The following is a 57,671-nucleotide window of genomic DNA, read 5'->3' as shown; positions in this document are numbered from 1 at the left end:
TTATGTACTGGCAGCTGTTCCGAGGAGATCATGAGACGACTGAGCAGGCTCAACTCAGATTCTTTAGAGGATTGCCTAAGGCTAAAGGCGTTCATGCGCTCTTCCAGGATGCGGAGGCCAGACTGTTCGAACTTTTTGATCAGTTTTGCCGGGATCATGGGATCTCCTACTGGGGTACCGGCGGTACAGTGCTGGGTGCCTTCCGCCAGCAGGATTTCATCCCTTGGGATGACGATATAGACGTCTACATCACTCGCGAACAGTTAAGCAGGTTGGAAAAAGCCGTGCACGAGGATGGACGTTTCCGTGTCACGGTCGTCTGGGACTGGTATGTGCCTTGCAAGCAGATCAGATTCCGGTCAATAGATGAGGCCAACCCCTGTTTTGTTGATCTTTTCCCCATGGATTGGGTATCTGGCGATCCGGAAGATGCTTGGCAAATCTGCACGCAGGAACGTTTACAGTTTGTCCAGGAAATCCGCAAACAATACGCGAGCTCCTCTTGGAGTCGGGATATTTACATTTCCGGGGCAGATCCTCTGATACCCGCCCTGGAATCCGACCTGCAGGCACACCTGGCAGATCTGGCGACTCGCGTATCCATCCTGCCCACAGCTGATGGCGCTACAGGATTGATTAGGGGCATTGAAAACATCGACGAGGTGCGCCAATCCGGTCCCTACTTGACCGGTAATTGGACCGGTTCGACGACTTTGCCCTTCCGCGGGATCTCTGTTCCAGTGCCCAGGAATTATCGCGAGTACCTGGGTAAGGCCTATGGCGACTACATGGCTTTGCCGCGCGACATGCATTCCCATGAGCATGTCGCCGATGAGTACATTACCTCGCCGGAATCGGTACGAGCCATGCGCAGGATGCTTTCGGAGGATTGGGAACGGACTCCTGGCGATGAAGAACGGAAGTGAGACGTCTGGGCTTCGTTCGGGCAGCATGGAAGGCCATGAGTCGTCGGGGCCCTCATGCCTGATGGTGACGGGGGGTGCCGGGTTCATCGGCACGAATTTTGTGCGTTATGTGCTGGCCCACCATCCCGATACGCACATCGTGGTTTACGATCTGCTCACCTATGCAGCCAAGATCGATAACCTCCATGGCCTTATTCCCGATCGGATCGATATGGTCCATGCCGATATCTGCGACGCGGAATCTGTGGAACAGGCCATTCGCCGGTTTCATGTCGATGCCATCGTCCATTTTGCGGCTGAGTCGCACAACGACAACTCCATCCAGGATCCAGCGCCCTTCATCAGGACCAATCTCTATGGCACCTATGTTCTGCTGGAGGCGGCCCGTCGCCACGGCCTTCGCTTCCATCAGGTGTCCACTGATGAGGTTTTCGGCGATCTCGACTTCGATGATCCGCACCGTTTCACTGAAACCAGTCCCTACCGGCCCTCAAGTCCATATTCGGCGACCAAGGCTGGGGCGGACCATCTGGCGCGTGCCTGGTGGCGCACTTATGGGACCCGGGTGACCATCTCCAACTGCTCCAATAACTACGGCCCCTATCAGCACATCGAGAAATTCATTCCGCGGCAGATCACCAACATTCTGTCAGGAATTCGTCCGCGAATTTATGGACAGGGTCAAGCGATCCGAGACTGGATCCATGTGGAGGATGACTGCCGGGCCATTTGGAGTATCCTGGTTCATGGAGCGCCTGGATCAACCTACCTCATCGGCGCGGATGGCGAGTTGAGCAACATGGAAGTGCTCAGGATGATTCTGCATCTTATGGGCCGCGGCGTTGACGAGTTCGATTTGGTGGCAGACCGGCCTGGGGGAGACCGTAGATATGCCATTGATGCCGGAAAGATAAGGCGGGATCTCGGGTGGCAGCCTCTGCACCGAGACTTCGAGCAAGGTCTGGCAGAGACGATCGACTGGTATAGTCGTCACCGCAAGTGGTGGGCGGGTGACAAGCAGGCGGTCGAGGCTCGCTATCGGGAGCAGGGACACTGATATTTGTGTCTGTACCACCCCTGGATGTAAACTAGTCGGGTTACCGTCGTGGCCAGAGGATCGTTCAGCCACGATTGGTGTGCAATACACCCTCCTGTCACGGAAGGTCCGTGACCTGTAAGTCCAAAGGAGGTGGGTGATGTCTGCGCATAAGTATGAATTGATGTTCATTGCCGATCCGGCCATGGATGAGCGCTCGCTGAAGAAGCTGACCGACCAGTATCTCGAGGTGGTCACCAAGGAAGGCGGCTCTGTCGACAACATCGACGTCTGGGGCCGTCGCAAGCTGGCCTATGAGATCGACAAGCACAAGGAAGGCAACTACGTGGTGGTCGAATACACCTGTGAGCCTTCCGCCAGCGCTGAGCTCGATCGTGTGCTCAACCTGAACGAGTCCGTCATCCGCACCAAGATTCTTCGCAAGGATGACAAGTAAGCAAACAGCAAAAGGACATCGAAGCGTCGGCTGACCTCCAGTTCTCGCGTCGAAGGTCCAAGGGTGCGGGATTCGCCCCAGTAGGCCCATTCCCAAGTCCTCACTCCGAGGAAAGGTCGTGACATGGCGGGAGATACATACATCACCGTAGTGGGTAATCTCACTGCGGATCCGGAGGTGCGTACGACCTCCAACGGAGGCACGGTGGCCAACCTGACCATCGCGTCCACGCCCAGGCAGTTCAACAGGAACTCGGGGCAGTGGGAGGACGGCGACTCGCTCTTCATGCGTTGCTCGGCCTGGGATTCTACCTACAGTCCCATGGCCTCCAACATTCAGGCCAGCCTGACCAAGGGCATGAGGGTGATCGCCCAGGGTCGTCTGGTGCAGCGCTCCTATCAGGATCGTGAGGGCAACAACCGCACGGTTGTGGAGCTGCGTCTGGACGAGATCGGACCTGCACTGACACGGAACACCGCTCAGGTCACCAGGAACGCCAACACCGGTGGCGGAGGATCTCGCGGTGGTTTCGCTGGATCCAACAACGGCGGCTACCAGGGTGGGGCATCCTACCAGGGCGGCGCCGGCGCGGCATCGGCCCCTATGGGTCGTCAGCAGCCAGCGCAGAGCCAGCAGGCCCCGGCCCAGGATCCTTGGTCATCGACCGGATCCGGCGATTCCTTCGGATCCTTTGGGTCCACCGGCGAGTTCGGTGGTTCTGGAGACGATCCCGAGTTCTGAAGTTTCATAGCGTCATCATTCATTTAAGGAGTACCAATGTCACGTAAAAGGCCGCAACCGCCGGTCAAGCCCTTCAAGAAAAAGCCGAATCCTCTGAGGGCTGCCAAGATTCATACCATCGATTACAAGGACGTGGCTCTGCTGCGCAAGTTCATCTCTGACCGCGGCAAGATCCGTTCCCGCCGCATCACCGGTGTCACCGTCCAGGAGCAGCGCGAAATCTCCAAGGCTATCAAGAACGCCCGCGAGATGGCCCTGCTGCCCTACGCCACCAACGGTCGCTGAGGGAGGTCCGGATTATGGCAAAGGAAACCAAGGTAATTCTGACCGATACCGTGACCGATCTGGGTCATAAGGGCGACGTTGTCGGAGTCAAGCCCGGCTATGCGCGCAACTTTCTGATCCCCCAGGGACTGGCTTTCGCCTGGTCCAAGGGCGCCGCTGCGCAGATTGAATCCCTGCAGCGGGCACGTCGGGCCAAGTCCATGGCCACCCGTGAGGATGCCGTGGCAGCCAAGACCGCCATTGATGGCCAGACCGTCGAGATCGCAGCCAAGGTGTCTGATTCGGGCAAGCTTTTCGGCGGCATCTCCAACGATGCCATCGCCCAGGCCCTTCGCCCCCTAGCCGACGTGGATCCCCGCGCCATCTCCGTGGAGACCATCAAGACCACTGGCGAGTTCCCGGCCACCGTAGCTCTGCACCCCGAGATCTCGGCCGCTTTCACGGTCAAGGTCGTCGCAGAGTAGTAAATCTGACCTATCCCATAACGATCCTTTTTGAAATAGGGATCTGGGCTTAAGCAGGAGGCCTTCCCGCAGCAGGTATATGCGCGGGAAGGCCTCCTTATGCGTTACAGGGGATTACTCGCCTAGAAATTGCCGCCATTCCAGCCCCAGTCAGTGGTGGCCGTATAGCGGATGTAGGTGCGGTTCTTGGGGATGGACAGCTCAGATTCCAGCGTGTCCATGATGGTCTTGGTCAAGCTTTCCCAGGCGGACTTGGGTACGTCGCTGCCGAAGACGTTGACCTCGACATAGGCTGCAGGCTTGCTGTCGTCACCGCCGAAATAGATGGGCATGTCCGACTCGAAGGGGCACATGAGCCAGCCCTCGGACTTGCCGGGGACAGCGGTGATGGCCTTGCCGTAGGCGGTCTTGATCCGTTCGCGCTGTTCGGCGGTGATGGGCGTGCTTACATGGGTATGGATAACGGGCATGGTGCTTCCTTTCCGGTTCGTCCGGCGTGACCAATCAGGATGACTCGGTCCGCTTGGCGGATGGACGACTATTCCTGTCCCATAGTAGCCTTGACCGGACAGGCTGGCTCAGCGCCAGCCGAAGGGCCGATGACGCAGGGACCAGGCCCCCAGACGGTGGGCCACCGAACGCGGGTTGACCGGCTTGCCGGGGGCGGGAGCATCCAGCAGCCACTTGCGGATCAGGAAGTTCCAGATGGCCACCACCACGGTGGCTGTGATCTTGGCGATGTTGGCGTAGAGCAGGTAACGGGCGTGCATGGTGGTGATGGCGTCCGGCGGCAGCATGGCAGTGCCCATCCACAGGATCACCTCATTGATCCCCAGGCCGATCACCGAGGAGACCAGAAAGACCGCCATCTCCATCCACCGGGCCATGTCCTCCCTATGCTTGAAGACGTAACGCATGCTGGCCAGATAGTTGAAGACCAGGGAGATCAGGAAGGAGATGGCCCCAGCCAGGACATTGTTCAGATGCGGCCCCATGATCAGCAGGTTCATGATGCCGATGTCGATCAGGAAGGCGATGACGCCCACGATGCCGAACTTGAGCAGCTGTCCGATTAATCTACGCACGATAGCCCATTCAATCATTCCTGCTGTGCTCGCGGGGTAGCGGGAGCCGCTTGTGCGCAAAAGCCTTACGTTGCGCCCTCAGGCGGGCAGTTCGGTCAGAATGGGTTCCTCGGTGCTGTTGCGGATTTGACGGAACCCTACAAAGGCGATGGCCAGCGAGGTCAGAGCCAGAGCAGTGACCACCCCGAACCCGCCTTGGGATCCGTAACGGTCGATGAACTGCCCGGCCACAGCCGAACCCGCCGAGGACCCGATCGAATTCATGGCGCTCAGCCAAGCCATGCCTTCGGTGAAGCGGATGGGCGGCACCAGGTGGAGCATGAGCTGGTTGCCGTTGATCCAGGTGGGTGCCTGGCAGACGCCGATGATCAGGTAGATGATCATGATGGTCCACAGATTCCTGGCGAACATGAAGGTTCCGATGCCCAGGTTGACCACCAGCAGGCAGAAGTAGAAACGCTTCCAGAGGGGGATGGTCCAGTTCTTGGCCCCGTAAAGCAGGGCACCGACCAGGGAGCTGAAGGAGAAGCAGGCGAAGACGAATCCGGTCATCTGCTTCATCCCCTGTTCGGTGGCGAAGGCGATGATGGAGATGGATGCGGCGCTCTGGAAGGCTCCCAGGCCGAACCAGGTGGCGCAGACGGCGATCATGCCGGCGCTCCAGAAGGCGCCACTACGGCCGTTTCCGCCCTCCTGGTCCCGCAGGCGCGCCACTTGCTGAGCCTGGCGCTCCCGGTACTCCTTGCGGGTGATGCCCTGGGCGCGGGACATGTCCGTCTGCGAGGGCGGCTCAGTCTCTCGGCAGGATAGGAACATAAAGGCCCCGACCAGCACACAGATCCCGGTAAAGGAGAAGGCCAATACGCCTGAAATGACCGCCAGGATGGAGGCTAGAGGATTGCCGATCACCCACATGGCCTCGTCGAAGACCCCTGACAGGGACAGGGCCTGATTAGTGGCTCGGTGGTCGCCGCGCAGCAGATGCGTCCACCGACTACGGCTCATGGCTCCCCAGGGCGGAATGGCCGCCATGAAGGGGGTGACCAGGTAGAGCACCCAGGTGGGAGCGTGGGCGGTGATGGCTGTGATCAGGACCGTGGCGGCCACGATCCAGACCAGAACCGTGGGAATGGAGACCTGTCGCTGGCCGAACTTGTCGACCATCTTGCCCAGCATGGGGCTGACCAGGGCCAGTGCCACGGCCTGGATGGCGGTCAGGGCTCCGGCCAAGGAGTAGCTGCCGTAGTAGTGCTGCACCGAGATGGTGATGGTCATGCCCACCATGGGGAAGGGCATGGAGGCGATAACCGACCCCACTGCGAACCGTGCAGTGTGAGGCAGTCGCAGGAGCGCCGAGTATCCCCCGAAGACCCTGTGACCGGCTTCGACCAGAGCCGCTTTCAATTGCCGTGGCATGGGTTGTTCACCTCGCATTCCTTGAGTGTTTTTGCAGTCCCGAAGCATGTTTTCTCCAGAACCTTCCAGATGCATGAAAGGGATGTGGGGCTGCTGGGGGACTGCTACAGTGGTAACCATATCGGCGCCTGATGGGTGCCATTGAGATACTGATAATTCTACCCCCCGCCATGGTCTCTTATCGGGTCTGCCGGGGAGCTTGGGAGGTGGGTCGTGCCTGCGACGACCATTCATTTCGTCCGTCATGGCCAAGTTGATAATCCCGATCATATTCTCTATGAGCGATTGCCGGGATTCCATTTGTCCGCCAGAGGAAGGGCCATGGTCGAAGCGACGGCCCGCTTTATGGCCGAGGCTCCTGGCATGCGCGATCTGGAAGCCGTTTACTCATCTCCGCTGGACAGGACCAGGGAGACCACAGCCATCCTGCTTGAGCAGATCAACCCAGCTCGTGTCCAGCACGGTTTGGAACCATTGGAGCCTGTCTATGACCGTCGTCTGATCGAGGCCGGCAACGAATTCCGCGGCAAGCGTATCGGACGCGGGCAGGGGGCCCTCTGGCGGCCCTCCAACCTGCGGCTGATCCTGGACCTGCGCCGACCCAGCTGGGGGGAGTCCTATCGGCAGATCGCCCGGCGGGTGGGGGATTTCGTCCGGCAGGTGGTCCGTAGCCATCCTGATGCGCAGATCCTGGCTGTCTCGCATGAGTCGCCCATCTGGTCCTACCGTCATCTTTTGGAGACCGGTCACCCCGAGCACAATATGTTCCTTCGAGCCACCGCTCTGGCCTCGGTGACCTCCATCACCCTGGATTGTGAGACCGGCAAAGTGCTGGGAATCACCTACGCGGACCCGGCGGCAGGCGTGTGAAGACCGCTTGCACGGCCTAGGATGGCTGAGGATATTGTCGTGGATGACTGTCCGAGAACCCGATGAAGGAGCGTGATGATCATGGTGGATGTAGAGGGAAGCCTGGAGGCCATAGCCGGGCGGCCCGCCGTGGCCCAGGCGGCTGAACAGGGGGCCAGGCTGGTAGACCTTTGGCCCTTGACGAATGCCGAACATCTGGCCAACGACGCCAAGTATGCGGAGGACCTGCAGGTGCGCATCAGCATGGTGCTGGCGCAGTTGATGACGGGAGAGGATGTGACCATCCCCGACGCTGAATACGTCTATGAGGGCGCTGAGGACATTCCTGGTCGTCCCCAGGATCTGGTGGATGCCCTCATGGCGGCCAACGATGCCATCGAGGCTGCTGCACAGGCGCAGGAAGACCGGTCCAAGATGCTTGCGGATTTGGCTGAAACCTTGGGCAGCGGCTGGGACCAGGCTCGGCAGCAGGATGTAGCCGCCGGTGTGGCCAAGGCCGAGCAGTCCTTGAATGACCAGAGCGCATCCCCAAAATCTCTGCAGGACAAGGAGGGGGTGGCCCGGGCCCTGGCCACCAGCCTGGCGATTTGTCGTGATCTGCTCCGGCGTGCAGGCGCTGACCCCGATCACGCAGCGGCCGCTGCGCCAATACTGGTCTATGTCAATGAGCTCAACGAGCGGCTGGGCATTCCCCGGGCTTTCCTGTCCGGCGAGGATGTCGTCCAGGCGCTGGGATTATTGGATGATCCGGAGGCCTTCGCGGACCTGCTGGCTCCTCTGGCAGGTGCCGAGTGGGACCATCATCGTCAGGAGGTGCTCTGGGACCCCGAGGAGGCCAAGCGCAAGGCCAAGGAAGATGACGAGCGCAAGAGCCGCGAGGCCCTGCAGGCCAAGTTCGCCCATGTGCCCGAGGATCCCAACAAGCCTCCTGTGGAGCTCTGAGACCTTCTGTCCTTCGCCTTGCTATCGTCCAAGGCGAAGGGCTGGCTGGACTCAGCGATCGAAACGGGCTCCTCGTGGATCGCTGGGTCGGGCCAGCAGAACGATCCCGGCGACGGTTCCGGCGATTATGATCAATGCGCCCAAGCCAAGCAGGGAGAGCGAGGATCCCGGATGCCCGTCAATAATAGCCACGATGGCGAAGACCAGAGGGATGGCGCCCACCAGCTCGCTTGCAAAGGGCAGGAGTATCCAGTAGCCGGACATGTTGGTGTCGTGAAGCCGCCGTATGCCTACAGCCAGATTGGGTATGAAAAGTCCAAGGGTGACCAGGAGGGACAGAATCCGTCCCACAAAGATGGATCCTGAGGTGATGATCGAGATCGCAAGGTCGATGAGAAAGATCATCAGAACAACCCACCAGAATTCCCCGCGGGAGGCCCTCCCGGAGAAGACGGAATATTTGACGAAGAAACGCTTGCAAGCGTTTACGAAGTCAATGCCGTACCAGGGTGCGTTCAGTGGCGGCTCGCCGTTGAATCCGGCATCCGCATAGGGGTAGGCCGGATACTGCGGGATCTGGGGGCCCGGCTGGTAGCTGGCCTGCGGCCAACCCGCGGGCGATTGATAAGGGTTGCCCGGCGCATAGCCAGTCGGAGGGGTTGCGCCATTGGGCTGACCATTGGCCTGGCCGGGATTCGGGCCTTGACCATAGGGTGCCTGCTGCTGCCCGTAGTACTGCTGACCATAGGGCTCTTGCTGGTTGTAGCCTGGCTGTTGACCCTGCGGCTGTTGACCGTATGGCTGCCCTTGGTACGGCTGTTCCCGGCGGTAATCGTCGGCAGGTCTTTGGGCTCCGCTGATCGGATGGTACACGTCGCTCTGATCCGAAGCTGCCGGCGCATGGCCGGATTGTCCTGGCTGAGGTTGATTCAGGTAGGCTGCGGGCCCTGAGCCGGTTCCGTCTGCGTGGTCATTCTTGGGCCAGCCGTTGGCCGAACCTTGGTCATTGGGGGTCTGGTTCCCGTTGTTCGTATCATCTGGATGGCTCATGGATGTCGTCCCTCTCATCTTCTATTGATATTCCTGAATCTGACTTTTCCGTATGTTCCTATTATGGCAGGCCGGTTCTTCCGCTTGATAGCCATGAATAGTGCAGGGGATGGGGGACTCTTCACTCGTCGTCTGGATTGACCATGTGATCATCGCCTGCATCGCCCAGCAGGAGGCGCTCGATCAGGGTGATCAGGGCCAGCAGGAGGGCGGTCAGCAGGATGATGACCAAGGTGGCCGAAAAGATCAGCGGTGTTCTGAAGGAATTGAAGGCCGACTGCAGCCATATGCCCAGGCCGTTTCTGGCGCCCAGATACTCTGAGGTGGCCGCTGTGGCGAAGACATAGGCGGCGCTGATGCGCAGGCCGCCGAAGATCTGTCCTGCGGCCACCCGAAGCTTGACGTGCCAGAGGGTCCAGGTCCGAGTCGCCCCGCAGTTCAGGGCCACGTCCTGATAGAAGTGGGGCACGGACTTGAGGCCCCGGTAGGTCTGGACCACGATGGGGAAGAGGGCGAAGACAGCCACGATGACTACCTTGCCCAGTGGCTCGAATCCGAACCAGATCACGAACAGGGGGGCGATGGTGATCAGCGGGATCATCTGAGCGCCGGCGATCAGAGGGTAGAGGGCATCATGCAGGGTGCGCCAGCTGTAGAGTGCCAGACCGATCACTATCCCCAGGACCGAGGCCAGGAGGAAGCCCAGCAGACCCTCAAGGGCGGTGATGGCGGTGGCGGGCAGCAGATCCTCTCGGGACTGCACTGTGGCAACCAGGATTCGACTGGGTGCCGGCAGGGCCTGTTCGCTGACTCCGCCCAGGCGGGCTGCCAGCTCCCAGATGATCAAGAGCGCCAGCAGGGTGAGGGTCGGAGGCAGCGCCCGGGTTCTGCTCTGCTTGCGTACCTTCATCGACCGGCTGCCTCCCGAACGTAGCGATCGGTCCACAGGTCCGTGGCCTGAGGAGCCTTGTTGGGATCGCCCTTCTTAGCGTCCCGGTAAGTGCCAGCCTTGAACTGAAAGTCCAGATAGTCCTGGGCATCCTTGACATTGATCAGTCCGCTGATGCTCTTTTGATTTGGACTGTCAACCCAGTACCCCTCCTTGACGATGCTCTCCATGGAGCGCTTGGCCAGGGTCGGGTCGATGGCCGACCCCTTGGTCTCCTGGACCAGGATGTCCGCCGCCTGGTCGGGATGGCTCAGGGCGTAGTCGTATCCCTTCAGACAGGCCTTGACGAATGCCGTCAGGGCGCGACGGTGGCCGGCCTGCTGCAGCCAGGAATTCTTGGCCACGAAGCCCAGCTGGTCGGGGTTGCCGGGCACTCCCCAGTCGGCCTGGGTGAAGCAGTGCAGGGCCGGGCCCTTGAGCTCGCTCTCCACCCCCTCCCAGTTGGCGTAGAAACCCGCGAAGTCGCCCTTGCCGCTGGTCAGGGTGGCGAAGGTGTTGGTGCCGCTGGTCACCCGCTTGAAGTCGCCCTTGCCGCCTGCATAGCGGATCATCTGCTTGACCACGGCCGTCTGTTCGGCCGATCCGAAGCTGACGAAGGTCTTGCCGTCGAAGTCCTTGGGGGTCTGGATGTCGGTGCGCGAGGCCAGCGAGCACCAGCGCGCCACGGAATGCTGGCCTATGTTGAAGACCTGCCGAAGGTCGGCTCCCTGGGAGTTGAAGGTGGCCAGGTTGCTCAGCTTGGAGAAGCCTACGTCGGCGACCCCGTTCTGAACGGAGGTCTCGGCTCCTGCCTGGGCTGTGGGCAGGATGGTCAGCTTCAGGCCGGCCTTGTCGAAGTAGCCCAGATGCCGGGCGACATAGATGCCCACATGATTGGTGTTGGGCGTCCAATCCAGCATGAAGGACAGTTTGGAGCCGTCATCGGCCTTGTCGTCTGCCCCCTTGGCCCCGCAGGCTGCGCTCGTGGCTGCCATGCAGAGCGCAGCTGTTAGGGCGAGCGCCCGCACGATCAGGTTGTGGCCGGGAACTCTCCTGAAGCCACTGTTCCTCGACATGCTCATCACTGTCACCTTGCCTCTCCGGCACCCCTGGTGCCCATCCGCATCGGGGCCGCTACGGGAAGGTGAGGAGCCCGCGCGACGATCCGGTACGGTCTTGACCGATGGAATTCTGCGATGTGTGCCACGGCTGCTGCCACCAGCCGCGCGAACAAGACCACTCTAGTCCAAGCCTGCCGGTCCTGCCTCGCCGTGATGAAAGGTTGCATCGTATGCCTCTATACTGGAAACTCACGAGAGGTCCGTGCGGGCCGGCCGCTGTCGGTCTCGTCCGGAACAAGACAACCGATCTCGGTAGGGGTCGACGGAGGGTTCCCATGTCGGTGACCATCAGTGATGTGGCCAAGCAGGCGGGCATGTCCGTGTCCACGGTCTCCCAGGCGCTCAACGACAAGGGGCGCATTTCGCCGCCCACCAAGGACAGGGTCCGCAGGGCGGCCATGGAGCTGGGCTACATCCCCGACAGCCGGGCCCGCTCCATGCGTTCCTCGCGCTCGCATGCCGTTGGCCTGCTAGTTCCCGATATCCGCAATCCTTATTTCTCTGAGCTGGTCTACGCCGTCCAGGACCAGCTCTACTCGGCAGGCTACGCGCCCCTGATCGGCGTGTCCTCTTGCCAAGCCAGCAGGCAGGAGGACTATTACCGCATCCTTCTGTCTCGGCATATGGACGGTGTTTTGGTCGTGCCTGACGGGCCCACCTCACCCATGTTGCGCACCATGTTGGCAAGGGAATTCCCTGTGGTTTTCGTGGATCGTCCCGACCGGACCCTGCCCGGTGTCCCTTTGGTGGATTCCGATCCCGTGCCCGGCTTGGAGGCGGCCATGGACGCTCTGGCAGCCAGGGGATGCAGACGAGTGGCCTTTGTCCCGGGCCCGGAGAGCCGCTCCTATACTTTTCGCGAGCGTGAGCAGGCTTTTCTGGACTGCGTAGATGTCCGTCAGGGGCTGACAGGATTGGTGGTCCGCCAGGGGTTTGAGGATCGTCCCCGGGCGGCTGCGACCATGCGCGGCCTGCTTGGCCAAGGGGTTGACGCTGTCATCTTCGGATACTCGGCTGATGCCATCAAGGCCGTCGCCATGGAGTGGGACGGCGATCTGCGCTCGCGCGTGCCCATGGTCTCCTTCGACGACTTGGAGGTCTTTCAACTGATCAGCCCCCAGGTGTCGGTCATCTCCCAGCAGGTGGATCGCATGGGCCGTCAGGGCGTTGATATGCTCCTATCCATGATTGAGCCGGGGCGGCAGGCTCCGGAGGGCATGGGAGTGGATCGCCGTCTGCGCACCCAAACACTCTTCGTGCCAAGGGGTCTGTTGGCTTAGTAATCTCTTGCGTTCATACGTTCTCTTCTGGTCGTTTATAAAAACCTGACTGTTTGGATATTGCCGGACCGTGCCGTGTCGGGGGGGGGGTAGCTTTTTGCCCTGTGAACCAAAAGGGTTCACGACTCCACGGGATCGAGTGATTTGAAGCAGAGTCACTCTTACGCGGATGGGCGGTGTCGCCCGGGTGCGTTGAAGCACCATCAACCTTATAAGGAGATTTGCAATGAAGTGGCTCTTGGACTACTTGGGTATGTCTCGAAAACAGTTTGGTATTTTCATAGTCATTACCTTATCCACCTGTATCTATTGGTTTTCCAGCATCAAGAGTGTAATTTACGAACCCTTTCGCCAAGCTCTGGGGGTTTCTAATGCCCAGCTTGGATTTTTGCTGGGTCTCATAGGTTTCGTGCAGATATTCGGTTACGCCCTGCTGGGTTGGTTGCAGGATCTGCTGCCTATCCGCAAGCTCATCGCCGTGGATCTATGGGGTTATGGAATATTCGCCCTCATTCTCGGCCTAGTGCCCCATCTGCCATACTGGTTCCTGGTACTGGCTTTCGCGGCCTTCGGCTTTTTCGGCGATGCCATCTATTGGCCAACCATTCAGAAGTCGACTAAGAGTTTGGCCACGGAGCGGACGCAGGCTGCCGCTTTCAGTACTCAGGAATGTATCCGTTCCGCCATCGGACTGGTGCTTAATGCCTGCACCTTAGGATTGTTCACGCTCGGCGGTTCGCAGATCTTCGGTGCTCGCATCGCTATGTGCACCTATCCGGTTTGCATGATGCTCTTCTCTTTTGTCGTGCTTCGGTTTATCCCGAAGGACTTCCTGCATGAACAGGCTGGCACAGTCAAGGGCAGGGCCCATAAAAGCAACGGGGCTGCGATGGTCTTGCAGGCTATGAAACTGCCAATTGTGTGGACTACCGGCTTCGGTGCTGCTGCCACTTATTTGATCTACGTGGCTGCTAACACTTACTTCCTTCCTTTCGTCCAGGCTTCATTCAAACTATCTGATGCAGCTGCTGGTCTTTTCGGCATAGTCAATTCCGGACTTATGGGTCTGATTGCAGCGGCTTTGTCCGGTGTGCTAGCCACAAAGAGGTTTAAGACAACTCCCCAGTGGATGGCGCTGCTCTATGTCATTGTTTGCGTCATCAGCATATTGGTCATCTTTACGCCCCGGAGCTCGGGATGGATGATCCCCGTGGTTGTCCTCTGCTGCCTCGTGACTTTCATCTGTGTGGCTTTGCGCGCCGTTTACTATGCACCAATAGGTGAGTACGGGGTAGATTCAGAGATCTCGGCCACGGCCATGTCCATTGCATCCTTCATCGGGTATTGCCCGTCGTTCTTCGCTTACATGCTATTTGGAGCCATTATCGACAATTTCAACACCCAAAAGGCATACAACCTGATCTTTGGCATGCTGGCGATCTTCAGTATTTTGGGGATTCTGGTCTGCATGGTCGGCAACAGGGTCATACTTCGCAAACGCCATGCCGAGCCGCATGACGTCTCTGCCCAAGCATGAATATTTACATCCATCACAAAGGAGTATGAGCAATTATGAAATTTGAACATCTAGGGACAGCTGCAGCCGAAAGAATCCCTGGCATTTTCTGCATGTGTGATCTGTGTAAGCAGGCCAGACGCATTGGAGGCAAGGAAATTCGTACCCAGTCCCAGGCTTTGGTCGACGATGCACTCCTGCTTGATTTCCCTGGTGATACTTACTGTCATTATATTAATAATGAGAACTTTGATCTGCCGGCAATTACCCAACTCTTCATCACTCACTGGCACTCTGATCATTTTTACGGTGAAGATCTGGCTTATCGCATGGATTCATATGCTGATGACAATCCCACCCATATGGATGTCTATGGCTCTGAAACAGTCAAAGGCTTCTACGAGCGAGCTTTCTTCCTGGAAGAGCATTACGATTACGGCAAGTTGACATATCACGCTCTTCATCCTGGTGACAGTGTCACTGTGACGGCTGGGAATGGCAGGACATACACGGTATACGCTTTTGAAGCCAAGCATGGCCATCATTTCGGCGATTGTCTCTTCTATGGGCTGACAGACGGTCAAGTGGGGCTGCTGTATGCGCATGATACGGCCTACTTCTACGAATCAACCTGGAAGGATCTGGCCAAAGCTGGGCTAAAATATGACTACGTTTCCTTGGATTGCACTCATGGGTTGACTGATTTCAGTTCCGACGTCCACATGAACTTTTCTGACAATCTGCGAGTTAGGGATCGCATGGTGAAGATGGGACTGGCCGATTCGCACACTATGTTCGTGTGCAACCATTTCTCTCATCACGGCAATGCCAGTTATGAGCAAATGCAGGAGGCTGCTGTCAGAGAGGGGTTTGTCAGCTCGTACGACGGAATGGTGACGAACATCCAACCTCAAGCAGTGTAAGCGTTAGGTTTCGCAGGCGGCTCTGGCCATTTTGGACAGGGCCGCCTTTCTATGTCTGCACCCATGGAAGCTGGGGTGGAGACGATGGACGCCTTGTAGCGAGGTCTCGACAAAAGAAGTGCATACCGTGCGGAGTGTCGGGCAGCTGTGTCGTCTCTGTTGATGACCTCCTATGGCCTTTCGGCCATTTGCCGCCCTTGTCCAGACCCTGCTATTTGTGACACAGCTCACAAAACAGATAAATTACTAAATGTAGGTAACGAATCATTCTCGGACACTACATATGGTGGTCACGGCGTGATAGAGTGAGTCTTGTCAGCAAAGAATGACATCCATGTGATTCGCCGTTCCCAGCATGGAATTTGGGAACGCCAAAGCAACTGCACATGAGTAACCGTATGAATCGTATGAGGAGTGACGATGGATACTGAGGTCATGACCGATAGCGTGAAGGAGCGTGGCATTTCGGATCGCGATGCTGTCGATGGCATTCTGGTCGAGAAGCGCGACGGCCGGATCGTCGATTTTGATCCCGTCAACATTATGAATGCCATCGAAGCCGCCTTCAAGGATGTCAAGCACGAGGTCAGCCCTGAGGATCGCCAGCAGATTCGGGACATGGCCCTGACCGTCCAGTCTGAGATTACCGATCGCTACACCAATCCGGTCAAGATCGAGGACATCCAGACCCTGGTCGAGCATGCCCTGGTCAATGCCCATCTTTACGAGATCGCTCGCTCCTATACCTCCTACCGTCTCGACCGTGACATTCAGCGGGCCAAGGCCACTGATGTCAACGAGGCTGTCCACCGTCTGACCAGCAAGGACGAGACCCTGGTGCGCGAGAACGCCAACAAGGACGCCAACGTCTACGCCACTCAGCGCGACCTGCTGGCCGGAGCGGTCTCCAAGGCCTCGGCCTTCGCCATGCTGCCCAAGGATGTCTCCAACGCCCATATGAAGGGTGACATCCACTTCCATGACGCGGACTATTCGCCCTTTACGGCTGAGACCAACTGCTCCCTGCCTGACTTCGGCGATATGCTGGCCCACGGTTTCGAGCTGGGCAATGCCATGATGGACTCGCCCAAGTCCATCGGCACGGCTGCCACGCAGATCACCCAGATCATCAAGGACATCGCCGGCTCCCAGTACGGCGGCCAGACCGTCAACCGTTGCGATGAGATGCTGGACAAGTACGCGCGTCTGGACTACAAGAAGAACTATTCCATGGCTGAGGCCGTCCTGCCGGACGAGGAGCCCATCGATGTGGCCAAGGATGTCGTCCGCGGCCTCAAGGCTCGGGAGGCTGACTGGCTCCACCTGGACGATCGTGCTCCCATCGGCGAGGATGCCCCCTTCGATCTGGACGCTCCCCAGATTGTTCGGCTGCGTCAGGTCTATGCCAAGATCCTGACCCGCAAGAACATCTATGATGCCATGCAGACCATGGAGTACCAGATCAACTCCAACCGTGTCAGCAATGGCCAGACCCCCTTTGTTACCGTGGGCTTCGGCCTGGGCACCTCGTGGTTCGCCCGCGAGATTCAGCGCGCCATCTTCCTGATTCGCATCCGTGGTCTTGGCAAGGACCGCCACACGGCCATCTTCCCCAAGCTGGTCTTCACCATCAAGCATGGGCTGAACGCCGACGAGGGTGATCCCAACTATGACATGAAGCAGCTGGCCCTGGAGTGCTCCACCAAGCGTATGTACCCCGATGTGGTCTTCTACGAGAACCTGGTCAAGATCACCGGCTCCTTCAAGGCCCCCATGGGCTGCCGCTCCTTCCTGCAGGCCTGGACCAACCCGGAGACCGGGGAGGACGAAGAGGACGGCCGTATGAATCTGGGCGTCGTCACCGTCAACATCCCGCGTATCGCCCTGGAATCCCGTGGCGACAAGGATCGTTTCTGGAAGATCTTCGACCAGCGCATGGAGGTGGCCCATCACGCTCTGCAGTTCCGCATCATGCGCTGCAAGCAGGCCACGCCCATCAACGCCCCGACCCTCTACCAATACGGCGCCTTCGGCAGGCTGAAGCCGACTGACAGCGTGGACACCCTCTTCCGCAACAGCCGCTCCACTGTTTCCTTGGGCTACATTGGCCTTTATGAGGCCACCAGCGTTTTCTACGGCAAGGACTGGATGAAGGACCACTCCTGGGATCCGGAAGGCAAGGAATTCGCCCTGAGCATCGTGCGCCGGATGAATCAGCTCTGCAAGCAGTGGGAGAAGGCCGAGGGATACCACTACTCGGTCTACTCCACTCCGGCCGAGTCGCTGACCGACCGCTTCGCCAGGATGGACAAGGAGAAGTTCGGCGTAGTCGATGGCGTGACCGACCACGACTTCTACACCAACAGCTTCCACTACCCGGTCTGGCTGCGGCCCACGCCCATGGAGAAGCTCAGCTACGAGCGGGACTTCCCCTACCTGGCCTCGGGCGGGTTCATCAACTACTGCGAGTTCCCATCCATGCAGCAGAACCCCAAGGCCCTGGAAGCGGTCTGGGACTACGCCTACGACATCGGCATCGGTTACCTGGGCACCAACACGCCTATCGACCACTGCTTCGTCTGCGGCTACGAGGGCGACTTCGAGCCCACCGAGGAGGGCTTCAAGTGCCCCGAGTGCGGCAACGACGACCCTGACAAGTGCAACGTGACCAAGCGCACCTGCGGCTACCTGGGCAACCCCGTCCAGCGGCCCATGGTTCACGGCAGGCACGAGGAGATCGCCCACCGCGTCAAGCACATGGAGGGCGAGACCGGCCACGTGGTCCTCAAGGATGGATCCACCAAGGAGTGGTTCGACGACAAGGCCGAATAAGCTCTGACGAATAAGCTCTGACAAGACACAGTTGATGGCGGGCCAAGTAGTTTGCGGCCCGCCATTGTCATGAGGAGGACCAGATGACGGACAAACAGGCAGTCATGAGAAAGACGGGCGGCCACCGTGACTTCGCAGCTGATGAGCAGGGGCGCGGTCCGGGGGTTCCCTCTGCACTGACCAACAATCCCAAGGCCGGCCAGTGGGACGGTCGCCGGCTCAGTCGGGGAATCGTGGCGGACTACAAGCGTCTGGTCATGACCGACGGCGAGGGGATCCGCTGCTCCCTCTACGTCAGCGGATGCCCCTTCCGCTGCCAGGGGTGCTACAACGCCTCCATATGGGACTTCGGCGCCGGGCACCCCTATACCCAGCAGCTTGAAGACCGCATCATCAAGGATCTGTCGCTGTCCTATGTGCAGGGCATCACCTACCTGGGCGGGGAGCCCCTGCTCAACACCCCCATGCTGCTGGGCCTTTCGGAGCGGATTCGGCGCGAGTTCGGCCACGAGAAGGATATCTGGTGCTGGACCGGCTACACCTGGGAGGAGCTGAACCGGCCGGGGGAGACCCCGGACAAGGCCCAGCTGATCTCCTACCTTGACGTGCTGGTGGACGGACGCTACTTGGAGAATCGGAAGAACAGCCTGCTCCAGTTCCGAGGCTCGGACAACCAGCGGATCATCGACGTGCCACGGTCCTTGGAGCAGGGCCAGGTGGTCATCTGGCCCAAGCTGCACGACCAGACCAGGTTCATTCCCGAGACCTACAGCAAGGACCGTCAGCAGGAGCAGCAGCGGGGCTGATACCGGCTCCTGCTCTGAATTGGTCTACGTCGCCTTGCCGGGGCACAATGGGTGTCATGACTGATGAGCATGATCACGACGCTAAACCCGACCTGCCTAAGGATCTGAGGGTCCGTTTCTGCCCTTCGCCGACCGGCACTCCGCATGTGGGCATGGTCCGCACGGCCCTCTTCAACTGGGCCCAGGCCAGGCACTCGCATGGCACCTTCGTCTTCCGCATCGAGGACACCGATGCCCAGCGCGACAGCGAGGAGAGCTACCAGCAGATTCTGGAGGCCCTCAAGTGGCTGGGTCTGGACTGGGACGAGGGTGTGGAGGTTGGCGGACCGGATGGCCCCTACCGGCAGTCCGAGCGTGGCGACATATACCGCGATGTAGCCCGGCAGTTGCTGGATGCCGGCTACGCCTACGAGTCCTACTCCACCGCCGAGGAGATCAAGGAGCGCAACCTGGCCGCCGGCCGTCCTGCCGCTTTCGGCTACGACGGCTACGACCGCGATCTGAGCGAGGAGCAGCGTCAGGCCTTCCGCGATCAGGGCCGGCGACCAGCCCTGCGCATCTGCATGCCCGACGAGGACATTGCCTTTGACGACCTGATTCGCGGACACATCGAGTTCAAGGCCGGGTCCGTGCCCGACTATGTGATTGTGCGCCCCAACGGCGATCCCCTTTACACGCTGACCAACCCAGTGGATGATGCCCTGATGCACATCAACGTGGTCCTGCGCGGCGAGGATCTGCTCAGCTCCACCCCCCGGCAGATCGTCCTTTACCGCTATTTGATGAAGCTAGGCATCGCTCGGGCCATGCCCCTGTTCGGACACCTGCCCTACGTCATGGGCCAGGGCAAGAAGAAGCTGTCCAAGCGCGACCCCGAGTCCAACCTCTTCCTGCACCGGGAACACGGCTTCATTCCAGAGGGCCTGCTCAACTATCTGGCTCTACTGGGCTGGTCCATCGGCCCCGACCGGGATGTCTTCTCCATGGATGAGATGGTTGAGCACTTCGACATCCGCGACGTCAAGGCCAATCCAGCCCACTTCGACATCGATAAGGCCGTGGCCATCAACGCCGAGCACATCCGCATGCTGGAGCCGCAGGACTTCCTGGACCGGTCCCTGCCTTATCTCAAGCGCGACGGGCTGGTGAGTGCCGAGCGCTGGCAGGATCTGAGCGATCGTGAACAGCGAATTCTGACCGCGGCCGCTCCCTTGGTTCAGCCTCGAGTGCGTCTGCTGGGCGAGGTCTCCGGCATGGTAGGCAGTCTGCTCAGCCAGGAGGAGTACCTGGAACCCGAGCCGGATGCCCGAAAACAGCTCAAGGACTCCGCTGGACAGGTTCTGGACCTGGCCATTGCCGCCCTGCAGGATGTGCCAGACCAGGACTGGAAGACCGATCACCTGCACGACCTGCTCACTCAGGCGCTGGTGGATGAGGGCGGCTACAAGCCCCGTCTGGCCTTCGGCCCGGTCAGGGTGGCGGTCTCGGGAAGGCGGGTCTCACCGCCCCTGTTTGAGTCCTTGGAGATCCTGGGCAAGGGCACAACACTCCGAAGGATGGCCAACTTGCGCCAAAACCTCTGAGCGGGTATATTTCTTTTTTGTTGTGCTACTGACCTGCTGAACCGGGTTCGTACGCGGCGAAAAGTGAAGCCCCCGTCGTCTAGCGGTCTAGGACTACGCCCTCTCACGGCGCCAACACCGGTCCAAATCCGGTCGGGGGTACGACATGTGGCAATCGTCCAAGCGATTGTCGCACAGCCAATTGGGGTATGGTGTAATTGGCAACACAGGTGATTCTGGTTCATCCATTCTTGGTTCGAGTCCAGGTACCCCAGCGATAGAGACATGAAGTCCCAAGGAGCGGAATACCGACACGGTGTTCCGCTCTTCTTATTTACGCATTACCATGGATTCTAGGGATGCTTCTGGTTTGCAAGGCGGCGGTCGGAGGCGTCCACCAGAGTTGCCCACGGTGTGAGCAAGCAAACAAAAAGAGGAGGCCCGGCAGACTGCTATGTCAGAGTTTCCGATGATGGAATCTGATACTTTGAGCATAGAAGCTTGAGTGAGGAACCCAATCATCGGCTGATCGGGCTACATCACCCGGTATATGAATCATTGTACGATTTTTTCGATAAAGGTGTGTGATTATGACGACAATCATGGTGTTGGGAGCTGGATATGCGGGTCTTCGCGTGGTCAAGAAGCTGGCTCATGCAAAGACCGATGCCCATATAGTCCTGGTCAATCAGAACGAGTACCACTACGAGTCCACCCAGCTGCACCAGGTGGCGGCAGGAACCAAGGAGCCGGCGGATGTGGTCTTCGACCTACGCAAGTCCCTTCCTGATTCGGTGGAGCTGATTATTGACAAGGTGGTTGGCATCGATCAGGACAACCGCAAGGTCAGCCTGGAGCATCACGATCCTCTGTCCTATGATTACCTGGTCAACGCCCTGGGCTTCGAGTCCGAAACCTTCGGCATCAAGGGTGCCGAAGAGTACGGATGGCCGCTCGTTGACGTGGACACCGCCTTGGCGGCCCGCAAGAAGCTGGAACAGACGCTGGCCCGCTACCAGACCAGCCATGATCCGCTGGATCTGAGCATCGTGGTCTGCGGCGCTGGCTTCACCAGCATCGAGTACCTGGGCGAGTTGGTCTACCGTCTGCCTCAGCTCTCAAAGCGCCTGGGCTTCCCCATGGATCAGGTCAAGGTGGACTGCATAGAGGCTTCGCCCAAGATTCTGCCTATGTTCAGCAAGGACCTGGTCGACTGGGCTGTGGATTACCTGCGCAAGCGGGGAGTCAACTTCCACACCTCGACCCCCATTACCGAGGTCAGGCAGGATGCTGTGGTCTCCAATGACCAGGAGTTCAAGGCCCATACAATCATTTGGACAACGGGTGTGCGTGGTAGCCACGTTATTGCCGATTCCGGGTATAATCAGAAGCGTAACCGTGTAGTGGTCAGGGATGACCTGTCGGTGGAGCAGCATCCAGAGGAATTCCTGGTGGGTGATGTCAGCGCCGTTCCCGACCCCCAATCGGGTCGGCTCTATCCAACCACTGCACAGATTTCGATGGCCCAGGCTGATACCGCGGCCGCGAATGTCCTCGCCAGAATGCGGGGGCAGGAGCCCCAGCGGTTCACCTTCCGAAGCCTGGGGACCGTGTGCTCTCTCGGTCCTCACGATGGGGTTGCCGAAATCGACCGTATGGGCACGCTGAAGCTCAAGGGCAAGGTGGTCTCGGTCCTGAAGTGGATCGTGAACGAGCGGTCGGTCCTGGAATTGGCTGACGTGCGTACCATGTTGGAGAGCAACTGAACCAGCGTCTCAAGGGACGTAAAGGGCTAGACGACGAGGGAGAGGAGGACGAACATGATTCAGGTCATGTGGAAGCGGCGCATGTTCGTCCCGTCCCAGCCTCGGATTGGATCGTTCTGGGCGACGATGGCCATCGGCCCTGCGTCCATCGACATCATTGACTACCTCCTGCTCCTCCTCATTCTGGCGAAGACCGTGGCCGACTGTGGCCTCCGCCAGAATGTTGGAGGCCCCCGTGCCCGTGCGCGGATCGGCAGGAGCGAGAGGAGAGTGGCATTAGCATGAGTTTTCTACAAGGTTTGTGGTTCTTTGTCATCGGCCTGCTTTTTGCAGGATTCCTTCTGCTTGAAGGATTCGACTTTGGCGTTGGCATGGCTACCAGGTTCGTGGCCCGCGATGGTGATGAGCGCGCCACCTTCATGAGGGCTATTGGCCCCCACTGGGATGGCAACGAGGTCTGGCTGATCACCGCCGGCGGCGCTATGTTTGCTGCTTTCCCACTCTGGTACGCCTCCCTCTTCTCCGGGTATTACCTCCTGCTCTTCCTGGTGCTGGTCTCCCTGATCCTGCGCGGCGTCTCTTTCGAGTTCGCCTCCCATGCGCTGACCAGCCGTGAGCGTGGTGTCTGGCAGTGGGCTAACTTCATCGGCTCGCTCTTTGCGCCATTCTTCCTGGGCATGATGCTGACCAGCCTGATCCAGGGCATTCCCATGGATAAGAACGGCGATGCGTGGCCCGGATTCTTCGACGTGTTCAACTGGCTGTCTGTGGTCGGCGGCATCGCTGTCGTCTTCTTCAGCTTCGTTCATGGCCTGCACTTCCTGAGCCTGAAGATGGGGGTCATGGATTCCCGTCGGATGCTCAACGTCAGCCAGAAGGCTTACTGGATCGCCTATCCGGCTCTGGTCGTCTTCGTGCTCCTGGCCATCTTCAATACCGACTTCTACAAGGCGCGTCCCCTGTCCACCTGGCTGATCACCGTAATTATCCTGGCCTCGGTTATTGGAGGTCACGTTGCCGTTTTCAAGAAGCATGGCGGCTACGCTTTCACCTGCTCGGGCATCACCCTGATGGCCATCATCGCCTTTATCTTCAACGGGCTCTTCCCGCGGGTGATGATCGCTGATGATCCGGCCCACAGCCTGCTGATTCAGGATGCTTCGGCTTCGCCGCTGACCATGAAGATCATGACTGTGGTGCTTTGCATCTTCCTGCCCATCATGCTGGCCTACTTCATCTGGAGCTACTTCATCCAGCGCAAGCGACTGGACACCGATGGTGCCCATCTGGCCTCTCCTGTGGCCCCTTCGGCCACTGTGGCTGAGACCGTCTGAAAGTTAAAGGAGGCAGGGGGGCAGTGCTGGCAGGACCGGAGCGCATCCGGAGGATAATGCATTGATTGACAAAAATCTCTTCCGTTTCGACGGAGTCCGGTCCACATTGGGTCTGCTGGCCGCACTGTCCCTGGTCCAGGGAATAGGCGTGGTGGTTCAGGCCTATGGGTTGACCCTGGCTCTGGTACGTATTTGGCACCTTCAGAACCTCAAGGTGCTGGTGGTGCCGGTACTGATCTTTCTGGCCGCCTACACCTGTCGACAGCTCTGCGATGTGGCCAAGGATCGTTTTGCCACTGACCGTGCCGACGCCATCGTAGCCGAACTTCGGCCCCGTATTCAGGACAAGGTCTTCTCGCTGGGGCCGTCGGCTCTGGCCCGGCGTGGCACGGGCTCGGCCGTCACCATGCTGGTGGATGGGCTTGACCAGGTGCGTACCTACGTGCTGACGGTCCTGCCAAAGATGATGGATCTCATCTTCATCCCATTGATTGTCTTGGTTGTGGTCTGGACCCAGGATGCAGGTTCCGGGCTCATCCTCCTGCTCATGTTGCCCCTGCTTATCTTCTTCATGGTCATCCTGGGCCTGGCAGCCAGGGATCGTTCCAGTCGGCAGTACGCTCAGTTCCGCAAGCTCAACACCAGGTTCATGGATACGGTCCTGGGCCTGCCGACCCTGAAGATGCTGGGCATTGACAAGGAGTACGAGGACGAGATCTATTCGGTCTCGGACCGCTTCCGCAAGAGGACCATGAGCGTTATCAGGGTGGCCATGACCTCCACATTTGCTCTGGACTTCTTTGCCACCTTGGCCATCGCCATCATGGCCGTCTTCCTGGGCAACAATCTGATCAATGCCAAGGTGGAGCTCTTTCCAGCCCTCCTGGCCCTGATTCTGGCCCCTGAATACTTCATGCCCATCCGCCAGTTCGGAGACGACTTCCACGCCACGCTGAACGGCAAGAACGCCTTGGACGATATTGCGGATATGCTGGCGCAACCAGAGCCCAAGCGCTTGGAGGAACTGGACTGGTCCGGGTGGAAGGAGGACAGCCACCTGCGCCTGGAAGGAATAGACTTCGCCTATCCTGGCCCCAAGCCGGTAGAGAGCAACGCTTCAGCCGGGGCGCAGATGGATGCCATGGCCAAGTCCGAGAGCCAAAAGTCCGGCAAGAAGGGCAGCAAGCGCAAGTCTTCCAAGGCTCATGACGGTAATGGGGAAGCGGCCTCGGCTGAGGTCGGTTCCACGGCATCGCAGGGAACTGGAGACGAGGCAGCTGTGGATTCGCAGGAACAGCCTCTGGCACTGAGCGGCCTGGACTTCAACCTCAATGGTTTTTCCAAGGTGGCCATTGTCGGTCGTTCTGGAGCCGGCAAGTCCACGTTGATGGATCTGCTGGCCGGCTTTGACCAGCCCAAGGCAGGCACCATCGACCTGGATGGTCATCAGCTGGAGCATTGCAACGTGGCTGCCTGGCAGCGACACATCAGCTACATTCCGCAGAACCCCTTCATCTTCCACGGCACAGTGGCCGACAACATCCGCTTCTACAAGCAGGATGCAGACGATGCCGCCGTGGCCCGTGCAGCCGACCGAGCCGGATTGACTGACTGGCTGCAAACATTGTCTGACGGTCTGGATACCCGGATTGGAGAGGGCAACCGAGGCATCAGCGGCGGCCAGGCCCAGCGAATTGCCCTGGCCAGGGGGATCCTTGACCCCTCACGCGAGATTCTGTTCTTTGACGAGCCCACAGCCCACCTGGACATCGAGACCGAATACGACCTGAAGCAGACCCTGCTGCCCATCATGGACGGGCACCTGGTTGTCCTGGCCACCCACCGGCTGCACTGGCTGGCCAACATGGACTGGGTGATCATGCTGGAGCATGGACGAATTGTCGCCCAGGGCGATCCGCGCAAGCTGATTGGTCAAGGCGGACCCTTGGATGCGCTGATCGATGAGATGGGAGGGAACCAGATTGCCGACTACCAGCAGGACTGAAACCGCCGGAAGAAATGGCACAGGATCGTCGAAGACCTCCCGCCGCGGCCGCGGGCTGTCAGGCTACATGCATATCTGGCACCGGGACCATTGGTTCTGGCCCTACCTGCGTGAGAACAAGGGGCTGCTTGCCCTGATCTTCTTCCTGGGGACCATCACCTTCGTGTGCGCGGCTGGGCTGATGTTCACATCGGGATTCCTGATCAGCAGGTCGGCCCGCCATCCCTTCAACATCTTCGCCGTATACGTGCCGGTGGTCCTGACCAGGGCCTTCGGCATCGGACGACCCACATTCAAGTACATGGAGCGCATCAAGAGCCATGACTGGGTGCTCCGGGTGGTTTCCAAGCTGCGGGTTCAGCTCTACCGCACCCTCTCGCAGGATGCGGCCTTCCTGAACGAGCATGAGCGCACAGGCACGGTCCTGGGCATGCTCTCGGACGACCTGGACCATCTGGAGAACTTCTACCTGCGCACCATCTTCCCCACGGTCGTAGCCTACATGATGTGGGTGGTGGTGACCATCGCCGTAGGCGTCTTCTCCTGGCTGACCTCGCTCCTGCTCTTCCTGCTTTTCGCCCTGATCCTGATCCTGATCCCGCTGGTCTCGCTGGCTTATTCAGACGGGCGTTACGACATGGAGAAGGCACGGCGGCAGGATCAATACACTGCAGTGACCGAGAGCTACATGGGCCTGGGGGATTGGGTGATTACCCGCCGTCGGCGGCGCTTCGTGGACACGGCGTCCGGTGACTTCAACGACATCGCCACCGGCCGCAAAGAGCAGAAGCGGTTTGAACGCTGGCGCAACTGCGGCATCCAGATGATTTTCGCCCTCATGGTGGTGGCTCTGATTGTTGGAGCGGATCTGCGTATGACCAGCTCCACCTCCATTGCGGACTTCGCGGCAGCCGTGGTCCTGGCGGTTTTCCCTCTGGTCGACTGCTTCATCGTGGTCTCCCAGGCCGTGGCCGAGGTTCCCCTCTACACAGACTCGCTGGACCACCTGAATGATCTGACCGAGCGGGTCGAGTCCCGGCGAATTGAGCCGAGCGCCCAGACCAGGCTGGAGGGGCCGATCAAGTCAATCGTCTTCGACCATGTCAGCTTCTCCTATGGTCCTGATGACCCCCTGCTGCTGGACGACTTCAGCCTGCGAATCGAAGGTGGGCAGCGCGTGGCCCTGCTCGGTCCCAGCGGCGAGGGCAAGACGACGGTCCTTCAGCTGCTCCTGGGCGACCTGCGCCCCACCAGTGGCCGCATCCTGATCAATGGAATACCGGTCGATGCCTTGCAGAATCAGCGTCCTGAGCTCTTTGGCTACCTGAACCAGCAGGCCTTCCTCTTCAACACCACCATCGCCTCCAACGTGCGTCTGGGCGCTCCCCAGGCCGATGATGATCAGGTTCGCCAGGCTCTGAAGGCTGTACAGCTGGATCAGGTCGTAGATGACATGCCCCAGGGAATCGACACGCCGGTGGATGAGGCTGGCGGCCGTCTTTCAGGCGGGCAGCGCCAGCGTCTGGCCCTGGCCAGGATTGTGCTCAAGCGCACGCCGATCATTCTTCTGGACGAGCCAACCATCGGTCTGGATCCCATAACCGAGCGGCGGCTCATGGCCATGATCTTCAAGGTCAGCCAGGATCGCACCCTTCTTTGGGTGACCCACCACCTCCAGGGGCTGGAGGAGGCCGACCAGGTCATCTTTATGCAGGATGGTCATATAGCCATGCAGGGTCGACCTGTTGATTTGTACCATGAGAACGCCCGTTTCCGTGAACTTTATCGCATGGATGTCTCGGACGTGGACAATGGTGCCGGTCAAGGGATATACTTACAGAAGCAGTCAGATTCAGATGGACGGAACCCTGTTGAATGACCATCAGGCTGTTTCCCGAGCAATGAATTTTGCACGGTTGTCGGGTCGCCGATCTTGTCGGATGGCTTCCCGGCCGGTCACCGTGCGCCGTCGGTTCATGGACTGGACGGAAAGGAAACCGGAGCCCGTGGAAGCGACCAGGTCGCGAAGTCGGGGAGAGCTGAAAGGTTCTTGTGGGCACAAGCCTGGTCATATCTGAATCCGTCCGGATTCGACCCGTGTACCCGCGCCCGACGAACCCTGCAGAGATTGGGAGGAACGATGTTCACTGTATTGGGATTGTCTAGATTCCAGTTCGCCATGACGACGATATTCCACTTCTTCTATGTCCCTATGACCATCGGTCTGGCCCTGGCGGTCGCCATCATGGAGACTACCTATGTGGTGACCAAGAAGGATGTCTACAAGAAGATGACCATGTTCTGGTCCAAGATCTTCCTGCTCTCTTTCGCGGTCGGCGTGGTTACGGGCATCATCCAGGAGTTCCAGTTCGGCATGAACTGGTCAAACTACTCCAGGTTCATGGGTGACATCTTCGGCGCCCCCCTGGCCATCGAGGCCCTGCTGGCCTTCTTCCTGGAGTCCACTTTCATCGGCGTGTGGATGTTCACTTGGAATAGGTTCAAGCCGGCCGTGCATGTGATCTTCATCTGGCTGACCTTCCTGGGTTCCTCCATGTCGGCCATCTGGATTCTGGCTGCCAACAGCTTCATGCAACACCCGGTTGGTTTCGAGATCAACCAGGCCACCGGTCATGTGCGGTTGCGCAGCTTCGGTGATGTCATGTCCAATCCCCAGCTGTGGATCGAGTTCCCCCACGTCTTCTTCGCCGCCGTCTGCACAGGGGCCTTCGTAGTCATGGGCTGCAGCGCCTTCAGCCTGCTGAGAATGCACATGGGGAACAAGGATCAGGCCGTGGCTGCTGTCGAGGCCGACTCCGAGAAGCAGGCCAAGGTCAACCTGTTCACCAAGTCCATTCGTCTGGCCGCCCTGCTCGGTCTTATCGGTTCCATCTGCGTGATCACCTACGGTGATTTGCAGGGCAAGTACATCGTGACCGATCAGCCCATGAAGCTGGCCGCCACCGAGGGCATCTACGAGGACACCGGTGATCCCGCTCCCTGGAATGCCGTGGCTCTGATCAATGAGAAGGACCATAAGATTGAAGGGTCCGTCGAGATTCCCGGAGCCATGTCACAGCTGGCTTACGGCAAGAAGACAGGCGCCGTCAAGGGCATGAACACTGTAAACAAAGAGCTGCACGAGAAGTACGATGCCAAGTATGGCAAGGACATGAACTACTACGTGCCGGTCACCACCCTATTCTGGGTCTTCCGTCTGATGGTCGGAATCGGGTTTGCCTTTGCCCTGATATCAGCATTGGTGCTCTGGTTCACACGTAAGAAGAAGAACACCCTGTTCACCACACGCTGGAAGCTCTGGATCATGGGCATCTTCACCTTCGCCCCCTTCGCTGCGACGACCAGTGGCTGGCTGGTGACTGAGCTTGGACGCTATCCATGGCTGGTTTATGGTTATCAGACCATTGCCGATGGCGTTTCACCCACCAGTACGGTGCCGAACCTGCTCTTCACCTGCATTGTCTACTTCCTGCTCTTCCTGGTTCTGGGCGGAGTCATGGTCTTCTACACCAGGAGGACCCTGCACCAGGGACCCTTCTACAAGCCGGACGACGGCAATGGACCCCAGCCTGCCAAGGTGCACGGCGCACCAGCTCGGGTGGCCCTGGCCTAATGGTCGGCTGACCTTAAACACTCCCTTCCCCTTCGGCGAATCCCCCGCTTCGGATCGTATGGTCCGGAACGGGGGATTTGCTGTCATAGGGTGTTTGTCATCAGCGGCTGCCAGCTGTGGTGAGATTCAGAAAGAGAGCAATGCCAAGCATGAAGTGGCAGATATGACGGATGTTCGGCTCGCGGCTGATAGGAGGCTGGTCTCACTCGCTCTAGCTATGCTGCGCCGGTTCCGTCGCGCCGATTCGGTCAGACCTGGGCAGTCAACTTGCTTACAATCCGCTGCAGTAAGCTGCGTATGCCCTCAGACATGGGGGAATCCTCCAGGCTGTCTGAAGCCCGCCGCAGATAGTCTTTGGCGGTTTGACGGCTGCTTTCCATCAACTGGGGATGTGCTCTAAGGTAGTCGACTACCTGTTCGGGATCGTCCTGCTGGACCAGGGCTCTGAAGTTCTCATCCTTCTGGAACCCCAGCAGAACCGGCAGAGTGTAGATTCCGTCGCGGATATCCTCCAGCTTGGGCTTGCCGGTGTCACGATCCAGATCAAAATCGTTGATGTCGTCAATGATCTGGAAGGCCATGCCTAGATTGCCGCCGAAGTCTCTGGCGGTCTGCTCCAATGCCGGGTCAGTTGGCTGGCCATCGAGGCGGATCCCGGTCAGGCAGGCCAGTCGGAAGAGGGCTGCGGTCTTGCCGGAGATGGCTCTGTCGTAATCGTCAATGGTTATGTGGGTGTGGTGGCGGTCGGACTCCTGGTAGAGCTCTCCACCTACGATCTCGCAGACCGTGCCGGCCTGTTCGCGTATAAAGCCTGTGTCAGGGGCGATGGAGGCCATGATCTCCATGTAGCGGGAGAGGATCAGATCACCTAGATAGATAGCGGCCTTGTTGCCCCGGATGGTGTGGACCGTGGGCTTGTTGCGGCGGATGGGGGCGTTGTCCAGAACGTCGTCGTGGACCAAGGTAGCTAGATGAAGCATCTCGATGGCGGCGGCGCCGGTGATGACGGTATCGTCCAAGCGTCCTTCGATCTGTGCCCCGGCCCGCGCAAAGAGAACCACCATGGCGGCGCGAATCATCTTGCCGTGGTTATCCAGCAGTCGACGGTAATCCTCCTGATAGGGCGCTACATGAGTACGTTCCTGGTGCAGGCGGTCGACAACCCGCTCAAGATCCTTGCGCAACAGGAGCTCTTGTCCTTCTGCCATGGAGGTACGCTCCCTCTATCTCGTTAAGAACCGCAACGTATCCAATATACCAAGACCGGGGCCAGGCCTGAAGATTGTCGGCCCGGTCCTTGCCGTCATCGTAATCACTGTGGTCAAGCTAACATCAGGGTGCCGGCCTGCGGTGGTGACGTTGCGGCCTGAATCCGATTCGTAAGAGGACTGCATACATCGGCCTAGAGGCGAAGTCGGGTGAAGTAGGCTGGATGTATGAGTCAGCATTACCACGCGGATCAGGTCTCCCCACAAGGCGGCGGGGGAGAGCATGATCGACCGCTGTCCGTTTCGGCCCGGCTGGGGCGACTTCAGTTCCATTACTCAGGCAAGTTCAGACTCCTGCAGCTGGCCGACGTCCAGGAAGGCCCCAAGGTCTCTCCGGACACAATCAGGCTGATAGGCGCGGCTTGCGATGCGGCAAAGCCCGATCTGGTGGTCTTCTCAGGCAACCAGGTAGCCGGTTACGACACGGCCTACGAGCGCACCTTCCGCAAGAGGCGCTGGAGCACTCCCCTGGACGGCATCTATTCTGCTGGTCTGAGCATGGGCGGCGCCTTGGGGCTTGGGGGAGCCTCTCTGAAGCGCTCTGCCAAGTCCCAGGATGGCCAGGCTGCTGCGGATCGCCGGGAACCAGACCGCAGGGATGCCGAGCGTGTACGCCAGCAGAACATCAAGCACACTGAGGATCTGGTTCGCAGAACCGTTGGTCTGATCACCGGCCCGCTGGTTGAACGCGGGATTCCCTTCGTCGTCACCTATGGCAACCACGACTTCCAGTGTGGGCTGGACACCGACCAGATGGACGCCATCTATCGGGAGGTGCCTGGTTGCCTGAACCCGGAGGCCACGGTCGCCCATCCTGATCGAGTCCATGCGCTGATCGGGTCGGCCCTGCCCTCCCAGACGGCTTTCGTCTGCGCTCCGGGCACCTTCGCGCTGCCTGTGGCGGATTGCGACGGTCACGGGGTGGTCATGGGCCTGGTCCTGCTGGACTCTGGCGACTATGCCCGGGCAGGAGGCTATGGCTCACCGTCGGCGCAGGCCCTGGACTTTCTGGCGGCCGCTCCCGATCTTCTGGGTAACCGGTCCATAGTCTTCCAGCACATGCCCATTCCCCAGTTCTACGATCTGCTCAAGCCGGTGCCAGCCACCACAGCCTATGCGGTCCAGGGCTACAGAAGTTTCGACTCCCGTTGCTACATCCTGGACGAATCGCGCACCTGCCCCGGCTCCTACCTGGGCGAGGGGGTCTCCTGCCCGGATGAGGACAGCGGCGAGTATGACCTGCTGACCCGGAACCGGGGCTATTTCGCTCTCTTCGCCGGGCATGACCATCGCAATGGCTTTGTCGGCCGTAGCGGAGATCTGACGCTGGGGGCCACGCCCACATGCGGATTCGGCTCATACGGTCCGGTGCCCAGCAAGCGGGCTGCCCGGCTCTTCGAGTTCGACATCCGCCATCCCCATCATCCTCGCACTCAGCTCCTGGAGTTCGGGCAATTGGTGGGGCGGCCAGGATCCCACAAGGTCTACACCTTCGCCATGAGCCATGTGCCCACCTCCACCGGGGACGCGGTCAACCTCTTGCGTCGGCCCGGGTTCTTGGCGGGCGGCCTGACGGCTCTTGCCGGGCTGATCGCTTCCTGGGGATCCAGCAGGCGGCGGTCAGGACCAAGGCGTTAGGAATTCCCGCTCAGACCCTGCGACGGGCGGGAGATGAGGCTCGCAGCAGGGCTTCTGTCAGATATTTGCCGGCGGCCATGACCAGGGGGGCGTAGCGCCTTCCCGGCGTGGTGGACATGCGGTTGACCGGCCCGGAGATGGATATGGCGGCCATGACCTGCCCGGATCCGTTGCGGATGGGGGCCGAGATGGAACAGACGCCTTCTTCCCGCTCGTTGATGGATTCGGCCCAGCCGCGCTTGCGGACCGTGGCCAGGGTCGCTGCGTTGAACTTGGCGTGCCGCAGACCCTGATGGAGGCGCTCGGGTTCCTCCCAGGCCAGCAGAATCTGCGCTGCCGACCCGGCCTCCATGGACAGCAGGGCGCCTACGGGGATGGAGTCGCGCAGGCCCGATGCGCGTTCCACTGCGGCGATGCAGACACGGACTTCGCCTTGGCGGCGGAAAATCTGGGCTGACTCACCCGAACGGTTGAGCAGTGTATGCAGGATGGGTCCCGAGGCGGTCAGCAGTCGATCCTCGCCAGCGGCAGCGGCCAGCTCGGCGAAGCGGGAGCCCAGGACGAAGCGGCCGTGTGCATCCCGCAGCACGAAGCGGTGGCGCTCCAAGGCGATGGCCAGTCGGTGGGCTGTGGGTCGAGCCAACCCGGTGGCGTTGACCAGCTGGCCCAGGGTCATGGGCCCGGTCTCTAGGGTATCCAGAATTCGCACCGTCTTGTCCAAAACGCCGACGCCCGAATGAATCTCCTCCTGATGCATGTTCGGATCATTTGCGGAGGGATATCTGTCGTCATCGTTCATAGAAGGTGTGTCCATGGTTGAATTATGCCATCTCAGTATATGAAATGCAAAAGTTCATAACGGTTGGGCAGTTCCATACTCGGTGGTAGGAGGCCGGCGGGGTGCCGATGAGATTGGTGCCCCGGCCGGTCGCAGGTTTTCAGGAGGCGATATGGGACGCACAATGGCGGAAAAGGTCTGGGCCGATCATTTGGTCAGAAAGGGCCAGGGAGGCGAGCCCGATCTGATCTACATCGATCTGCAGCTTATGCACGAGGTGACCAGTCCACAGGCCTTCGAGGGGCTGCGCCTGGCAGGCCGGAAGATCCGTCACCTGGACCAGGTCATCGCCACCGAGGATCACAACACCCCCACCATCGACATCGATCGGCCCATCGCCGACAAGGTCTCGGCCCTGCAGATCTCCACCCTGGAGCGCAACTGCCGAGAGTTCGGTGTCCGTCTGCACCCATTGGGGGATGCAGACCAGGGCATCGTGCATGCTTTTGCGCCGGTCCTGGGATTGACCCAACCCGGCATGACCATCGTCTGCGGCGATTCGCACACCTCGACCCACGGGGCCTTCGGGGCCCTGGCTTTCGGCATCGGCACCTCCGAGGTGGAGCACGTTCTGGCCACCCAGACCCTGAGCCTGAAGCCTTTCAAGACTATGGCCATCACCGTCCGAGGACAGCTCAAGCCCGGGGTGTGCGCCAAGGACGTCATCCTGGCCGTCATCGCCAAGATCGGCACTGGCGGCGGCCAAGGGCACGTTCTGGAGTACCGGGGCGAGGCCATTCGGCGCATGTCCATGGACGCGCGCATGACCATCTGCAACATGTCCATCGAGGCCGGGGCGAGGGCCGGGATGATCGCGCCGGACGAGACTACCTTCGCCTACCTGGAGGGCCGGCCGCATGCCCCCAAGGGAGCCATGTGGGATCAGGCCCTGGACTACTGGCGAACCCTGCCCACCGATCCGGATGCAGTATTCGATAAGGAGGTCATCCTGGATGCCGATCAGCTGACCCCCTACGTGACCTGGGGCACCAACCCCGGACAGGGTCTGCCCATCGCCGCCGATGTGCCTGTGCCCGAAAAGATCGCCGACCCGGACAAGCGCCAGGCGGCCCAGGAGGCCATCGACTACATGGGGCTGAAGCCAGGGATGCCCATCCGGGATATTGCCGTGGACACCGTGTTCATTGGCTCCTGCACCAACGGGCGCATCGAGGATCTGCGCGCGGCTGCGGCCATCATGAAGGGGCATCACAAGGCCAAGAACCTGCATCGCGTCCTGGTGGTTCCGGCCTCTTCGCGAGTTCGCATTCAAGCCGAAAAGGAGGGGCTGGATCGCATTTTCGAGGACTTCGGAGCCGAATGGCGCAACGCCGGCTGCTCCATGTGCCTGGGCATGAACCCCGATCAGTTGGTGCCGGGGGAGCGCTCTATCTCTACATCCAACCGCAACTTCCAGGGTCGTCAGGGCAAGGGCGGCAGGACCCATCTGGCCTCGCCCGAGGTGGCCGCTGCGACGGCCATCAGGGGAACCATCTGCTCCCCGGCCGATCTGTAAGCCCATCAATCATTCGTCATCGTCATCGCCATCCAGCAGGCAGGAGGTCATCATGGAGCCACTTTCCGTTGTCACCGGGGTCGGGGTGCCCTTGCGCCGCTCCAACGTCGACACCGATCAGATCATCCCCGCCGTATTCCTGAAGCGGGTGCAGAAGACCGGCTTCGAGGACGCGCTCTTCTACGCCTGGCGAAGGGATCCGAATTTCGTGCTCAACCGGCCCGAATATTCAGGTGCCCGAGTTCTGGTGGCCGGGCCGGACTTCGGCATCGGCTCCTCGCGCGAGCATGCGGTCTGGGCTCTGCGGGACTACGGCTTCCGCGTGGTCATCGCCCCCCGCTTCGCCGATATCTTCTATGGGAACACCGCCAAGAACGGTGTTCTGGCCGCCATCATGCCCCAGGAATCAGTGGAGTTGCTCTGGAAGCTCCTGGAGGAGGACCCCGGCACCGAGATGACCGTGGATCTGGGCGCTCGCACGGTCACCTGCGCGGATGTGACTCTGCCCTTCCAGGTAGACGACTACGTGCGGTGGCGGCTCATGAACGGTTACGACGACATTGATCTGACCCTCCAGCACGAGGATGACATCCGTGCCTATGAGCACATGCGGGCCGAGCGATTCCCCTTCAAGCCGCGTACTCTGCCGGCCCAGCACATGCCCGAAGAGCCGGTCACTTCAGCCAGGGAGGGTCAAATTGACTGGCCTGGACCCCTGGCTGACCGCGGCATCATTTGACCGACGGGCCGTGAGCCCTCATATGAAAGCCGTTTGCTCCCTCTTCGCTTACCATGGAATGAGACAGCCATTGATCGCCTGTGACTAGTTGGCGAGTGAAGAGGAGCGGTTATCATGAGGCACAGCAGCGGCGATGTGCACGACTGGGGCGTTAGACGGGCAGTGAATACCCTAAGTGCTTTTGCCTTCATTTACGTGGCCATCGAGACCTTGGCAGGTCTTGTGGGGGGCAAGGTGGTTCTGCCTGCTCTCTTTCCGCACGCTTCCAAGGCGCAGATCAACGGCCCTCTGGGGGACTGGTCAGTGGCCACCTCCGTAGTGCTGGCCCTGCTGTTTGCCTTGATCAGCCAGTGGCCGGTCATCGTAGGCCGTGAACGACATGGCCAGGATCAGGTGCGGTGGGTCACTGCGCGCCGATTCAGCCTGTTGGCCTTGATCATTGCCTTAGCCTGCTTCTTCCTCAGTCAGCTCGTAGCCGGGGCGGCCAACTCCGGACTGAGCGCCGTTCTGTCCAGTACCGGGCTGCATCCGCCGTCCGCACCGGGTGATGGCGACATGGAAACGCCGATCATGCTCTTCTATGGCATTCTTTTGGGGCCCTTTGCCGAGGAGCTGGTCTTTCGCGGGGTCATCATGAACGGCCTGCGCCGCTTTGGCCGAGTCTTCGCCATTATTACTTCTTCCCTGCTTTTCGGTTTCATGCACGGCTCCTTGGTTCAGGGTCTGTTCGGTTTCATTTCCGGCCTGGTTCTGGGCTATCTGGCCATGGAGTACGGGTTGGTCTGGTCCCTGCTGGTGCACATGCTCAACAATGCTTTCTCTTCAGGTTTGTTGGCCAAGTACATGCCTCTGGCACCCGAGGTGGTCCGCATTGGCCTGGGCTTTCTCATGATCCTGGTACTGCTGGTTGGCGTCGTCGGGTTGCTGTTCAAGATCAGGACTCTCCGTGATTACTGCCGCAGCAATCGCGCTCCCAAGGGAATCTACGCTTCCTGGCGGGCGCCCTGGTTCCTGCTCTTCTGCCTGGCATGTCTGCTGATGGCCCTGAGCGAATTCGTACCAGGGCTGGCCTGACCAGACAGTCGGTGGCGCCGGGCCATTGTCGGGATTCTGTCGAAGAAGGGCGGGGTCGGGCTAGACTCGGACATGTAGTGTTGTGATATGAACGTGGGGAAAGGTTCGTGTCGCTGGACGCCCTTGACGGTCGTACGGTAGTGCATGAAGGGGAAGGATCATCGACGGATGAGGGATGATGAGGATCGCGACAGCGGCAGCGAGTCCGCCGATGCCCAAAGCGATCAGGGGCGCTGGAAGGTGTCGCGCTCCTCTCTCGCCCTCATGACTGCAAGCCACAGTGCCAGCAAGGACTACGCCCGTCATTGGGATTATGAGGAAGGATCCATCGACCTGCCGCCCTTGAGCCTGCCGGGGGAGGCCGTGGATGATGGCTTGGCCTACCCGGGACGGATAGCCCATAGAAAGACCGCGGTTCTGGGTGATGAAGGAGCTGGCGGCAAGGGTGCCAGGCCAGTCGGTGAACGACCTTCAGTGCTTCCAGGATCCTATGATTTTTTGGACTCGGTCACCATGGCCAGTCAACCGGGAGTTCCCGCATTTCCTCCTGAGGATCTGCCAGCTGACGGGCACGGCGGAAAGGAACCTCACAAGGAGTCGTCTCCGCGGCGTGTGGTGGTTCATCGAGAGCCGGAGGTTGCCAAAGCCGTGGAGACCTCGGGGCAGCCGGGGCAGCCTGCGGCCAAGGTCGTCTGGTCCTGGACCAAGCCCGAGACGAACAAGGGCCCGGTCTTCTCTTGGAATATGCACAAGCGCCGTAAGCCTTCCGCTGCCAAAACGCCATCCGTTCCCGCTTCTTCTGCAGTCGAACCAGCTGTGCCCAAGTCGGCTACCCCGGCCGGGGTGTCCACGGCCGGGACCCCCCCGGCCTCTGTTCATGCGTCAGCGGCCCCTGTGGTATTCGCCGACCGGCCAGTCGTAGTCCGTCGCTCGGATGCCGACTGGGATTCCCTGGTCACTGGTTCATCGGCTTCTGTGGAGAACGGTGCTGCTGTACAAGCCGCGTCCAGCGAAGCCGATCATCAGGGGCGTCGGGTCTGTTCGACTCCACGGGTAGTTGCCCAGCCTGCTGCAGTCGCCGGTGACGGTACCGGCGGTCGGGTCGTTTCGTCAAAGACTATTGACGGACAGGAGTCGGCTGTCGCACAGAGGGATCATGTCGGCCAGCCTATGCAGACCGGCCAGGCAGCAATTGCCGTTCAGCCTGCCCCATCCGAATCTTCAGAGGCTGTGAAGGCAGCTCCAGCGACGCAGTCGGTCGTCCAGTTCGCGTCTTCGTCGACATCCGTATCCGCCCCAGGCGCTTCTGTGGCTCTCGCCGCCAAGGCTGCCGAGGCTGCAGCAGCTGCTGTGGCCGCCAAGGCCAAGTCCTCAGAGACCGAGGAAGCCGCGACGAACGCAACCAAGCCGACCCGTTCTTCGCATGGTCTTCATTTCGGCCTTTCTGCCAGAGGCCGTGAAAGGAAGAGAGGAGTCCGTCGGTCGTCCAAGCGGCGGGCTGCTCGCAACCGTACCCGTCCTTCAGCCGAGTTGGCAGCCCCGCGGGTCGTTTCCAATGCTTCGGCAGGACCGGTCACAGGAACAAGCCGACCGGAGTCGGTCAACTCGCAGCCGATCGCTGTTCCAAGTGAACTTAATGCGGTCACGCCAGCTGCTGAAGTTGCGGCCCAGCCCACCACCGGCAAGTCCAACACCTACACAGCCAGTTCCGGGGTCCTCCACGCCGTCAACGGACAGGCCGCCTTCGCCTTCGTCTATCTGGCCATATCGGTTCTGGTGCTCATGGTCGGTTCGGGGATGATCCTGCCAGTCGTCATGGAACAGGTCAAGGACCCCAGATCCATCGCCTTCCTATCCGACGGGATTACCCTCCTGTCGGTCCTGTTGGCGCTGACCTATGCCTGCATTTCAGAGTGGAGCGTTATTCGAGGTGTGGATCAGCGGGGACAGGACGCCGTCCGCTGGCGAACGGATCGAAGAATGACCCTGGCGGCTCTGCTGGCCCTGGTAGCGATGCTCCTGCTGGGCCAAGGGATGGTTCATGAACTGAACAAGTTCTTCAATCACTTCGGTCTGCTTCTGCACATCCCCTCCCTGGCCTCGCACAGCCTGCTGGTCACCGGGGCTTCCTCGCCGATGATGGCCCTGTATGCCCTCCTGGCGGTCCCCCTGGCTGAGGAGCTGGTCTTCCGCGGCATCATCCTCAACGGGCTGCGTCGGTATGGACGGGTCTTTGCCATCCTGACCGCATCCCTGCTCTGCGCCCTGCTGCAGAGTGATCCGGTCTCCGGGCTTTGGATCTTCCTGCTGGGGCTGGCATTGGGATACTGCTCCCTGGAGTATGGTCTGATCTGGGCTGTCGGAGCCCGTGTGGTCGGTGATCTGCTCTTCAGCGGCCTGCCCAATCGATATCTGATGAGCGCTCCGAGAACTGCTCGTCTGTCGATTTTGGCAGTGGCGCTGGTCTTGGTTCTGGCTGGGCTGCTCATGTTCTTCCTGCACCGCACCAGTCTGTTGGACTACCGGCGGCGCTATCGAGCCCCTAAAGGCACATATGTTTCCTGGAGGCAGCCCTGGTTCCTGCTCTACTTGCTGCTCTGCCTGCTGCTGACGGTCTTCAAGTTCGTGCCCGGCCTGCTCTGAGGCATGACGCATTGGCGCTGCGGTGGTGGCGTAGACTTGGACAAGCTGGAGGTCAATGCCGGATGGCCGAACCTGCAGAGGATCATGAAAGGGCATGGTGACATGGGGCAGACAGCGGCGGCGCTCGACGCGTCAGGGACCGGGCAGGCTCAAAAGCCCAGACGAGGCGTGGCGGATCGTGCATGGATGAGTGCGGCCAGAGGTATGCTCAACCGTCAGGCCGCCCTGCTGCTGGTCTACCTGCTTATCATCAACAGCGTCGGCCTTCTGTTCGGTGTGCTGGCTCAAATGGAGTGGAATGCCGTGTTTGATCCAGTGCCTGCCCACTCGGGATTTATATATGTGATGAGCCATGCGGACAAGGAGTATGGGGGCATCATCAACCTGATCGCCGCCTGCACAGGCCTCTGCTTCCTGGTCTTCACACGACGTCGGCAGATCTGCGATTCCGGTCCTCTGGGCATCTTCCATACTGATCTGCACCCCATGACCTGGCAGGTACTGCTGGGATGCTTTGCGCTGACGTTGACCGGGCAGACCCTGGCCGACTGGTATCAGTCAGGCATGGACTGGACCACGGCGCGGCTGGGAGTGCAGCAGTCCTGGACCACGACCGAGCAGATCCAGCAGGCCTCGGGTACCATTCCCATGTTCATCTACGTCAGCCTGCTGGCCCCCGTCATCGAGGAGCTGGTCTTCAGAGGGGCCATCCTGCATGCGCTGAAGCCCTACGGCCACGTCTTCGCCATCGTCACCTCCGCCGTTATGTTCGGTTTCTTCCACGGCGACCTTGGCCAAGGGTTCTTCGCTTTCATCATGGGTCTGCTTCTGGGCTATCTGGCCTGCGAATACTCCATCTTCTGGTCCATAGCCCTGCACGTGTTCAACAACCTGGTCGTCAGCGACGGGCTGGAACTCCTCCTCGGGTTTATGAGCGACAACATGGCCTCCTACGTCAACGTGCTCATGATGTTGGCAGGCTTGCTGGCGGCCGTCCTGGTCCTCTACTTGGGCCGTCATCGGATTGTCGCTTTTCTGCGGGAAAATCGCACCTATACGAACGTCTACGGTGCCTGGGCCTGCCCATTCTTCATCATGCTGTTGCTGATCATGGGCTTCACGATGCTGACCCCCTTCGTTTCAGCTGGCGCCTGACCAGTATCTGACTGGGTGGACGCTCTATGCCCGAGGCGACAATTCACGGTGTCCCCACACCCCTTGTGGCAGACTTGCAGATAGGGCCGATGATGTGCCAAAGCCCGGCTCTGAGCAGATACGAGAAGGAAGCCGATATATGCCCAAGGTGAATACACAGAATGATGTGCTGCATGTGGTGGGCGGCAGACCCCTGCACGGGACCATCCAGGTCCGCGGGGCCAAGAACTTCGTCAGCAAGGCCATGGTGGCGGCCCTTCTGGCTCCTGGTGTTTCAGTGCTGAAGAACGTTCCCGAGATCCGAGATGTCCATGTGGTCTCGGACCTGCTGAGGCTGCACGGGGTCAAGGTGGATGTTCGTCCCCAGGAGGGTGTGGTCACCATCGATGCCAGTCATGTGGAGCTGGCCGACGTGGCTGATGTAGACACCCTGTCGGGCTCTTCCCGCATTCCCATCCTCTTCTCCGGACCGCTTCTGCACCGGATGGGGGAGGCGTTCATCCCCGTTCTGGGTGGATGCCGCATCGGCAGCCGGCCCATCGATTTCCATCTGGAGACCCTGCGCAAGCTGGGGGCTAATGTCGACAAGGAGCATGAGGCCGGCATACACATCACAGCGCCCGATGGTCTGCATGGGGCCAAGATTCACCTGCCCTACCCCTCGGTGGGCGCCACGGAGCAGACCCTGCTGGCAGCCGTCATGGCCGAGGGACGCACTGAGCTGTCAGGGGCGGCTACCGAGCCCGAAATCATGGACCTGGTGGCGGTCCTGCAGAAGATGGGCGCGCAGATCTCCGTGGATGTGGACCGGACCATCCGCATCGAGGGGGTGCCCTCCCTCAAGGGATTCACCCATACCTCCCTGCCCGACCGGATCGAAGCCGCCTCCTGGGCCTCCGCCGCCCTAGCCACCCATGGCGACATCATGGTCAAGGGCGCCCATCAGCCCGATATGATGACCTACCTGAATGTCTTCCGCAAGATCGGCGGCCAGTTCGACGTGCGCGACGACGGCATCCGCTTCTGGCACCCGGGCGGCGACCTGCGGCCCGTGGCCATTGAGACCGATGTGCATCCTGGGTTCATGACCGACTGGCAGCAGCCCCTGGTGGTCGCTCTGACCCAGGCCAAGGGTCTTTCCATCGTTCACGAGACCGTCTACGAGAACCGCTTCGGCTTTACCGAGCCCCTGATTCAGATGGGCGCCACCATCCAGCTCTACAAGGAGTGCCTGGGGTCCCTGCCCTGCCGCTTCCAGCAGCGCAACTTCAACCACTCGGCGGTCATCTTCGGTCCCACCCCCTTGACCGGCCAGGACATCGACGTGCCCGACCTGCGTGGCGGCTTCAGCCACCTGATCGCCGCACTGACGGCCTCCGGTCCCTCCACCGTCCACGGCATCTCCCTGATCGACCGCGGCTACGAGGACTTCCGCGACAAGCTGCTGGCCTTGGACGCGCAGATCGACTGATCCGGCAGGCATAGATGGCTTCCAAAGGCAAACCTTCCCCACGCTCTGCGGTGCCGGCCCTGTCCGACCAGCAGGTGGCCCTGTTGGCCCAGCGGCACAGGTTGGCGGATCCAACCCGCTACTATCCCACTGGACACCGCATACCGGCCCTGGACGAGATAGACGGTCAACACCCTGTGGGGACTACCCGTCTGTTGCGCGGAGTCTCCCAGGTGGTGCGAGACTCCTGCCGGGTCTATGCCTGGGGTCTGGAGCGGGTGCCTCAGAGCGGCCCATTTATCACCGCAGCCACCCATGTGACCCAGTTTGACGTGTTCATTCCCATGATGGCGCTCTTCCACCTGGGTCGTCGTCCCCGCTATATGGCCAAGGCCGAGATGGCCCATTGGCCCCTGATCGGCAGCTGGTTCCGCATGGTGGGCATGCAGCCGGTGGAGCGCAAGTCCGGCAAGGCCAGGTCGATTGAGGAGGAGTCGATCAGCATCATCACCTCGGGCAGGCCTTTGACCATCTGGCCTGAGGGAACGGTGTCCCGTGACCCTCTGAAGTGGCCCATGTCGCTCAAGCCCGGTGTCGGATTCATCGCCCTGGAGGCCTCGCGACAGCTGGGCCGCATGGTTCCCCTGTATCCCAGCATCACCTGGGGGGCGGCTTCGATCAATCACAAGTGGCCCTGGCCTCGAAAGAACGTGGTCATGTGCTATGACCGGCTCCTTGACTATGCCGACCTTCTGGAAGACGTGGATCAGTGGGGCGCGGAACCTCCCAAGCAGTCCGTGCATGCCCTCTGTGTCCGCCTGCGCAACCGGATGGAGGAGGTCATGGCCGAGATCCGTGGCGAAGAGCCCCCAGCGGCTGGATACTTCGATTACGTGACCATGACCCGTCGGCCTAGAAGCGAGCAATAAGGCCGGAACCCACATCCAATTCCCCTGTCTGGCGGTCGTGTCATAGGATGGTAGAGACAAGAATGAGGCTGCTGGTCGGCGTTCCCGTGCGCACGGCATTATGCAAAGGAGAATGATGACGAAGATCGCGGTATTGGGAGCAGGCGCATGGGGAACCGCTTTTGCCCAGGTATTGGCTGACGCAGGCAATCAGGTGGTCATGTGGGACATCGACCCGGATGTCGTGGACGAAATCGATAGCAGACATTCGAATGCCCGCCGCCTGCCGACCGTGAAGAGGCTGCCTGATGCCATCAGCGCTGAGGGTGACCGGGCTAAGGCTGTCTCGGGGGCAGAAATCGTGATCGTGGCCATAGCCGCGCAGCACGCCTGTGAGGCCTTGACGGAATTCAAGGGGTTGCTGGGTCATGATGCCATTGTGGTCTCCCTGATGAAGGGGATTGAACGGGGCACTGACCGGCGGATGGATCAGGTGGTCTGTCAGACACTGGATCTGGACCCGGTCAGGTTTGCGGCCGTCTCCGGCCCCAACCTGAGCAAGGAGGTGGCCGCACGTGAGCCCAGCGCCACCGTGGTCGCCAGCGCTGATGCCGATGCTGCCATGAGGGTGGCCTGTGCCTGTACGACCGACTATTTCAAGGCCTTCGTCTCTGACGATGTGATCGGCCTGGAGATGTGCGGGTCGCTGAAGAACGTCACTGCACTGGCCGTGGGGATGTCACGGGGGGCTGGGTTCGGGGAGAACACGGCCGCCATGATTCAGGCCAGGGGTCTGGCTGAACTTACGGCCCTGGGGGAGGCCTGCGGGGCCAAGTCCAAGACCTTCGCCGGTCTTGCCGGAGTCGGCGACCTGGTGGCCACCTGCGGTTCATCCTTGAGCAGGAACTACACCTTTGGCTTTAACCTGGGTCAGGGCAAAAGCATCGAAGAGGCTACCCGCGTCAGCAAGGGTGTCGCCGAGGGCGTGCCCACCACCGATGCTGTCGTCGCCCTGGGCAGGCGTTACCAGGTGGCGACCCCGCTGGCTACGGCCATGAGCCATGTGCTGAGTCAGGGTCTGAGCTGCCGGGGCATGATCGACGAGCTCTTCGGCGGGCAGATCACTGCAGAATGAGTCTGGTGGCCGTCAGAAAATTCTGATGGCTATAAGGGCGCGAAGGCTGTGAAGCCGGTGCTCTCAACCTTCTGCTCGATGATAAACGGTTTTCCAAATCAATCGCGTGTCTGACTTATCTGGTCCTTGCTTCTGCCCCGTTACGTCCGTTCGTGCCAAGCTTGTGGATGAGCGACCCTGACCAGGCCTTGCTGCCCGCCAAGGGGATATTCTGCTGTCTTGAGTGGTGTATCTGCCCGAGCAGATGCGTGAGGTTCGAATGCATGTCCAGGATGAGGAAAGCCGAGGGATGATGGTCAGGAAACGTGTTGTGGTGCTCTATGGCGGGCGTGCTGACGAACATTCCATATCCTGCGTGTCAGCGGCCGGCGTGCTCAATGCCATTGATACCGACCGATACGAGCCTATTCCCATTGGCATTACCAAGGACGGTCGATGGACCATCGGCGGCCAGGATCCCAGGCAGTGGGGTCTGGGCGATGCCAGTCTGCCAACCGTACAGATCACCGAAGGCAGCCGTCCGGTCATCCTCGACATGGCTCGCGGCAGGGATGGGTTTCTGATTGGTGACCATGCCGATCTGGTCTCTGGAGCCCAACCTTCCGGGACAGTCGGTTCCTTAGAGCCTTTGGGGCGTGTTGACGCGGTCTTTCCGGTGCTGCACGGCCCATACGGTGAGGACGGCACCCTGCAGGGCCTGCTTGAAATGATGGGCCTGCCCTACGTCGGATGCGGGGTCTTCGCCTCTGCTGCATGCATGGACAAGCACTATACCAAGATTCTGCTCAGCCAGGCCGGCATACCTGTGGCTCCTGGCATCACCATAGACTCCCGTGAACAGCGATCCGGAGCCGACCTGCTGGCCGCTGTGGAGAAGGCAGAGCTGCATTACCCGCTCTTCATCAAGCCCTCCCGCGCAGGATCCAGCTTTGGTGTGGTCAAGGTAGAAGAGCCTGAAGCCGAAGCACTGGCTGCTGCGGTCGCCGAGGCGGCAAAGCATGACTGGCGAGTCCTGATAGAGGAGGGCATTGAGGGGCGGGAGATCGAGTGCGCCGTGCTCGCCTCAAGCAAGGACAGAAAGCCCCGTACAGCCTGGCCTGGCGAGGTGGTGCTGGACAAGGCTGATCGGGACGAGGCCTTCTACGACTTCGACAGCAAGTATGTGGACTCCTCCGCCTCTCACGTGGAGGTCCCCGCAGACCTGCCAGAGGAGACTCTTCAGAAGGTTCGCGACCTGGCTGCCAAGGCCTTCAGAACCGTGGACGGCGCCGGTCTGAGCCGTGTCGACTGCTTTGTAACGCCCGAGGGCAGAGTCATTGTCAACGAGATCAACACCATGCCTGGTTTTACGCCTATCTCCATGTATGCCAAGGCCTGGGAGGCCACTGGGATCACCTACACCGAACTGATTACCGATCTGATTGAGGGTGTATCTGCCTGACGCGGAGTCGCCTGCGGAGTTTGAGGCGTCTCGTGAGAGGAAAGATGCCGTTTTGCATTTCTCCCGCAGGATGAGAGGATCATCTGGTTAATACTCAACGTCTTTTGTTTGGAGCTCGGCCTCCTGGACCAGGTAGTCCTGGCCGGCCAAAGCGCGGGTGGCGGCATCCTGCATATCGGCGGCGATGACGCCCTGCTTGGCGAACATGACCACCTGGCCCTTGATGCCATAAGGGGTGAAGCCCTGGAGCTGGACAATGGGCGGGTTGGCTGGCATGGCCATATTCCTGGTTGCCTGGGCCACCACCTGTGCAATGGAACGGGAGGACCTGGCTATATCGGCATCTCCCCGCAGGGTGAAGGGAACCGTGGTGGCGGCCTCGCCGGCCTCGGTGATCTTCTCAAGCGCCGTGGTGTTGAGGATGGAGTTGGGGATCAGCAGCTGGTTGCCGGTCCTGTCGATGACGATGGTATGGCGCCAGGTCACATCGCGGACCGTTCCGGTGGTGCCTTGAATGGTGATGATGTCGCCGGGTTGGACCACCTTGCTGACCATGAGCCCGAAGCCGCCGACGATGTTGGCGATTGTATCCTTCAATCCGAAAGAGAGCGCCAGACCGCTGACGCCTAGGGCGGCGACCACCGTGGATGGGTTGATTCCGAAGACTGGTTGCAGGATTGTGGCAGCAGCGAAGATCCAGATCAGGGCGCGGACGATGTTGACGAAGATGGAGGCACTGGGCAGGTTGGTCCGTTCCAGGGCACGTCGCATGGCCGCCGCTACGATCTTGGAGATCAATGCAGCGCAGACAGCCACGACAATCAGAAGGATGATCTTTCCGAAATTTTGGCGGAACCAGTAGATGACGGCATCGCTGAAGCTGGAAATGGCCTGTTCGGATCTTCCCATGGGATCCTTGTTCGTAGCGACGCTTGTGCTGGCAACATTGACGGTCGGATTCATGAGGCGCGATCCTCTGGCTCGTTTCCGGTGCTGACTGTTAGGGGCTTGTCCATCCACATATGCGGGCATCCCTCGTCCTGGTCGTGAATGCCCATGTCCCTATAGCCTAAAGACTTATAGAAGCCTGCTACCCGTTCCTGGGCGTGAAGTGTGAGCTGGTCGGCCCCGTGGCTCCGAGCGGTTTCCTCAGCCTTGGCTACCAAATTGGCGCCTAGATGCTGACCGCGGTAGGATTTCAGCACCGCCAATCGGCCAAGGGTCCATGTCTGGCCCTGGTCGGGGAAGACTCGGCATACTCCGACGGGTTCATCCCCTTCATAGGCCACGATATGGAGGCTGGCATCGTCGGTTCGATCGAATTCGTTGTGAAAGCCCTGCTCCTCTACGAATACGGCCTTACGGATGGCCTTGGCAACCTCGGGAATGGCCTCGCTCACCTCATACCGCATGCTTCCTCCTCGCCATGGTCCTCCGCTGTCTCCAATCTACCAAGCTTGACCCTCGGCATGAACGGATGTCCGAAACCGGACGACGAACGGTCCCTGCGACTGTCGGCTGTCTGACCCAGACGATTACATGGATGAGGACTCTGCAAGCAGTGTGAGCTTGCAGCAATGACACTGAAGTGACGCGGGAACGATGGGATGGCCATGGACGAGGACTCGAAACTGACAGGTGCGACTGCCGGAGCCGCTAAAGGGAATCGGCGCTCGCAGCGGGAGCGGATGCTTGCTGGCGAGCTCTATGATGCCTCGGATCCTGAATTGAGCCAGCTGCGGGTCAAAGCCCACGAACTTTGCCGTCTTTTCAACGCATCTTCTGAGCAGGAGCGGGACCTGCGCAGCCGGCTTCTGGATGATCTGGTGCCCGAACACGGTCAGGATGTCGACTGTATGGGGCCCATCTACTTCGACTACGGATGCTTCACCAAGCTTGGCTCGCGCATTTTCGCCAATTTCAACTTCACGGTTCTGGATACCTGCCCTGTACTGATCGGCGATGATGTGATGATCGGCCCCAATGTCACACTGGCCACCCCCTTGCATCCCCTACGGTGGCAGGAGCGAAATCTGAGGCGCCATGAGGATGGCTCCCTCTACGACTACGAGTTGGGCGCTCCAATAACCATCGGATCCAACTGCTGGCTGGCATCAAACGTGACTGTGGCCGGGGGAGTGACCATCGGCGATGGTGCGGTTATCGGGGCCGGATCCGTGGTCACCCATGACATCGCACCTGACTCCCTGGCCGTGGGTGTGCCCTGCCGGGTAATTCGTACCATCACCGAGGCTGATCGGATGGAACTGCCAGAGGAGGGCTGAAGGCCTCCTGGTTTGGCGCAGCATCCATGCTGGCCAGCTGCTGGGCTATGGTCTGTGGGTCTCCGCCCGGGCAAGCAGCCTGAATGCGCCCGTCCTGGAGGAAGATGACCCGGTGGGCGCGGGCGGCGACGTTGGGGTCGTGGGTCACCATGAGGATGGTCTGGCCGCTGCGGACGGCCAGGTCGAACAGGTCCATGACCTCCCGCGAGCTATGGGTGTCTAGGGCGCCGGTGGGCTCGTCGGCCATGATGATCTCCGGGCTGGCGGCCAGGGATCTGGCGATGGCCACGCGCTGCTGCTGGCCTCCGCTCATGTCAGCTGGATAGGTGTTGGCATATCCCTCTAAGCCGACGTTCGACAGGGCAGACAGGGCCGCTTGGGTGGAGATTTTCCTGCCGCCGAAGAGACTGGACAGCATGGTGTTCTGTAGACAGGTGAAGGCGTTGACCAGGTTGTAGTCCTGGAAGACGAAGCCGATATGGTCGCGCCGGAGTCGGGTCAGCTCTTTTTCTTTCATTCGCGTAAGGTTTTCCCCGGCGATGGCCACCCTGCCCTGCCTGACTTGGAGCAGTCCCGCGGCGCAATAGAGGAGGGTCGATTTGCCGGCGCCCGAAGGACCCATGATGGCCGTCCAGGTTCCCGCCTGACATTCCAGACTGATCTCGTCCAGCACCCGGGCGCCCTGCTTCTGCCGCGTTCCGTAGTCGTAGCAGATCTTGTCCAGAATGAGCGGTGGTGCGTAGGGATCTCTGGTTGCCCGATGCTGCATCCTTGCCTTCCTTTCGATCATTTCCTGCCCGGTCTCTACCTCTATAAGACCATGGCGTGAGCTCCTGTCAGGGTGTTTTTCAGGGTCGAATCAGGGACGATTCAGGGTTGGGATCCGCTGGATCCGCATTCCCTCCTGAAGGGTATGTATCGTGAACGTAGATGTGGTGTATTTCTTGCTGGAGAGGGGGCTGATGGGGATTCAGCGACCACCTGCTTCCTTGGAATTGCAAGGATGCAACCGTCGGTTGACAGCAAATATTGGTGTCTTTGTCGGGTGCAACCCAAAGCTGGTGGCGGTCGGAGCCCTGCACGTTTCATCATGGTCTCGTTGCTGGTTGAATCGGCAATCTGCCGATCTGGAGAAAGAACATTATGAGTTTCAGAACCAATGTGCAATATCTGCGTTCGCAGCGCAACATGACTCAGGAGCAGCTGGCCATGTTGGTGGGGGTATCCCGTCAGGCGGTGTCCAAGTGGGAGTCGGACAAGGCATACCCTGAGATGGACAAGCTCCTGGCCATCTGTGACCTCTTCGGCTGCACTCTTGATGACCTGGTTCTAGGCGATGTTCGGCATCCGGGTTCCGGGCAGCGTGCGTCCAAGCCTGACCATCAGGATGCCGCGCAGACGACTTCGACAACGCACACGAATATACCTGTTCAGTCTGCTGCGGAAGACGTGACCGGCTACGCCTCCTTCAGCAATGCCTACAGCCTGCGGATGGCTTTCGGCATCGCCCTTATCATGCTGGGACTGGCTTTCGGTGGTCTCTTCGCCGCAGTCAGCCAGCCGACCGACGCACAGAATGGTCTGGCCTTCCTTGCTCTGATGATCGGCATCGTCCTGGGCCTGGCCTGTCTGATACCGGCGGTTTCCGCCAGAAGGGATTTTCGCCGCCGGCATCCCTATGTAGCGGATTTCTACACCGATGAGGAGCGCTCGCGAGTTTACCGGCAGGCAACTTGGGAGCTGGTCTGCGGTCTGGCTGTCGTGCTCTTGGATGTGGGGATCAACTCTGCCGGATACCTGATCTGGGGCTGGTCCGATCAGGTCAGAGGGTTCGTCTTCTTCCTCCTTCTGGCTCTAGGGATCTTCCTGCTAGTCCATGCGGGAACGAGCCACAGAATGATGAACCTCCGGGCCTACAACAGGCAGATTGATTCCGTTGATGACGGTCGCTGGGACACCTATCGGTATGAGCACCGGATAAGCAATGCCATCAGCGGAGTCATCATGGGCATTTGCACGCTGGTGGCCCTGACTATGCTCTTCTCTGGCAATTACGACAACCTCTTCGGGTGGCGCATCCCATTCTGGGCCATTTGGATTATCGGCGGGGTGTTCTGTGGAGTGCTCCAGTCTCTGATCGGCATCTTCCGCAAGCCGCCTCGTGCCTGAGACAGCTGATTTGCCTTCTTTGAGGGGATGTAGTAGTCTAACAAAGTTGTGTGTTCATCCGCAGCCTTGCGTTGCGGGCAAGAACACCTGGGACGACTTGGAAAACAACGTAAAGGAAGTCATCATGGCAGCTCGTTGCGCGGTGTGCGGCAAGGGCCCGCAGACCGGTTACAGTGTTTCTCATTCGCATATCCGGAACAAGCGCATCTTCCGCCCCAACCTGCAGTCGGTGCACACCACCGTTGATGGCCAGAACGTGCGTCTGCGCGTCTGCGTCAAGTGCCTCAAGGCAGGCAAGGTGCAGCGCATCGCCGCCTGAGTGCGGTTTGTCGGTCGTATTGGGACCCCCGGGGGCAAAGCTCCGGGGGTTCTTGTCATCCTGAGGGATGATGGTCGGCGCATGCGGGAGGTGATCGGGTATGTCGGCAGTGGCTCGTGTTGGTCTGCACAGCACCGTGGCCTCGCTGGTGGCCAACAGGCGTAGGGTGAGTGCTCTCAAGGCTCTGGGCGTGGTCACAGTCGGGGATGCGCTGACCTACTATCCTTTCCGCATCACTGATCCCATGCAGGTCACCACTATTGCCGGCATCCGGCTGGGTGAGCCCTGCGCCTTCGCCGCCCGGGTGGATCAGGTGCGTCTGGTGCCGCTGAGTGGCCACCGGGGTTTTCGGCTGGACGTGATGGTGGACGATGCAGCCTTCGTCAGCAGCCAAGGCGGCACTCCGCTGGCGGTCAGACTGGTCTTCTTCTCCCATAAAAAGTCCTATATGGACTGGATGGTCCGTCGGCTGCAGGTAGGGGCGAATCTGGTCGTGGCCGGCGAGCCCGGTGTCTACATGGACCAGCTCCAGTTCACCCATCCGGAGACCCTGGTTGTTGCCGATGCCGATCGGGAAGTTTTGGCAGAGGCTTCCCGACCCGATGCAGCCAGCCTTGACGAGGCCTTGGAACGCGTCCGTCGACCGCGTCCGGTGTATCATGCAAGCTCCCGCATTTCCTCGGACCATATTCACGACGTCATTCTGGGTTTTCTACGTCTGCTGGCACAGGTCGATGATTCCTCTGAACCCATACCCCCAGCCGGCGCCGCCGAAGAGGAGCAGCCCAGTGCTGATGTCCACATCGATCCAGAAGCGCTGGGCCGTGCCATACCTGATGTGCTACCCGAGCAGGTCCGTGTCGACCAAGGGCTGTTGCATCGCGCCCGTGCCCTGCTGGGCATGCATGCGCCCGAAAGCCTTGAGGACTTCGCTGCGGCGCGCAAGACCCTGCGCTACGAGGAGGCCTTCGTCTCGCAGACGGCACTCCTGCAGACCCGTCGCCAGACCCAGCAGCAGCCCACTTATCCATGTGTGGATTCGGGCGCCGACCGTCCAGACACCCTGCCTGCCCGTTTCATTGACTCCCTGCCGTTCCAGCTAACCGATGGCCAGCGTCAGGTCATCAATGATGTCGATGTCGACATGGCCAAGGATCAGCCCATGCAGCGGCTTCTGCAGGGCGAGGTCGGTTCTGGCAAGACCGTAGTGGCCCTGGCAGCCATGCTCCAGGCGGTCCAGGCCGGTCATCAGGCCGTCCTGGTGGCTCCGACCCAGGTGTTGGCCGAGCAGCACTATGCCTCCATCGGCGGCATGCTCAAGGCCATGGGCACTGATGTGACCGCCACTGCCGTAGAAGGCCGCCATAAGCCTGTGGACAACGTCATCATGATCCGCATGACGGATCAGCTGGTTCTGCCTCTGGTGTTGCTGACCGGTGGTATGAGATTGGCTCAGCGCCGCTCTGCCCTGGCTGTCTCGGTCTCGGGCCGTCCCTGCATTGTCATCGCCACCCATGCGGCCTTCTCCAAGACCTTCCAGGCCCCCAATCTGGCTCTTACCGTCATCGACGAGCAGCATCGTTTCGGGGTCGAGCAGCGCGAGGAGCTACGCCGCAAATCCGAGCGCGTTCCCCACCTGCTGATCATGACAGCTACACCTATCCCGCGCACGGCCGCTATGACCTGGTTCGGCGACCTTGACATCTCCACCCTGACGGAGCTGCCCAGCAACCGGAAACCGGTCCGCACGCACGTCATCGCTGAATCGGATGGGGCGACCATGGGCGCCATGTTCCTGCATCTGCGTCGACGGATCGAGGCTGGAGAACGGGCCTATGTAATCTGCGCCCGCATCGACGAGGAGGACGACTTCTCGGCCGCCTCTGACCGACCTGGTCAATCTAGCGGATCCGATGCTCAACCTGAGCTGCTGGCTGAGGAGGGCCAAGGTGATGGTCAGCGTCCGCCTCTGCACTCAGTGGCCGAAATGAGCCAGCGCCTGGCCGCCCTGCCGCAGTTCCAGGGCATTGCCATGGCTACGCTGACCGGGCGAGACGACGATGCCACCAAGAATGCCGTCATGGCGGACTTCGCCTCGGGACGCACGCCCCTGCTGGTAGCCACCACTGTGGTGGAGGTGGGGGTGGATGTGCCCCAAGCCTCCTGCATTGTCATCTTCGATGCCGATCGGTTCGGACTCTCCCAGCTTCATCAGCTGCGCGGCAGGGTGGGACGCGGCGGCACTGATTCTTGGGCCTTCCTGATCTCGCGCGCCCCTGCGGATTCCCCAGCTGCCGAGCGGCTCGAGGTCATTCGCGACACTACTGACGGGGCCAAAATCGCCGAGGAGGACATTCGCATCAGGGGTGCCGGCGACGTGCTGGGCGATGCCCAGTCCGGCGGTCATTCCTCCCTGAAGCTTCTGCGGGTGGTCACCGATGCGCCCATGATCGCCCGTGCCCGCACCCAGGCAGGCCAACTCCTGGAATCCGACCCCACTCTGGTCGGGCAGCCCGAGCTGGCTGGCGCTGTCTTGGACTTTATGAGAGGCAACGAAGATTTCTTGGTCTCCAGCTGAAAGGACAACAGACCATATGCACATCATCGCCGGCCGCTTCAAGGGATTCCCCATTCCCACAGCCCTCAAGGGCACCCGGCCCACCACCGATCGCACCAAGGAGGCCATCTTTTCCCACTTGGAGTCCGAAGGTCTGCTGTCCGGTGCTCGGGTCCTGGACCTGTTCGCCGGTACCGGGGCTTTGGGATTCGAGGCCCTTTCCCGCGGTGCCCAGAGCCTGGTGGCTGTGGAGTCTTCTGGTCGTGTCGCCGGACTGCTGTCACGCTCAGCCGCTGGGCTGCGCCACCATCCGGCTTGGGATCCAGCCATGGATATTCGTGTCAGCAGAAATCGTGCCGAGCGCTTTGTTCGTCCTCTCTCTTCTGGCCATGAGGATGCCGGTCTGTCCGAGGCCTGTTTCGACCTGGTCTTTATGGACCCGCCTTATGACCTGTCGACTGAGGATTGCCAAAGTATTATGACCGGTCTGACTGGCCGAGGAATGGTGGACGATAGGGGCATGATCGTTCTGGAACGATCGACACGCACCCCGCCGCCCACAGCTCCTGAAGGATGGGCGATTGATCAGGCTCGCAGCTATGGGGAGACAGCAGTCTATTATCTGACGGCCCGCTGATTTAGCCCTGTAATTTAAAGGTTGATCAATTTAACGACAGATCAGTCTGATGGCTGGTCCAGAGGTCTCGGGTGGGTTTTCCGTGTGTCCCAGCCCAGATCCTCCAAGAGGCGGCGGTCATGCTTATCGAGAGTGGAGCAGTCCAATCGGGCGATCAGGTCGGGACGGATCCGACTGGTTCGCCTGATGGCCTCGTCGCGCCGGAATCTGTCCACCTTTCCGTGGTCGCCGCTGGTCAGTATCTCGGGAACGGCCATGCCACGCCAGGTGGTGGGACGTGTGTACTGGCGATATTCCAGCAGCGGCTCATCCCCGGTGTAGGACTCCTGCACGATGGATTCAGGATTGCCCATGAAGCCGGGCAGGAGCCGAGTGATGGCCTCCAACATGACCGAGACGGCCACCTCACCTCCATTGAGCACGTAATCGCCGATGGAGTACTCCCGGACATCGACCCCTTTGCTTCGGTAGTAATCGGGGATGCGTGCGTCGTAGCCCTCGTAGCGGCCGCAGCCGAATACCAGCCTCTTCGCCTGTGACAGCTCGGTCGCATCGGCCTGGGTGAACAGGGGAGCGGACGGGTTGGGGAAGATCAGGACTGGTTCGGCCACGCCGGCCTCGTGGCTGTCTGCTGATGAATCTGCTTCGGATGCTATGCCGTCGCTTGTGTCACTGGAACTCTTCATTGCTTCTTTGTGTTCTGTAACATCAGTGGTGCCGGCCGTCTGGTCCGCGGGCTGTTGTTCCTGACTCGATCCGTCTGGCATGTCCAGCAAGTCGTCCAGGCACTGGCCCCAGACTTCGGGTTTCATCACCATGCCTGCTCCGCCGCCCACCGGCGTATCGTCCACGGAGTGATGAACGTCATGGGTCCAATCGCGCAGATTGTGGGCGCGTATGGTCACCAGGCCTTTCTCCTGGGCCTTGCCTAGCAGGCTGAGCCCAGTTACGTCAAAATACTCGGGGAAGACGGAGACGATATCGATTTGCATGTCACCAACTTTACCTAAGCCTGTTCGGTGCGGAATCGGACACGGATCGGCACGTCTCGGAGTTCGCCTGACAATTCATTGCGATGGTGAATCTTGTTTCCAACGAGTTTGCCTGATAGGTGGTCCCTTTATAGCAGCTATTCGGAAACAGTTTGCTCAGTGGACTGTATCGTCGTCTTGTACTTGTCTGCATGAGGATTCGTAACAACGTCGACGGTGGAACATAGAGCTTATCTACTCCGATTCTGATTTGATAGATTAATTTTCGGGTAGTAAAATTCAACTCAGATAGAAGAATAAAACAATAGGCCAGATATTAAATAGAAATGTGCATTTTAAGGAGATTCTTTGGAAAAACTCGAGCTCATTCGTCAGAACCTTTTGCCAATCAATGATGCGCTTCCAACATTGTTGCCGCAGGCTAGGCTTCGCTCGCTCTCGGCCATGAATACACTCGGCACTCCTCGGGCTAAGTATCCGAAGCTCTATGCGGACAATTTCAACGCGACGCTCCGGGCAGAGATCGCCGATGAGCCAATCGACGGGTGGGAACTTACGGGATCCACCTCCTGCCTTCATCTGCGCAACATCGGTTCAGGCCTCAAGCTTCGATTCCTCAAGAAGTTCAAATTCGAGGGAAGTGTTCCTCCAGCCGGAACGAACTTACGGCGTAGGCAGGCATGGGTGCAACCAGCTATGCTCGACCAGGAGCTTTCCGGCAAGAAGCCGCTAAGCGACGCAGAAATCGTCTTGGTTTGGACTGAAGCAAACGGCATTTTTCATTGTTCCGCCTACCAGCCTACTGGAACCGGCCGGTTTCCCAAGGGCGCTCCCTGCATCGCTCTCATGGTTCTTCAGATGGGTGAGGGTTTCAAGGGTATGGCGTTTAACGGTGACGATGACGAAAATGAGTTGTTGGTCCCGCGCTCAAATACAATTGTCCGAGAAGAAAGGGAAGAGACGATCCAATGAACGAGTTCAACCCCACGCGCATTGAGCTTGCACGGAAGTATCGGGGTTGGACCAAAAAAGAGCTTGCCGAGCATTCTGGCATGACCCCGACCTACATTGGCATTCTGGTTGGCAATCCGACTGCGCATCTTACGGAATCAAGCATTGAAAAGATAGCCTATGCTACGAGCCTTCCTCAGTCTTTCTTTATGCTGCGCGAGCCAGGTCTTGATTGGAATCGTCTCGCCTTTCGTCGCAAGAAAAAAATCACAATGAATCTCAGTAACCGCATCTGCGCGGAGTTCGAGATGTTGGCGGACACCGTTTCCAGGGTAAGTTCGATGTCAAATGTGCCAGATGATGCGGCCTCCTGGCTTGATGAGATTGCGCCGACCTTGAACCCGCAGGCACAGGGAGTCCGTGACATTGCGGCAAACACGCGTGCGATACTGGGGCTGCCTTCTACGGGAGCGGTGCGCAACATGATTCGAAGCGTGGAACGTAAAGGAGTGATTATTGCACCGCTGACGACGAAGGTGGCTGATTCGGTCAGTGATGGAGTTACTTACCCGGGCAAGGCCCTTATAGGCTATTTTCCAGAAGACAAGCCTGGCGACCGGCTCAGATTCACTATTGCTCATGAGCTGGGTCATCTGGTTCTACATCGGTACCGCCGTCCCAAGGATGTGTCCTTGATGGAGAGGGAGGCTAACGAGTTCGCTGGTGAATTCCTTCTTCCTGAGTCGGACGCGCGAGCGGTCATCAGCCCGAGCATGATGCTGGAGGACTACCTGTACGTAAAGTCCGGGTGGGGAATTTCTGTTGGTGCGGCCGTGCGCAGAGCTTTCGATCTGGGCCTGATCGATGGGGACAAATACAAATCCCTATACGTTCGCATGGCGCAGCGTCACTGGATAAAGCATGAGCCCGTAGAGGTCAAGACGGAGCATCCGGTGCGTCTTGCTCAAATGCTCGGCCGTGCGTTTGGCGGACTGGACGATACTGGCCGTTCTACGGTGCCCAGAGATGGGATCGAGGGATTCCTTGGCATTCCCTTCGAACTGGCGAACGATTGGTGTGACAACAGGCTGACGGAAAAGGCAGCGAGCTGGACGATCATGAGATAGGCTAAAGCGGCTGCTAGAAGCATCTTCATGAAGACCACATTTGTCAGCAAGACATTCAGGAAAGACTTTCATAGGGCAATGCCAAGTCGAAAAGAACCTCAGTGGGTCCTTTGTCAACGGAACAGAAAAAAATGACTGGAACTGCAAGGGCTGGATTCGTCCAGAATTATTGCAGGCGTGGCGAAGTTCGGAAAATCAACGGACGGGCAGCTTGGTCTGTTCGATGAAGAGCGTAAGTTGCTCGAAACCACGTCAGCGCAAACAGCAAATCTCGATGCTACCAACTCTCCCAAGCCTGTTCGGGTAAGGCGTGTGCGCCCGGATAGGTACGCCTGCTGGTGCTACACTGTCTGGGTCTTCAAGTCGCGTATGAATCCGGCTTGGGAGATGTCATCAACGCAGCCAGAGAGCTATAACCGTTGCGTAAACAGCAATGAGAGCGGTATCGGATGATGCCATGCCGTACGGATCCGTGGAGATGGCTATGCGAACAGTCTGATGCGTGAGGAGCGGACGGTCCATGGTCGACCATGTTGACAAGAAAACAAAACTGCTGATTACCGGCACTGCCGGCCTTGCCTTCTGCGGGGTGCTTTTGGAGACCTCGCTCAATGTCACCTTTCCGGAGATGACCAGGTACTTCAAAACCGGGCTGGGCACAGTCCAATGGCTGACTACCGGCTATCTGCTGGTGGTGGCCTTGACGGTTCTGGCCGCCGCCTGGCTGGAGCATTCATTCACGACCCGTGCATTGATCCTGGCCAGCGTCGGAATATTCCTGGGCAGCGACCTGATGTGCATCCTCGCTCCATGCTTTCCTGTCCTTATGGCAGGACGCCTCCTGCAGGGCATCAGCACTGGTATTGCTCTTCCCTTGGTGTTCTCTCTGATCATGAAAAAGGTTCCTCTCCACATCCAGGGTCGTTACGTGGGCAGCGCCGGCATGGCGGTGGCCCTAGCTCCCTCCCTGGGCCCGACTTTTGGCGGAGCAGTCATCCAGACCTTATCCTGGCGAGCCATCTTCCTGATCGTGCTGCCCATTGAGCTGGTATTCGGGATTATTGCCCTCATCTCGGTTGACAGGGAGAGCGCCCATGTCGGTCCCTTTGCCTGGCTCCAGTTCATTCTTCTGGGTATTTTCCTGACCGGTCTGACCATGGGTCTGAGCACCTTGGATGTGCATGGTCCAATCACCTGGCTGTCCTTGTTTATTGGTGCTCTGGCACTTGTTGCAGGGGTCTGGACTCTTGTGCGCCAGCGGACCAGGCTGATCAACATCGCGGTCTTCCGGAACCGTACTTTCACCCTTGCCTTGATCCTCTACTTCCTGGTCCAGTTTGTTCAGATAGGCCTGACGTTCATCCTGCCCAACATGGCCCAGTCCGTCCTAGGGGAGACTTCCACGGTCGCTGGCCTCCTTCTGCTGCCGGGGAGCCTGCTCTCGGCCCTCTGCCAGCCCGTCACAGGCGGCTATCTGGATGGTCATGGCCTGCGTGGACTGCTTGCGGTGGGAAGCACTGCCTTCTTCCTCTCGGCCTTAGGCTTCCTGGTCCTCAGCCGGCACTTGTCCGTCCTGCTGATGGTCCTTCTCTACGCCTGCTACATGGTCGGTCAGGCTTGCGTCTTCAACAACCTGCTCACAGTCGGGCTGCAGCATATCCCAGCCAGACTGGTGCCTGACGGCAACGCGCTCTTCAACACCCTTCAGCAGTATTCAGGCGCCGCCTCGACCGGCGTCCTGGCTGCCATCATCACTGGCATGCCCAAGGCCAGAGGGATCCATGCCGGTCCTCAGGCCTTCCAGTTCGGCGCCGTCTGGGCTTTCGTCTTCGTCTTTCTCATCGTCCTGG

The 57,671-nt window shown here is 59.8% G+C and carries 49 protein-coding genes and 2 tRNA genes (2 of these 51 running past the window's edge); 39 read left to right on the top strand and 12 right to left on the bottom strand.

Annotated elements, in window-relative coordinates; translation table 11 throughout:
- The 6 genes from QRX41_RS04290 to rplI form a co-directional block, all read left to right on the top strand.
- Positions 1 to 926: the 3' portion of a LicD family protein gene (locus QRX41_RS04290; protein ID WP_313838925.1), read on the top strand. Its footprint begins 223 nt before the window's first position; only the last 926 of its 1,149 coding nucleotides appear in the window; its start codon lies beyond the left edge, outside the window; its stop codon occupies positions 924 to 926.
- Positions 927 to 951: 25 nt separating this feature from the next.
- Positions 952 to 1,983 (top strand): dTDP-glucose 4,6-dehydratase, encoded by a 1,032-nt coding sequence (rfbB, locus tag QRX41_RS04285; protein WP_313839046.1) that lies wholly within the window; start codon positions 952 to 954, stop codon positions 1,981 to 1,983.
- 139 nt (positions 1,984 to 2,122) lie between these two features.
- Complete coding sequence (gene rpsF / locus QRX41_RS04280) at positions 2,123 to 2,419, top strand: 30S ribosomal protein S6 (RefSeq protein ID WP_015021308.1); 297 nt, start codon at positions 2,123 to 2,125, stop codon at positions 2,417 to 2,419.
- 123 nt (positions 2,420 to 2,542) lie between these two features.
- The gene (locus QRX41_RS04275; RefSeq protein ID WP_045923912.1) at positions 2,543 to 3,160 is read left to right on the top strand and encodes a single-stranded DNA-binding protein; all 618 of its coding nucleotides are present in this window, start codon (positions 2,543 to 2,545) and stop codon (positions 3,158 to 3,160) included.
- A gap of 36 nt (positions 3,161 to 3,196) precedes the next feature.
- Positions 3,197 to 3,445, top strand: a complete 249-nt coding sequence (gene rpsR, locus QRX41_RS04270; protein WP_015021310.1) for a 30S ribosomal protein S18 — start codon at positions 3,197 to 3,199, stop codon at positions 3,443 to 3,445.
- 14 nt (positions 3,446 to 3,459) lie between these two features.
- Positions 3,460 to 3,909, top strand: coding sequence for a 50S ribosomal protein L9 (gene rplI / locus QRX41_RS04265; protein ID WP_144085287.1), 450 nt, complete (start codon positions 3,460 to 3,462; stop codon positions 3,907 to 3,909).
- Between the two features lie 122 nt (positions 3,910 to 4,031).
- Here the strand turns inward: rplI and QRX41_RS04260 are convergent, their stop codons facing one another.
- The 3 genes from QRX41_RS04260 to QRX41_RS04250 form a co-directional block, all read right to left on the bottom strand.
- Positions 4,032 to 4,379 carry a phenylpyruvate tautomerase MIF-related protein gene (locus QRX41_RS04260; protein WP_101431892.1) on the bottom strand — a complete coding sequence of 116 codons (348 nt, stop codon included), beginning with the start codon at positions 4,377 to 4,379 and terminating at the stop codon, positions 4,032 to 4,034.
- Between the two features lie 108 nt (positions 4,380 to 4,487).
- Complete coding sequence (locus tag QRX41_RS04255) at positions 4,488 to 4,994, bottom strand: GtrA family protein (RefSeq protein WP_313837149.1); 507 nt, start codon at positions 4,992 to 4,994, stop codon at positions 4,488 to 4,490.
- A 78-nt stretch (positions 4,995 to 5,072) separates the two neighbouring features.
- Positions 5,073 to 6,410 (bottom strand): MFS transporter, encoded by a 1,338-nt coding sequence (locus QRX41_RS04250; protein WP_313838922.1) that lies wholly within the window; start codon positions 6,408 to 6,410, stop codon positions 5,073 to 5,075.
- Between the two features lie 213 nt (positions 6,411 to 6,623).
- Between QRX41_RS04250 and QRX41_RS04245 the strand changes: the two genes are divergently transcribed.
- Positions 6,624 to 7,280, top strand: a complete 657-nt coding sequence (locus QRX41_RS04245; protein WP_313837147.1) for a histidine phosphatase family protein — start codon at positions 6,624 to 6,626, stop codon at positions 7,278 to 7,280.
- An 81-nt stretch (positions 7,281 to 7,361) separates the two neighbouring features.
- Entirely contained in the window at positions 7,362 to 8,222 is an 861-nt protein-coding gene (locus QRX41_RS04240) for a hypothetical protein (protein WP_313838920.1), read from the top strand.
- Positions 8,223 to 8,273: 51 nt separating this feature from the next.
- Here QRX41_RS04240 and QRX41_RS04235 read toward each other — a convergent pair whose 3' ends face one another.
- The 3 genes from QRX41_RS04235 to QRX41_RS04225 form a co-directional block, all read right to left on the bottom strand.
- A complete protein-coding gene (locus QRX41_RS04235) occupies positions 8,274 to 9,272 on the bottom strand; it encodes a DUF805 domain-containing protein (RefSeq protein ID WP_313838918.1) in 999 nt (332 codons plus the stop codon).
- Positions 9,273 to 9,393: 121 nt separating this feature from the next.
- Positions 9,394 to 10,182: an ABC transporter permease gene (locus QRX41_RS04230; protein ID WP_313838916.1), complete on the bottom strand. Its 789-nt coding sequence runs from the start codon at positions 10,180 to 10,182 to the stop codon at positions 9,394 to 9,396.
- Positions 10,179 to 11,276: an ABC transporter substrate-binding protein gene (locus tag QRX41_RS04225; RefSeq protein WP_313837141.1), complete on the bottom strand. Its 1,098-nt coding sequence runs from the start codon at positions 11,274 to 11,276 to the stop codon at positions 10,179 to 10,181. The genes QRX41_RS04230 and QRX41_RS04225 overlap by 4 nt, the downstream gene beginning before the upstream one ends.
- A 320-nt stretch (positions 11,277 to 11,596) precedes the next feature.
- On the opposite strand from QRX41_RS04225, the gene QRX41_RS04220 reads away from it, so the two are divergent.
- The 13 genes from QRX41_RS04220 to QRX41_RS04160 all read left to right on the top strand — a co-directional run bounded on the left by QRX41_RS04220 (position 11,597) and on the right by QRX41_RS04160 (position 28,979).
- Positions 11,597 to 12,601, top strand: coding sequence for a LacI family DNA-binding transcriptional regulator (locus QRX41_RS04220; RefSeq protein WP_313838914.1), 1,005 nt, complete (start codon positions 11,597 to 11,599; stop codon positions 12,599 to 12,601).
- A 226-nt stretch (positions 12,602 to 12,827) separates the two neighbouring features.
- Positions 12,828 to 14,138: an MFS transporter gene (locus QRX41_RS04215; protein WP_313838913.1), complete on the top strand. Its 1,311-nt coding sequence runs from the start codon at positions 12,828 to 12,830 to the stop codon at positions 14,136 to 14,138.
- A 35-nt stretch (positions 14,139 to 14,173) separates the two neighbouring features.
- Positions 14,174 to 15,040, top strand: a complete 867-nt coding sequence (locus tag QRX41_RS04210) for an MBL fold metallo-hydrolase (protein WP_267400537.1) — start codon at positions 14,174 to 14,176, stop codon at positions 15,038 to 15,040.
- A gap of 435 nt (positions 15,041 to 15,475) precedes the next feature.
- Positions 15,476 to 17,872, top strand: coding sequence for an anaerobic ribonucleoside-triphosphate reductase (nrdD, locus tag QRX41_RS04205; RefSeq protein ID WP_101431959.1), 2,397 nt, complete (start codon positions 15,476 to 15,478; stop codon positions 17,870 to 17,872).
- Between the two features lie 83 nt (positions 17,873 to 17,955).
- Positions 17,956 to 18,678 carry an anaerobic ribonucleoside-triphosphate reductase activating protein gene (nrdG, locus tag QRX41_RS04200; protein ID WP_082067536.1) on the top strand — a complete coding sequence of 241 codons (723 nt, stop codon included), beginning with the start codon at positions 17,956 to 17,958 and terminating at the stop codon, positions 18,676 to 18,678.
- Positions 18,679 to 18,734: 56 nt separating this feature from the next.
- Positions 18,735 to 20,261: a glutamate--tRNA ligase gene (gltX, locus tag QRX41_RS04195; RefSeq protein ID WP_313838909.1), complete on the top strand. Its 1,527-nt coding sequence runs from the start codon at positions 18,735 to 18,737 to the stop codon at positions 20,259 to 20,261.
- Positions 20,262 to 20,329: 68 nt separating this feature from the next.
- Positions 20,330 to 20,402 (top strand) — tRNA-Glu (locus QRX41_RS04190).
- A gap of 41 nt (positions 20,403 to 20,443) precedes the next feature.
- Positions 20,444 to 20,515 (top strand) — tRNA-Gln (locus QRX41_RS04185).
- 315 nt (positions 20,516 to 20,830) lie between these two features.
- A complete protein-coding gene (locus QRX41_RS04180) occupies positions 20,831 to 22,006 on the top strand; it encodes an NAD(P)/FAD-dependent oxidoreductase (protein ID WP_198189636.1) in 1,176 nt (391 codons plus the stop codon).
- Positions 22,007 to 22,287: 281 nt separating this feature from the next.
- Positions 22,288 to 23,340, top strand: coding sequence for a cytochrome d ubiquinol oxidase subunit II (gene cydB, locus QRX41_RS04175; protein ID WP_313838907.1), 1,053 nt, complete (start codon positions 22,288 to 22,290; stop codon positions 23,338 to 23,340).
- Between the two features lie 61 nt (positions 23,341 to 23,401).
- Positions 23,402 to 25,345, top strand: coding sequence for an ABC transporter ATP-binding protein/permease (locus tag QRX41_RS04170; protein WP_313838905.1), 1,944 nt, complete (start codon positions 23,402 to 23,404; stop codon positions 25,343 to 25,345).
- Positions 25,323 to 27,224 carry a thiol reductant ABC exporter subunit CydC gene (gene cydC / locus QRX41_RS04165; RefSeq protein WP_313838903.1) on the top strand — a complete coding sequence of 634 codons (1,902 nt, stop codon included), beginning with the start codon at positions 25,323 to 25,325 and terminating at the stop codon, positions 27,222 to 27,224. The genes QRX41_RS04170 and cydC overlap by 23 nt, the downstream gene beginning before the upstream one ends.
- Before the next feature lie 261 nt (positions 27,225 to 27,485).
- Positions 27,486 to 28,979 (top strand): cytochrome ubiquinol oxidase subunit I, encoded by a 1,494-nt coding sequence (locus QRX41_RS04160; protein WP_045923926.1) that lies wholly within the window; start codon positions 27,486 to 27,488, stop codon positions 28,977 to 28,979.
- 248 nt (positions 28,980 to 29,227) lie between these two features.
- Here QRX41_RS04160 and QRX41_RS04155 read toward each other — a convergent pair whose 3' ends face one another.
- Complete coding sequence (locus QRX41_RS04155; RefSeq protein ID WP_313838901.1) at positions 29,228 to 30,187, bottom strand: polyprenyl synthetase family protein; 960 nt, start codon at positions 30,185 to 30,187, stop codon at positions 29,228 to 29,230.
- 228 nt (positions 30,188 to 30,415) lie between these two features.
- Between QRX41_RS04155 and QRX41_RS04150 the strand changes: the two genes are divergently transcribed.
- Positions 30,416 to 31,885 carry a metallophosphoesterase family protein gene (locus QRX41_RS04150; RefSeq protein WP_024627602.1) on the top strand — a complete coding sequence of 490 codons (1,470 nt, stop codon included), beginning with the start codon at positions 30,416 to 30,418 and terminating at the stop codon, positions 31,883 to 31,885.
- Between the two features lie 10 nt (positions 31,886 to 31,895).
- Here the strand turns inward: QRX41_RS04150 and QRX41_RS04145 are convergent, their stop codons facing one another.
- The gene (locus tag QRX41_RS04145) at positions 31,896 to 32,642 is read right to left on the bottom strand and encodes an IclR family transcriptional regulator (protein ID WP_172636696.1); all 747 of its coding nucleotides are present in this window, start codon (positions 32,640 to 32,642) and stop codon (positions 31,896 to 31,898) included.
- Positions 32,643 to 32,835: 193 nt separating this feature from the next.
- Between QRX41_RS04145 and leuC the strand changes: the two genes are divergently transcribed.
- The 9 genes from leuC (at position 32,836) to QRX41_RS04100 (ending at position 44,784) form a co-directional block, all read left to right on the top strand.
- A complete protein-coding gene (leuC, locus tag QRX41_RS04140) occupies positions 32,836 to 34,239 on the top strand; it encodes a 3-isopropylmalate dehydratase large subunit (protein ID WP_313838897.1) in 1,404 nt (467 codons plus the stop codon).
- 52 nt (positions 34,240 to 34,291) lie between these two features.
- The gene (gene leuD, locus QRX41_RS04135; protein WP_313838895.1) at positions 34,292 to 34,978 is read left to right on the top strand and encodes a 3-isopropylmalate dehydratase small subunit; all 687 of its coding nucleotides are present in this window, start codon (positions 34,292 to 34,294) and stop codon (positions 34,976 to 34,978) included.
- A 114-nt stretch (positions 34,979 to 35,092) separates the two neighbouring features.
- Complete coding sequence (locus tag QRX41_RS04130; RefSeq protein WP_198199243.1) at positions 35,093 to 36,052, top strand: CPBP family intramembrane glutamic endopeptidase; 960 nt, start codon at positions 35,093 to 35,095, stop codon at positions 36,050 to 36,052.
- A gap of 168 nt (positions 36,053 to 36,220) precedes the next feature.
- Positions 36,221 to 38,695, top strand: a complete 2,475-nt coding sequence (locus QRX41_RS04125; protein ID WP_313838891.1) for a CPBP family glutamic-type intramembrane protease — start codon at positions 36,221 to 36,223, stop codon at positions 38,693 to 38,695.
- 102 nt (positions 38,696 to 38,797) lie between these two features.
- Complete coding sequence (locus QRX41_RS04120; protein WP_313838889.1) at positions 38,798 to 39,850, top strand: CPBP family intramembrane glutamic endopeptidase; 1,053 nt, start codon at positions 38,798 to 38,800, stop codon at positions 39,848 to 39,850.
- A 139-nt stretch (positions 39,851 to 39,989) separates the two neighbouring features.
- Positions 39,990 to 41,321 carry a UDP-N-acetylglucosamine 1-carboxyvinyltransferase gene (gene murA, locus QRX41_RS04115; protein ID WP_144085306.1) on the top strand — a complete coding sequence of 444 codons (1,332 nt, stop codon included), beginning with the start codon at positions 39,990 to 39,992 and terminating at the stop codon, positions 41,319 to 41,321.
- A 14-nt stretch (positions 41,322 to 41,335) separates the two neighbouring features.
- Positions 41,336 to 42,229 (top strand): lysophospholipid acyltransferase family protein, encoded by an 894-nt coding sequence (locus QRX41_RS04110; protein WP_313838886.1) that lies wholly within the window; start codon positions 41,336 to 41,338, stop codon positions 42,227 to 42,229.
- Positions 42,230 to 42,341: 112 nt separating this feature from the next.
- Positions 42,342 to 43,343: an NAD(P)H-dependent glycerol-3-phosphate dehydrogenase gene (locus QRX41_RS04105; RefSeq protein ID WP_313838884.1), complete on the top strand. Its 1,002-nt coding sequence runs from the start codon at positions 42,342 to 42,344 to the stop codon at positions 43,341 to 43,343.
- Between the two features lie 292 nt (positions 43,344 to 43,635).
- A complete protein-coding gene (locus QRX41_RS04100) occupies positions 43,636 to 44,784 on the top strand; it encodes a D-alanine--D-alanine ligase family protein (protein ID WP_313838882.1) in 1,149 nt (382 codons plus the stop codon).
- A gap of 87 nt (positions 44,785 to 44,871) precedes the next feature.
- On the opposite strand, the gene QRX41_RS04095 is transcribed toward QRX41_RS04100, so the two are convergent.
- Both QRX41_RS04095 and QRX41_RS04090 read right to left on the bottom strand, forming a co-directional pair.
- Positions 44,872 to 45,693 (bottom strand): mechanosensitive ion channel family protein, encoded by an 822-nt coding sequence (locus tag QRX41_RS04095; RefSeq protein ID WP_313838880.1) that lies wholly within the window; start codon positions 45,691 to 45,693, stop codon positions 44,872 to 44,874.
- Positions 45,694 to 45,743: 50 nt separating this feature from the next.
- Positions 45,744 to 46,196 carry a GNAT family N-acetyltransferase gene (locus tag QRX41_RS04090; RefSeq protein ID WP_313838878.1) on the bottom strand — a complete coding sequence of 151 codons (453 nt, stop codon included), beginning with the start codon at positions 46,194 to 46,196 and terminating at the stop codon, positions 45,744 to 45,746.
- A gap of 201 nt (positions 46,197 to 46,397) precedes the next feature.
- Here QRX41_RS04090 and QRX41_RS04085 point away from each other — a divergent pair, with 201 nt between their 5' ends.
- Positions 46,398 to 47,069 (top strand): sugar O-acetyltransferase, encoded by a 672-nt coding sequence (locus tag QRX41_RS04085; protein WP_313838876.1) that lies wholly within the window; start codon positions 46,398 to 46,400, stop codon positions 47,067 to 47,069.
- Here the strand turns inward: QRX41_RS04085 and QRX41_RS04080 are convergent.
- Positions 47,029 to 47,838, bottom strand: a complete 810-nt coding sequence (locus tag QRX41_RS04080) for an ABC transporter ATP-binding protein (RefSeq protein WP_313838875.1) — start codon at positions 47,836 to 47,838, stop codon at positions 47,029 to 47,031. The two genes, QRX41_RS04085 and QRX41_RS04080, sit on opposite strands and share 41 nt — an antisense overlap.
- A 374-nt stretch (positions 47,839 to 48,212) precedes the next feature.
- Here QRX41_RS04080 and QRX41_RS04075 point away from each other — a divergent pair, with 374 nt between their 5' ends.
- The 4 genes from QRX41_RS04075 to rsmD all read left to right on the top strand — a co-directional run bounded on the left by QRX41_RS04075 (position 48,213) and on the right by rsmD (position 52,751).
- Complete coding sequence (locus QRX41_RS04075; RefSeq protein ID WP_313838873.1) at positions 48,213 to 49,238, top strand: helix-turn-helix transcriptional regulator; 1,026 nt, start codon at positions 48,213 to 48,215, stop codon at positions 49,236 to 49,238.
- Positions 49,239 to 49,362: 124 nt separating this feature from the next.
- Positions 49,363 to 49,557, top strand: coding sequence for a 50S ribosomal protein L28 (gene rpmB, locus QRX41_RS04070; protein WP_015021347.1), 195 nt, complete (start codon positions 49,363 to 49,365; stop codon positions 49,555 to 49,557).
- A gap of 100 nt (positions 49,558 to 49,657) precedes the next feature.
- Positions 49,658 to 52,135, top strand: a complete 2,478-nt coding sequence (locus QRX41_RS04065) for an ATP-dependent DNA helicase RecG (RefSeq protein WP_313838872.1) — start codon at positions 49,658 to 49,660, stop codon at positions 52,133 to 52,135.
- Positions 52,116 to 52,751, top strand: coding sequence for a 16S rRNA (guanine(966)-N(2))-methyltransferase RsmD (gene rsmD / locus QRX41_RS04060; RefSeq protein WP_313839044.1), 636 nt, complete (start codon positions 52,116 to 52,118; stop codon positions 52,749 to 52,751). Before QRX41_RS04065 ends, rsmD begins: the two co-directional genes overlap by 20 nt.
- 41 nt (positions 52,752 to 52,792) lie before the next feature.
- Here the strand turns inward: rsmD and trmD are convergent, their stop codons facing one another.
- On the bottom strand, positions 52,793 to 53,743 hold the full coding sequence (trmD, locus tag QRX41_RS04055; protein ID WP_313838870.1) for a tRNA (guanosine(37)-N1)-methyltransferase TrmD: 951 nt from the start codon (positions 53,741 to 53,743) through the stop codon (positions 52,793 to 52,795).
- A gap of 348 nt (positions 53,744 to 54,091) precedes the next feature.
- On the opposite strand from trmD, the gene QRX41_RS04050 reads away from it, so the two are divergent.
- The 3 genes from QRX41_RS04050 to QRX41_RS04040 all read left to right on the top strand — a co-directional run.
- Positions 54,092 to 54,715: a hypothetical protein gene (locus QRX41_RS04050; protein ID WP_313838869.1), complete on the top strand. Its 624-nt coding sequence runs from the start codon at positions 54,092 to 54,094 to the stop codon at positions 54,713 to 54,715.
- Positions 54,712 to 55,821, top strand: coding sequence for an XRE family transcriptional regulator (locus QRX41_RS04045; protein WP_313838868.1), 1,110 nt, complete (start codon positions 54,712 to 54,714; stop codon positions 55,819 to 55,821). Before QRX41_RS04050 ends, QRX41_RS04045 begins: the two co-directional genes overlap by 4 nt.
- A gap of 520 nt (positions 55,822 to 56,341) precedes the next feature.
- Positions 56,342 to 57,671, top strand: partial view of an MFS transporter gene (locus QRX41_RS04040; RefSeq protein WP_313838866.1) — the 5' portion only. Its footprint extends 74 nt past the window's final position; the window shows 1,330 of its 1,404 coding nt (coding positions 1-1,330); its start codon is at positions 56,342 to 56,344; its stop codon lies off the right edge, out of view.

The sequence above is a fragment of the Bifidobacterium kimbladii genome (genome assembly GCF_032193675.1).
In the GTDB taxonomy this organism is placed as follows: domain Bacteria; phylum Actinomycetota; class Actinomycetes; order Actinomycetales; family Bifidobacteriaceae; genus Bombiscardovia; species Bombiscardovia kimbladii.
This window is presented reverse-complemented; position numbering and strand designations above follow the sequence as displayed.

What these genes read in the sequence shown, in the direction of transcription:
- QRX41_RS04080 (WP_313838875.1), bottom strand. Translation starts at nt 47,838, where the DNA reads ATGCAGCATCGGGCAACCAGAGATCCCTACGCACCACCGCTCATTCTG.
- QRX41_RS04250 (WP_313838922.1), bottom strand. Translation starts at nt 6,410, where the DNA reads ATGCCACGGCAATTGAAAGCGGCTCTGGTCGAAGCCGGTCACAGGGTC.
- murA (WP_144085306.1), top strand. Translation starts at nt 39,990, where the DNA reads ATGCCCAAGGTGAATACACAGAATGATGTGCTGCATGTGGTGGGCGGC.
- QRX41_RS04130 (WP_198199243.1), top strand. Translation starts at nt 35,093, where the DNA reads ATGAGGCACAGCAGCGGCGATGTGCACGACTGGGGCGTTAGACGGGCA.
- gltX (WP_313838909.1), top strand. Translation starts at nt 18,735, where the DNA reads ATGACTGATGAGCATGATCACGACGCTAAACCCGACCTGCCTAAGGAT.
- QRX41_RS04105 (WP_313838884.1), top strand. Translation starts at nt 42,342, where the DNA reads ATGATGACGAAGATCGCGGTATTGGGAGCAGGCGCATGGGGAACCGCT.
- rplI (WP_144085287.1), top strand. Translation starts at nt 3,460, where the DNA reads ATGGCAAAGGAAACCAAGGTAATTCTGACCGATACCGTGACCGATCTG.
- QRX41_RS04225 (WP_313837141.1), bottom strand. Translation starts at nt 11,276, where the DNA reads ATGTCGAGGAACAGTGGCTTCAGGAGAGTTCCCGGCCACAACCTGATC.
- trmD (WP_313838870.1), bottom strand. Translation starts at nt 53,743, where the DNA reads ATGCAAATCGATATCGTCTCCGTCTTCCCCGAGTATTTTGACGTAACT.
- nrdD (WP_101431959.1), top strand. Translation starts at nt 15,476, where the DNA reads ATGACCGATAGCGTGAAGGAGCGTGGCATTTCGGATCGCGATGCTGTC.
- QRX41_RS04085 (WP_313838876.1), top strand. Translation starts at nt 46,398, where the DNA reads ATGGACGAGGACTCGAAACTGACAGGTGCGACTGCCGGAGCCGCTAAA.
- QRX41_RS04155 (WP_313838901.1), bottom strand. Translation starts at nt 30,187, where the DNA reads ATGGCAGAAGGACAAGAGCTCCTGTTGCGCAAGGATCTTGAGCGGGTT.
- QRX41_RS04240 (WP_313838920.1), top strand. Translation starts at nt 7,362, where the DNA reads ATGGTGGATGTAGAGGGAAGCCTGGAGGCCATAGCCGGGCGGCCCGCC.
- QRX41_RS04275 (WP_045923912.1), top strand. Translation starts at nt 2,543, where the DNA reads ATGGCGGGAGATACATACATCACCGTAGTGGGTAATCTCACTGCGGAT.
- QRX41_RS04120 (WP_313838889.1), top strand. Translation starts at nt 38,798, where the DNA reads ATGGGGCAGACAGCGGCGGCGCTCGACGCGTCAGGGACCGGGCAGGCT.
- QRX41_RS04180 (WP_198189636.1), top strand. Translation starts at nt 20,831, where the DNA reads ATGACGACAATCATGGTGTTGGGAGCTGGATATGCGGGTCTTCGCGTG.
- QRX41_RS04235 (WP_313838918.1), bottom strand. Translation starts at nt 9,272, where the DNA reads ATGAGCCATCCAGATGATACGAACAACGGGAACCAGACCCCCAATGAC.
- QRX41_RS04110 (WP_313838886.1), top strand. Translation starts at nt 41,336, where the DNA reads ATGGCTTCCAAAGGCAAACCTTCCCCACGCTCTGCGGTGCCGGCCCTG.
- QRX41_RS04220 (WP_313838914.1), top strand. Translation starts at nt 11,597, where the DNA reads ATGTCGGTGACCATCAGTGATGTGGCCAAGCAGGCGGGCATGTCCGTG.
- QRX41_RS04090 (WP_313838878.1), bottom strand. Translation starts at nt 46,196, where the DNA reads ATGCGGTATGAGGTGAGCGAGGCCATTCCCGAGGTTGCCAAGGCCATC.
- QRX41_RS04210 (WP_267400537.1), top strand. Translation starts at nt 14,174, where the DNA reads ATGAAATTTGAACATCTAGGGACAGCTGCAGCCGAAAGAATCCCTGGC.
- QRX41_RS04215 (WP_313838913.1), top strand. Translation starts at nt 12,828, where the DNA reads ATGAAGTGGCTCTTGGACTACTTGGGTATGTCTCGAAAACAGTTTGGT.
- QRX41_RS04045 (WP_313838868.1), top strand. Translation starts at nt 54,712, where the DNA reads ATGAACGAGTTCAACCCCACGCGCATTGAGCTTGCACGGAAGTATCGG.
- rpsR (WP_015021310.1), top strand. Translation starts at nt 3,197, where the DNA reads ATGTCACGTAAAAGGCCGCAACCGCCGGTCAAGCCCTTCAAGAAAAAG.
- cydB (WP_313838907.1), top strand. Translation starts at nt 22,288, where the DNA reads ATGAGTTTTCTACAAGGTTTGTGGTTCTTTGTCATCGGCCTGCTTTTT.
- leuD (WP_313838895.1), top strand. Translation starts at nt 34,292, where the DNA reads ATGGAGCCACTTTCCGTTGTCACCGGGGTCGGGGTGCCCTTGCGCCGC.
- QRX41_RS04260 (WP_101431892.1), bottom strand. Translation starts at nt 4,379, where the DNA reads ATGCCCGTTATCCATACCCATGTAAGCACGCCCATCACCGCCGAACAG.
- QRX41_RS04145 (WP_172636696.1), bottom strand. Translation starts at nt 32,642, where the DNA reads ATGCATCAGGAGGAGATTCATTCGGGCGTCGGCGTTTTGGACAAGACG.
- rfbB (WP_313839046.1), top strand. Translation starts at nt 952, where the DNA reads ATGGAAGGCCATGAGTCGTCGGGGCCCTCATGCCTGATGGTGACGGGG.
- rpsF (WP_015021308.1), top strand. Translation starts at nt 2,123, where the DNA reads ATGTCTGCGCATAAGTATGAATTGATGTTCATTGCCGATCCGGCCATG.
- QRX41_RS04065 (WP_313838872.1), top strand. Translation starts at nt 49,658, where the DNA reads ATGTCGGCAGTGGCTCGTGTTGGTCTGCACAGCACCGTGGCCTCGCTG.
- rpmB (WP_015021347.1), top strand. Translation starts at nt 49,363, where the DNA reads ATGGCAGCTCGTTGCGCGGTGTGCGGCAAGGGCCCGCAGACCGGTTAC.
- QRX41_RS04125 (WP_313838891.1), top strand. Translation starts at nt 36,221, where the DNA reads ATGAGGGATGATGAGGATCGCGACAGCGGCAGCGAGTCCGCCGATGCC.
- leuC (WP_313838897.1), top strand. Translation starts at nt 32,836, where the DNA reads ATGGGACGCACAATGGCGGAAAAGGTCTGGGCCGATCATTTGGTCAGA.
- nrdG (WP_082067536.1), top strand. Translation starts at nt 17,956, where the DNA reads ATGACGGACAAACAGGCAGTCATGAGAAAGACGGGCGGCCACCGTGAC.
- QRX41_RS04230 (WP_313838916.1), bottom strand. Translation starts at nt 10,182, where the DNA reads ATGAAGGTACGCAAGCAGAGCAGAACCCGGGCGCTGCCTCCGACCCTC.
- QRX41_RS04095 (WP_313838880.1), bottom strand. Translation starts at nt 45,693, where the DNA reads ATGGGAAGATCCGAACAGGCCATTTCCAGCTTCAGCGATGCCGTCATC.
- QRX41_RS04160 (WP_045923926.1), top strand. Translation starts at nt 27,486, where the DNA reads ATGTTCACTGTATTGGGATTGTCTAGATTCCAGTTCGCCATGACGACG.
- QRX41_RS04150 (WP_024627602.1), top strand. Translation starts at nt 30,416, where the DNA reads ATGAGTCAGCATTACCACGCGGATCAGGTCTCCCCACAAGGCGGCGGG.
- QRX41_RS04075 (WP_313838873.1), top strand. Translation starts at nt 48,213, where the DNA reads ATGAGTTTCAGAACCAATGTGCAATATCTGCGTTCGCAGCGCAACATG.
- QRX41_RS04100 (WP_313838882.1), top strand. Translation starts at nt 43,636, where the DNA reads ATGGTCAGGAAACGTGTTGTGGTGCTCTATGGCGGGCGTGCTGACGAA.